The organism is Cryobacterium sp. TMT1-62 (assembly GCF_004403145.1).
GTDB lineage: Bacteria > Actinomycetota > Actinomycetes > Actinomycetales > Microbacteriaceae > Cryobacterium > Cryobacterium sandaracinum.
In genome coordinates this window covers 1-55,975 of record NZ_SOGZ01000002.1, presented here as the reverse complement: position 1 = coordinate 55,975, position 55,975 = coordinate 1, and the positions used below count along the sequence as shown (strand labels likewise).

Below are 55,975 nucleotides of genomic sequence, written 5' to 3'. Positions count from 1 at the left end.
CCGCTGGCGCAGGCTGGCCACTGCGCGGTCTTGGTCCGTGGGCACATCGAGTGTCGGCGCCTCAGGCGGTTTCGGACGTGCGGCCGTGTATCCGGTCTCCTCAATCACCGCGATGGCATCCTCAACCGTCGTGCCGTCAGGGATGAGGACACTGGCCTTCTCGGTGGCGTAGTTCACCGATGCCTCGACCCCGGGCATCCGGTTGAGTTTTTTTTCAATTCGCGCCGCGCAGGAGGCGCAGGTCATGCCGCCGACGAGAAGGTCGACCTGCTCTCCAATCATCGTGTCGCCGTGACCAGTTCATAGCCTGCCTCATCGATGGCGGCGGCCACAGCGGCGGGATCGAGGGGTCTGGAGCTGGAGACGGTGACCACGGAGACGCCGCCCGGAACAAGGTCAACGTCCACGGCTTCGGCTCCGGCGACCTGGCCCACTTCGGCCGTCACGCTCTTCACACAGTGAGAGCAGGTCATTCCCGATACCTGGAAAGTGGTGGTCATGCCGGTAGGTTCTGCGGTGCGCTCGGATTTGTGATCGTGCGACCCGCACGTGCACGAAGAGTCAGTAAGACCAAGGTCGTTCTTATTCGACGTCGACATAGTATTCGCGATTCCTTTCGTTCCCCGGCGATCGAAGCAACCGTCGGGACGTACTTCCAGGGGATACATCCACGGTATACCCCAGGGGGGTACCCGGTCAACATGAGATCGGTGCGCACAGTTGGTCAACCCGCCGCGTGTGAGGTATACCACCCGGGGGTATACTCGGAAAATTCAAAGTGCCACCACTCGCCGGCAGGCCACCAGGATCGCGCGGGGCAGACCAGATCGGATACACACACCAATGAGTGATTTCAGCGACAAGAGCGCGATGACAACCCACGCTGGCCCGCACGGCTACATATCAAGCAAAGACGCGTATGTGAAGCGCCTCCGACGAATCGAAGGACAGGCCAGGGGATTGCAGGGAATGGTTGCAGATGAGCTGTACTGCATCGACATTCTGACGCAGATATCAGCTATGACCAGCGCTCTGCAGTCCGTGGCCTTGGGCTTACTCGAGGACCACATGAGCCACTGTGTTGTTGCCGCTGTCGCTGCCGGCGGTGAAGAAGGCGACGCCAAGATCAAGGAAGCTTCAATCGCAATCGCACGATTGGTTCGCTCCTAACCTCCCCCATGCGCACTGCGCCGTCAGCGCCTGAAAGTGCCTGGTGCTTCATCGTCGAGGAGTCGCCAGAAACCACCGGAAGCTCCAACTTTGTTTCCGGGGACGGTTCGACGGTTTGCGTTGAGAAGCTGATTCCATTTGGTGTGGATCCGACCGGGATACGTGCCACAACGGTGAGCGACTTCAGATCGAGGACGGCGACCGTGTCTGCAGCCATGTTGGTGACGTACGCGTGTCGGCTGGAGGGGTCAATGACGACGCCGTGGCCGCCGTCGCCCGTCTTCACGCTCTTCACAACCTTGAATGTATCGACACTCAGGATCGAGACTGTTGTGCATGGTTCGTCGTCGGTGCCCTGGTTGGTAACAATAGGTACTTGTTGTCCGGGCTCACGAACGTCTGGATCGGTCCGGAGCCGACCGCGGTCTTTCCGATCAGCTTGCGGGTGGCCACGTCTACCTTGGCAACGGCATTTTCCCCACTGAGCGAGGCGTACACGAAGCGTTCGTCCGGCGAGAATGCCACTTGGGCGGGCGCCGCGCCGACCTCAATCTCTGCGACCTGTGAGTTAGTTGCGGTATCGACGACGCCCAGAATCGTTCCGCCGATGTTGGCGACGTAAATCCATTTTCCATCGGGGCTTGGCCGGAGCCCGTGTGGGCCTGTCCCGACGGGGATGGTGGCCACCGACTGCATCGTCGAGGCATTGACTGCCGTCACGGTGTCGTCAGCGTTATTGGTTGTGTAACTCGTCGTGAGATCCGGAGTGACGACAACGTGAGCAGGCATGGCGCCGGTGGCGACCATTCCCGTCACAGCCAACGTAGATGCGTCGAGCTTGATCGCCATAGACGTGGATCCACTGACGGCCCACGCGGACTCCCCATCGGCTGTCGCCTGCACATTGTGTGGGCTCTTAAGACCGGTCAGGGTGGTTGCGACCTTGTTCGAGGCCGCGTCGATCGCACTCAGGCTGGCGCCATCTTCGTTGGCGACCCAGACCGTTCCGGTCACGAGACCTCATGCATGGCTACCCGGGCCTCCGGGTCATCGGTTGTGGTCATCAGAATTGCCGTCGCGGCCGCCACGATGACCAGGGGGATCGCGCCTATGGCCACTGCACGTCTTCTGTTCATTGCATTCCCGTCACTCATGCCGTTGTCTCTTCGGACGGACCCTCAGCGAGACCATGATTTGTCGAATTGTATTATTTACGACAATACTGCTTTCTAAACAGGCCTGAGCAAAAACGCGCCTGCGCATCGGCTGCTGATGCGGTCGCGGCGACCGGCGGTCAGAGCACATGCTCTCCGATGCCGCTGGTCCCGCAGCCCATGGCACGGTTCAATGTGTTCGACGCGAGGTCTTCAGGTAGCTGCGGATCTCGTCAGGATCGCATCCTGTCCGGCGGAGGAAGCGAGCCTCGATCCTCGACATAGCGCAGCGTTTTCGCCGTCATCCCGGCCACATCATCCGTTCCTCCTATGCGCACCCTGTGCTCCTGCCATGACCGGACTCGTGGTCCGGCTTGACCTTCCAGCCGTGAGGAAGGTCGAGACTTGAGGTCCGTGCACACCGCACTGCGCGGCGGCAGCGCGATTGCCGATTGGAAGCACTTGGAGGATTCATGTGTAAAACAACGCCGACCGACTTTGACTTGGCGATCATCGGTTCCGGTGGTGCAGCATTCGCGGCCGCGATCCTGGCGACCAGGCTTGACAAGCAAGTGGTAATGGTCGAGCGTGCAACTATCGGAGGCACCCGCGTTAACACGTGATGTATGCCGTCTAAGGCCTTGTTGGCGGCCGCGGAAGCTCGCCATGTTGCCTTGGATGCGAGGCGATTCCCCGGCATCGCAGCCTCTGCGGAGCCGGTGGATATGAAGAAGCTAATCGAGGGCAAGCGCGCTCTGGTCAACACGATGCGGGCCAGCAATTAGGGGGACTTGATCGCCGAATACGATTGGGCCTTCCGTCACGGCGACGCAACGTTCACGGGAACTACGGAGGAGCCGCTACTGGAGATCACCTCGGCGACGGCAGCGTGGAAACCATGCGTTCGGACCAGTACCTCGTGGCCACCGGCTCCGCCCCGTGAGCACCACCCATTGCGGGGTTGTCCGAGGTGGGCTACCTGACCTCGGCGAACGCCATGGAGCTAGACGAAGTGCCCGAGTCATTGCTGGTCCGGGGGGCTACGTGGCTCTCGAACACGCGCAACTGTTCTCCCGGCTCGGCTGCGAAATGACCGTCCGGGTGCGCTCCCGGCTGGTGTCGCAGGAAGAATCCGAGGGCACCCGCGACGGGATCGCCGAGGTGACAAGCGCCACCGGCAAGGAGACAATCCGGACCAGCAAGCTCCTCGTGGCCACCGTACGTAGACCCGCCACCGCGGACCTGCACCTCGACAAGGTCGGCGTCACAGTCGGGACACGAGGGCAGATCGAAGTCTCAGGCATGTTGACTCACACGAAGCCGTAGTCCTTCACCTATTGGCCTTCTGAAGCCGTGTTGACGCCGATGTCCACGACCGTACCGCCGCGAGCCCGGCGAGTCCGGCGAGTCCGGCGAGTACGGCGATAGCGGCCAGGACGAGGGCAGTCGGGGCAAGTCCGAGCGTTGCCCCGAGGATCCCGGCCAGCGGGTTGGTGATGATGAAGCAGGCGTGGGAGAGCGAAAACTGGACGGCGAAGACCGCTCGCCGGTTGGTGTCGTCGGAGTAGCGGCGGAGGAGCCGGGCCGACGGCGTGAGGATCAGTGCGGTCGCGGCGCCGAGAACGAACCAGACCGTGAGCACGCCGGGCCAGGCCGGCGCGGAGTCCTGAGCCAGGACCAGCAGCGCGACGGCGACGAGCCCGCTCGGGAGGATGGCGCATCCGGTCAGCATCACGCGTCGATCCGGATAGCGATCCAGCACCCGCGGCAGGTTGAGGGCGACGAGCATGGAGCCGAGTCCGTAGCAGGCGAGGGTGATCGCGAAATCGACCTGGGTTCGTTCGAGGCTGTTGTGCACGAGGATGACGGTGTTGACGATCACCATCGCGGTAGACGCGGCGACGACGCTGTTCATCGCGAGCAGTGCACGGAGCGGCGGGGTGCGCCAGAACACGCGCACGCCTCGAGTGAGCCGGTCGACGAACGGTGCGGCTGCGGTGGATCTCATCGCCGGGAGGGTGGTGGAGAGCACGAGTGTGGCCGAGCCGACGAAGCCGAGCGCTGTTCCCACGAGCAGGAAATGGTAGCTGATCACGATCAGGAGCGCGGCCGCCAGGATGGGACTGAGCAGGGATTCCAGGTCGTAGGCCAGACGGGACAGCGACAACGCCCGCGTGTATTCGCTTTCCTTAGGAAGAACATCCGGGATCAGCGCCTGGAACGCGGGCGTGAAGGTCGCGGAAGCGGCCTGCAGCACAAAAATGAGAAGGTAGATCTGCCAGGCCTCGGTGACGAACGGGAGCGAGATCGCAACCCCGGCCCGGAGAACATCTGAGGACACCAGCAGCACCTTGCGGGGGACGTGGCTGGTGAGCGCGGACACGACCGGGGCGACGCCCACATAGGCGAGCATCTTGATCGTCAAGGCGCTGCCCAGGACGATGCCGGCATCCCCGCCGGCCAGATCGAAGGCGAGCAGCCCCAGTGCGACGGTGAGCAGGCCGGTGCCAATCAGCGCCACAACCTGGGCGCTGAACAGTTTTCGGTAGGCGGTGTTCCGCAACACGTCACGCATGCGCGTCCACCTCAAGGTCTGTGCTGGCGGTGTCGTGCGGGTTCCGGTGGTGGGCCGGAACGCCATCGAGGGCGTGTTCGGCCTGAAAGATGGCGTCGGGGACAAGCTGGCGGGCGTGCTCGTTTGCGAGGCGATAGAACACCCTGGTTCCTTCGCGCCGGGTAGTCACGATGCGGGCGAGGCGCAGCTTCGCCAAATGCTGCGATACGGCGGCCTGGGACTTGTTGACGATTTTCGCCAGTTGGTTCACCGAATGTGCGAGTCCCGCAACGCGAGTATGACCCGGATGCGCGTGGCGTCGGCGAGCATCGCGAAGACCTCCACGGCCAACTCGACTCACTCACTTTCTGGGCCGAGTGTGCAACCATCCTCATGCATTCATGCGCAGTGTGTTACACACGGGCGAGCACGTTGCGGTGGCTGATACGGCCAGGCTACGAGTGTCCACCTGTCGAGCCGGTCGATGAAGTTTCTGGCGTCTCCGCTGAATCGCTGGGCCGTGCCTGCGTGGAAGGTCCTGACATGCCCAGCGCCGAAGGGATGGTGTACACGGTCAGCGCTGCATTGACCAGACCGGTGATCGCGGTAATGGTCTACGGGACCAAAGGCGCGTTGATCGCCGCGTCGGTCGCGGCCCGCACGGCCACCCAGCCGATATGCGCGGACCTGAATCCTCGTGCCGTCCCGGCGGACGCGCGGGGGTTGTAGAGAAGCCGGATGCTGATCAACCCCAGGTCGGGGGCCACCCCGCGCGAGAGCGTGGCTTCGGCGTTCACGCTGCCGCTTCCAGTGCTGGGGCGGACTGCGCGGCTCCCAGCGCGGTTGTGCGGCTCAGCCGGCCCGCCCGGACGCCGTTGGCGATCACGACGATTTCGACCAGTTCGTGGATCAGGACCACGGCGGCCAGGCCGAGCGTGCCGAATAGTGCCAGGGGAATGAGCACGGCGATCAGCAGCAGGGACAGGCCCACGTTCTGGAGCATGATGCTCCAGGTTCTCCGCGCGTGGTCGAGCACCTGTGGTAGGTGGTTCAGATCTTCGCCCATCAGGGCGATGTCGGCTGTTTCGATGGCGACGTCGGAGCCCATGGCGCCCATGGCGATGCCGGTGTCGGCGGTTGCGAGGGCCGGCGCGTCGTTGACGCCGTCGCCGACCATGGCTGTGGGCTGGCGGGCTTTGAGGGTGCGGATGATTTCCGCTTTGTCCTCGGGGCGGAGGTCGGCGTGGACTTTGGTGATGCCCGCAGCCTTCCCCAAGGCGGTGGCGGTGACCAGGTTGTCGCCGGTGAGCATGACCGTGGTGTATCCGGATGCGCTCAGCCGGTCTATGACCTGCCGGGTTTCGGGACGCAGCTCGTCACGGACTGCGATGGCGCCGATGACCTGCCCATTGTCCTCGATGAGGACAGCGGTGGCGCCGGCCTGTTGCATCCGCTGGACGTCGGCGGCCAGGGGGCCGGCATCGATCCACCCCGGCCGGCCGAGACGTACACGTCGCCCGTCCACCCGGCCCTCCAGGCCGGCGCCGGGGACGGTATCCACGTCGGTGACAAACGCCCGGTCCGGAGCCGCGGCGAGAATGGCGTGGGCGAGGGGGTGTTCGCTGCGGGATTCCAGACCGGCCGCGAGGAAGAGGACATCGTCTTTGGAAGCGGATCCGGTGGTGGCGACATCGGTCACGGCGGGTTTGTTGCGGGTGAGGGTTCCGGTCTTGTCCAATGCGATGGTGCGGATCCGGCCGAGGGTTTCCAGGGCACCCCCGCCCTTGATGAGAACGCCCATGCGGCTGGCGGCGCCGACGGAGGCGACCACGGTGACCGGGACAGAGATGGCCAAGGCGCAGGGCGAGGCGGCGACCAGAACGACGAGCGCACGTTCGAACCACAGCAGTGGTTCGCCGACGATGAAGCCGAAGATGATGATCAGGACTGCAACGATCAGGATGCCCGGAACCAGCTTGCTGGCGATCGAGTCGGCCAGCCGCTGACCGGGCCCCTTGCGGGACTGCTCGGCCTCCACGATCTGAACGACCCTGGCCACCGAGTTGTTCTCAGCGGTGCTGGTGACCTCAACTTCGAGCGGGCCTGTGCCGTTGATGGACCCGGCATAGACCTCGGTTCCCGGTCCCGCCTCGACGGGGACGGACTCTCCGGTGAGCGCAGAGGTGTCCAAGGACGTGCGGCCGATGATGATCCTCCCGTCGGTGGCTAGACGTTCCCCGGGCCGGACGACCATGCGGTCGCCGGGGGCGAGTGCTGACAGGGCGACGGTGACCTCGGCGCCGTCGCGCAGGACGATCGCCTCAACCGGGACCAGGTCCAGCAGTGCGCGCAGACCGCGGCGGGTTTTCGCCAGGGAGTATTCCTCAAGCCCTTCCGAGATCGCGTAGAGGAATGCCAGCATCGCTGCTTCCTCGAACTGCCCGAGCGCGACCGCGCCGGCGGCGGCGATCGTCATCAGTGTACCGACCCCGATTTTGCCTTTGAGCAGTCGTCGGAGGGTGGACGGAACAAATGTCCAGGCGGCAATCAGAAGCGCCATGATTTCCAGCGGTAGCAGCAGCCCCTGGGGGCCGCCGGTCAGCGAGACGATCCACGCGGCAAGGAGAAGTGCACCGGAGGCTGCCGCCGCCCGGATCTCGCTCACCTGCCAGAAACTGGCGGTCTCCTCCTCTTCGGATGCCTTGGTCCCGTTTTTCTCGTCGCTGCAACCGCAGGTAGCACTCATGGTGTGCGCTTCTTTGTCAGGGGGACGCCGGTACTGCCGGTGCCGGAGATCGGGCACAGGCTGACCGCGTTGCCGGTTGCGGCGAGTAGAACCTCGGCCTGGGCGAGCATGTCAATCAGCTCCGGACGAGACAGCGAGTAGTACACGCTGCGGCCCTGCATACGGCCTTCCACCAGGCCGCACTCACGCAGGCACGCAACGTGCGCCGAAACCGTGGACTGGGCGAGGCCCAGCTCGTCGGTAAGGTCACTGACCCGTACCTCGCCGCCGGCCATTCGCTTCACAATGCTCAACCGGGCTGGGTCACTGAGGGAGTGGAACAGCGCCGCCGCAGGATTGCGTTGCTCGCACCCATCGGACAGAACCGAAGATTTGATCGTCATTAAACGATGATAGCGCTCAAGGTGGATCCTTCTTCGCTCACCGCCGGGAGTCGGACATCGCCCCATCCGACGCGAGGGTAAGGGCGTTGTGCGTATCCACGATGGCGGGACCCGTGCGGTGGATGGAGCGCCGGCGGATTGTGGACATCCGTTTTCTGGGCACCGCGATTGCCGTCGACTTCATCGTCGTTCCGGTGGTCGCGTTCGGCCCGTCACGATTCGTTGCCGGCGCCCGGGCACTGCTCCTCGGTGCCCCGCTCGTGCTGCTGACTCCGTGTGTCGACTATGTGATCGGGTTCACCGGTCTGGCCGGCGGGGCACGTGAACGACTCCTGGCGGCCACACCTCTGCTGATGCTTCTACAGATTGTTCTACTTCCCATCTACCTGCTGCTGTTCGCCGGCCCGAACACCGTCTCGATGATCGAGATCGAGCCGTTCCTCGAGGCGTTCCTCGTCCTGATCGTGATTTCCCTGCTGGCTGCGGTCACGGTTCAATGGGTTGGCCGTCGGCACCGGTTCGGCCGGGCAATCGAAGCTGAGCAGATCCCAGATCGCGGCGGTGGGCACGCGGATTGCCTCGCTTCTGCTGGTGGTGGTGCTGTACATCGCGTTCCCGGTCATCATGGTCGTCGTCGGGTTGTCAGCGAATCGACTCGCACGCCTGGACGTGCCGGCGACTCGTGCGCTCGTCTTCAGCGGGTCCGTCCGCAATTCCCTGGTGGTGCTCCCTCTGGCACTTGCGCTACCGGAGTCCTTGTCCGTGGCCGCACTGGCCGTGGTGACCCAGACCCTCGTGGAGCTGGTCGGCATGGTGATCCATGTGCGTCTCGTACCTCGGCTCACCGGCCAGCGTCGAGCCGCCGACAAAATCGCACATCGATGACGGATGTGGCGGCGCATCCAGTGCCGCCTTCGGTCTATGAGAGGCCTTTCACTCTGTGTACAACACGCGCGAGGATGTGACCAGAAACGCACCGAAGACCCCTTGGCGTGACCAGAGTTGGCCCGTATTCGTCCGTGCCAGCGCGTGCACTTGCCACATCAAAACCGCGGAAATCCGCGGCATTTTGCCCCTGGAGCGGGTGGGCCGCACGGCCGAGACTACTGTCAGTTTTTTGGGTTCGAGTCCAGGCACCTCAGCACTACCGTGAGTTTTTATGAAAACCTGAGATTTGCGTATTTCCAGTCACACTGTTCGCACCGGGGACACTCAATCGCTGTCGTCGGCATGGTGTCTGTGAACGACGTCAGGGCACTAGGGAAGACTCTTCCCATGACGAGTGGAGAGTGACATGGTAACTGCGCGCCGAGGAGTGCCGGAAGTTGATGCGATCGTGGTCGGCTCCGGGCCCAACGGCCTCGCCGCCGCGGTCACCCTCGCCCGGGCCGGATTCTCTGTGCGCGTCTACGAGAAGTCCGCCGGCGTCGGTGGCGGCGCCGCGACCGCAGAACTGACCTTGCCGGGCTTCCACCACGATGTCTGCTCCGCCGTGCACCCACTCGCGCTGGCTTCGGAGTTCTTTCAACGATTTGGGCTCGCGGATCGGATCGAACTGGCAATTCCCAAGGTTTCCTACGGCCACCCGCTGCCGGGCGGCACCGCCGGCCTCGCCTACCGCAGCTTGACGCGCACCGTCGCCGAACTGGGCAGGGACGGCGCGGCCTGGCAGCGGTTGTTTGCGCCCCTCGTGGCGCATGCCGAGCAGGTCGCTCAGTTCACCGGTGCGCAGCTCCTGCGACTGCCGAAGCATCCGGTCACCGCGCTACGCTTCGGCTTACGCTCCCTCGAACAGGGCAGCCCGCTCTGGGGCCTGCGCTTCTCGGGCGAAGCCGCGCCTGCCCTGCTCTCCGGCGTCAGCGCCCATACGATCAGGTCGATGCCGAGCATCGTCACAGCCGGTGCGGGCCTCACCCTCGCCACGTATGCGCACGCGGGCGGCTGGCCGATACCGGTCGGCGGCAGCGGCGCGATCGTGACCGCGCTGGTCGACGATCTGCTCGCTCATGGCGGTGAGATCGTCACGTCGACCGAGGTGCGGCGGCTGAGCGAACTGCCGCCGGCCCGCGTGGTGATGCTTGACCTGACGCCGCGTGCGCTCCTGCGACTCGCCGAGGGCGAGCTTCCCGGCGCCTACGCGCGACGGTTGCGCGCCTTCCGGTACGGAAACGGCGTCGCCAAGGTCGACTTCGCGCTTTCGGGTCCGGTGCCCTGGCAGGCTGCCGGGGTGCGGGCGGCTGGCACCGTGCACGTGGGCGGCACTCGGGCTCAGATCCGGCGAGCCGAGAACACCGTTGCGCGCGGCGGACACGCCGAGGAGCCGTATGTTCTCGTGTCCCAGCCCAGCGGCACCGACCCCAGTCGCGCGCCGGCCGGTCAGCACACTCTTTGGGCGTACACCCATGTTCCGCGCGGATCAACCATCGACCAGACCGAAGCGATCGTGCGCCAGATCGAGCGCTACGCCCCGGGTTTCCGTGACACGATCCTGGCCAGCGCCGGTCGCACCGCGACGGAGATGGAACAGCTCAATCCCAACTACGTCGGCGGTGACATCTCGGCCGGCGAGGTGAGTCTGACCCAACTCGTGCGCCGCCCGGTACTGTCCACTGACCCTTGGCGCACCCCCCTGAGCGGCGTGTACCTGTGCTCGTCGTCCACACCGCCGGGCCCCGGCGTGCACGGCCTGGCCGGCTGGTACGCGGCCCTGAGCGCTCTTCGACACGACCTCGGGGTGCGCACAGCCCCCGATCTTTCCCCGACTAACCAGAAATAGGTGACACAGTGGCCGTGACCTACCGCACCATGAGCTGTACGCCCGAGACCGTTTTCGCCGTCCTCGCTGACGTCTGGCTGTACCCGAGCTGGGTCGTCGCAGCCTCCCGCATGCGGGCTGTCGACGCGGCCTGGCCGACAGCCGGAAGCTCCATCCATCACTCGGTGGGCGTCTGGCCGGCTCTGATCGACGACTCCACCTCTGCTCTGGAGTGGGAATCACCTAGGCACGCGCTGTTCACGGCCCGTGGCTGGCCGATCGGGGAGTTCCACGTGGCCCTCGATGTGAAGGCACGAGGTGGCGGATGCGTCGTGCGCATCACCGAGGACGCCACCGCCGACCCCGGCCGGTTCGTGCCCTCCTTCCTGCGCGGCCCGGCCATCAGTACGCGAAACGTGGAGACTTTGCGCCGGCTCGCTTTCCGGGCCGAGGGCGGTGCCGAGAGGGGCCCGAGAGCGCTCACCGACGCGTGACCACCCCCGGTACCGCGGCCATGATTGAGATGACCCAGTCCCAGTCCCAGTCCCAGTCCCAGCACGCTGGAGCGGACAGGAACAGCCGGGTCACGGGTGCCTCGGCCAGCAGATTACCCAGTGAGGTGTCTGCGGCATGTCCCTCGGATGGGACGGGCCAACATATTATTGACGGCACTGCCGCGGCCGCGGTGAAGAGAGTCGAGCCGTTCCATGTGCACCTGGAAGGACCACAATGTCAAACGTCATCAATCATCTGCCGGCGCAGTCCCGTATGACCGCAGGGAACCCGAAAAAGTGACCATCCCGAATCGTTTAGACGCCGATGAGTTCGACCGGCCTCGACATAAGAAGTCCGACTCCGTGTCCGATCCCGCCGCGCAATCGGGGAAGTAGATCGTGTTCCTTCTCTTCGGCACGCGTGCGCATCGTGCCGTGATAAATGTTGTCTCGTTTGTGTGCGGATATTGTGGGACTCTGGCCCAGCAGCGGGTGGTGAAAAAGTCGACGAAGTTTACGCTGTTCTTAGTGCCATTGTTTCCCCTTGCCAGGTCGTACGCCAACGAGTGCACCAACTGCGGTGGCACCACACGACTCACCGCCACCCAGGTTCGGCACTCATTGGATTGGGCGACATCACGGGCCGCAGAAGGCTAGGAAAGTTCGAAACAGCGAATAGTTGTCTGCCCTGAGCCCGTGCCGCTGCGCACTGGCAGATCACACGGACGCGGTCATCGTCGACGGACAGGCCTGGTTCGGAGAGCAACGCCCGAAGTCCTTCGGGAAATGGTTCGATTGAGTCGACCGCATTGCAATGGTGGTCCGTCTATTCGCTGCTTTTGGTTCGTCGCGGATGGCACGTCGACTGTCAGGCCGATGGGGAGAAGGCGTCGAGGGAGTGACGTGCGATCGGGTTGCAGTCGAGGGCGTTGCTGAGATCTTCTGGTGCCGCAGGCGCGTCGACATCCCTCATCGTGTTCCACGCCCCGGTCGCAGTGGCGACGTCGACCAGCTGAAGGGTGTGGTGGTCGTCGATCTCTCGCCGTTGGCCATCGCTCCATCCGAACACGTCAAGGTGGTCGAAGACGACTTCGTCGTTGATGGATCGTCCGGGCGCGGCCTTGAGGAAGGTGACCAGCCAGACGGGGCCCTGCCGGGCGTAATATCCGGTCTTCGCGTCGGCCAGTCCGACTGAACACGAGCGCGACGGCGGTAGAGAGGCTGTTCATCATCCGCGGAGCGCCGAGTTCGGTCTCGAACCAATTCGACGGAGATTCTCGTGTGAAACTGCATTTCGGGCGGATTTTCGGCAAATTTTGGCAAAATCTCGGCTCCCCTGCTGTATCCGTCGAATTCGTTCAGGACGGAGTTGTCCATCCGTGAAACCGTTACCGCCGAAAGCGATTGGTGCGCACTCCCCTCACACCACCGCGAGCGCCCGTGAACATCCATAGGGACGATTTCTGTCATCCGACGACTCTCAGGATCAGTCCGGTCGGGCGTCTAGGATCGAAAGTCCACGACGTCCTGGAGGAATCTTATGAAGTGCCCAAATGACTCAACCACCCTCGTGATGAGCGAACGCAGTGGTGTGGAAATCGACTACTGCCCCGAATGCCGCGGCGTGTGGCTGGACCGCGGCGAACTCGACAAGATCCTCGACCGCGTGGAAAAGGAAGCCGCCCAGGCAGCGCCGGTCCCACCGGTCGCCGGGGCACCGGTTCAGCCGTATCCGGACACCCGCAACCGCGCGCAGTACGGCGAGCGCGACCGGAGTTATGACGACCGAGACCGTGGCTACGACAATCGTGACGGGTACCGTCCCAAGAAAAAGGAGAACTGGCTCGGCGAACTCTTCGGTTAGACGTTCGCGGGCTCACCCGCTCACGGCTCGGCGTCTCTATTTGTGAGCAACCTCCCAGCGGGATTCCGAGCCGACTGTCAGAGCCCCGGCGTAGCATCAGGATATGAATCGTTTCGGAACAGGTCGTTGATCATGTCACGCAATTCAACCAAGTGGCTTCCCGCCATCGTCGTTCCGGTTGTCATCGCCGCCGGTGTGATTGCGCTACCTCTGCAGGCCGGTGCAGCCGTCGATCTGCCCGACAAAACGCCCGAGCAAGTGCTACTCATGGTCAGTGACAGCACCATCAGTGCGTTCTCCGGCACCGTCGAGAAAACAGCCGAGCTGGGACTACCCGACATCGACCTGAGCGCCGGCATGTCCGAGTCCATGAGCGACTCGATGGCTGAATCCGCACCGGAAGGTAAGACCGAACCGGGGGCGGCGGCCACCGGAGCGCTCGCCTCCGTGATGGAACTCTTCAGCGGCTCGCACACGGCCCGCATTCATGTGGACGGCAGTGACTCCGACGGCCCCGCGAAAGCCCGCGTGCAGATCCAGGACCGCATGGCCGAACGCAACGTGGTGAGTAACGGCACGGATGTATGGACCTACGACTCCAAGACCAACACCGCCAGCCACCTGACCATCCCCGCCGACGCCCGGGCCATCGCCGAGGCGAAGTTCGCCGAAATAGTTGACTCTGCCCCGGCCGGCCTGTCGACGCCCTCGCAGGTTGCCGAGCGCTTTTTGAGCGAGATCGACCCGAGCACCACCGTCTCGGTCGGCACCGACGGCACCGTGGCCGGTCGCACGGCCTATGAGCTGGTGCTCACCCCCAAGACCACACGGACCCTGGTCGAATCGGTGTCGATCTCGGTCGACTCTGAGACAGGGGTGCCGCTGCAAGTCACCGTGCGCGCCGACGGCCAGGAAGACCCCGCTCTTCAGGTCGGCTTCACCGCCGTCGACTTCAGCACCCCGTCCGCCGATTTGTTCGACTTCAGCCCGCCAGCCGGCACCACCGTCGAAGAGGTCGCCCTTCCGGTCATGCCCGAGATGACCGAGATGCCCGCCGACCAGGCCAAGCCTGAGATTCCGGCTGAGAAGCTTCCCCTCGTGACGGGAAGCGGCTGGGACGCCATCGTCGAAGTGCCCGCGGCATCCGTTCCGTCCGAACTCAACGCCAACCCGCTCATGTCGGAACTGGCGACCGCGGTCGACGGTGGGCGACTATTCTCAACAGCCCTGGTCAACGTGTTTCTCGCCGATGACGGCCGTGTCTTCGCCGGATCCGTTCCGGTGGAGATGCTCCAGGCCGCCGCCGCCCAGTGATCACGACACAGTGACAGCCGCAACCCCGGCTCCCGATCTCGCGATCGAGAGCCGGGGTCTCACCAAGCGCTTCGGCGAGCAGATCGCCGTGAACGAGATCGACCTGGCCGTCCCGCGCGGAGCGGTCTTCGGATTCCTCGGGCCGAACGGCTCCGGTAAGACCACCAGCATCCGCATGCTGCTCGGCCTAACCCAGGCCAGCAGTGGGCAGATCAGCGTGCTGGGGCAGAGCATGCCCGACAGTCTGCACGCGGTGCTGCCGCGCGTGGGCGCCCTCGTGGAGGGGCCGGCGTTCTACCCATTCCTCTCCGGAGCCGCCAACCTGCGCCGGCTCGACACCGCCGACCGCAACGCGCCGTCTAGCACGCGAGGCGCCCGGGTCGAGCAGGCGCTGGCGCGCGTGGGCCTGACCCACGCCGCCGGCAAGAAGGTAGCTGCCTACTCGCTGGGCATGAAGCAGCGCCTCGGCATCGCCAACGCGCTTCTGCAGCCGCGCGAGCTGCTCGTGCTCGACGAACCCACGAACGGGCTCGACCCGCAGGGCACCCGCGAGGTGCGCAGCCTGGTGCGGTCGCTCGCGGCCGAGGGCACCACGGTCTTCGTCTCGAGCCACCTGCTCGCCGAGGTGGAGCAGATGTGCACTCACGCCGCGGTGATGAGCGGCGGCAACCTCGTGGCCCAGGGCACGCTGGCCGACCTGCGCCACGTGGGCCAGACGCGGGTCCGCGTGCGCACACCGGATGCCGCCGCGGCCGCAGCCGTGCTGACCGGCCTCGGTCTGGCACCCGTGCACAGCGACGTGCCCGAGCAGGACCCCTGGGTCGCGGCTCCGCTGCCCCGAGAAATGTCGGTCGACCTGACCGGGCAGCCGGAGTCCATCGTCACGGCTCTCGTCGCCGGTGGCGTGCGCGTGCGCGGTTTTCTGATCGAGGAATCCAGCCTGGAAGAACGTTTCGTGGCCCTGACCGGAGAAGGTTTCGATGTCCTCCAATAGCGTGGCGAGCTCGAAGGTGTCGGGCAACGGCGTTCCGAGCAGGCGCCGATCAGCCGGACCGGCCCTGCTCGGCTCCGAGCTAACGGTGCTGTTCCGCCGCCGCCGCACCTGGGCGATGCTGGTCGCCATCGCTCTCATCCCCATCCTGCTCGCCGTCGCCGTGCGGCTTTCGTCGGAGACCTTGGCACCGGGAGAGGGCCCGCCCTTCCTGGACCGGGTCACCCAGAACGGCCTGTTCGTGGCGTTCACCGCCATGATCGTGGCCATCCCGTTGTTCCTTCCGCTCACCATCGGCGTCGTCGCCGGCGACACCATCGCGGGGGAGGCCGGGCAGGGCACCCTGCGCTACCTGCTCGTGGCCCCGGCCGGGCGTTTGCGCCTGCTACTCGTCAAGTACGCCGGCGTCGCCGTGTTCTGCCTGGCCGCGACGTTGACCCTTGCGGTGGCCGGGACCCTGATCGGGGCCGCACTGTTCCCGGTCGGGCCGGTGACACTGCTCTCGGGCGATGTGATCAGCGTGCCGGAATCGCTGCTGCGCTCCGGGCTGATCTCGCTCTACGTGACAGTCTCACTGCTCGGCTTCGCGGCGATCGGGTTGTTCATCTCCACCCTCACCGATGTTCCCGTGGGGGCGATGGCCGCCACGGTCGTGGTATCGGTCGTCGTGCAGATCCTCGACGTGCTCCCGCAACTGTCGTGGCTGGATCCGTGGCTCTTCAGCCACTACTGGCTGGGCTTCGCCGACCTGTTGCGGCAGCCCATGGACCTGGGCTCGTTCGGCGACAACGTGCTCCTGCAACTGGGCTACATCGCCGTGTTCGGTACCCTGGCCTACGGCCGGTTCTCCACCAAAGACATCTTGTCCTAACCCTGTGTCCGGTTGGGATCACCACGCCCGAACAGCCGACGACGTTTGGCCCGCGGATGCTCGACACCTGTCGATCAGGTCTGGCCCGCGGCCGCGGGGTGCGGGCTGGGGTGCGCCTCGGCTGCCACCCGGGTTCGGGGGACGCCCGCCCGAGGACGTAGCGTTGCTACTTCAGAACCCGAGTCGGGCCGCTTCACAACCGTGAGGCCCCAACGGGTTGACACGGTCGTCCTCTGGGTGGCTGCGTCTGTGCCGTTTTGAGGAAGAAGCCCCATGCCTGAACGCACCACCGCGGTACCCGGAACCTCACCTACCGGGGCCGCAGCCCGAGACTCGCACGCGGATCCGAGCCTTGCTCGCTCGCTGAGTCGGCGGCACATCCAGATGCTCGCCATCGGCGGCACGATCGGAACCGGGCTATTCATGGGCGCCGGCAAGACCATCTCCCTCGCCGGGCCGGCCGTGATCTTCGTCTACATGATCATCGGCTTCATGCTTTTCTTCGTGATGCGGGCCATGGGCGAGATCCTGCTGTCCAACCTGAACTACAAGTCGTTCAGCGACTTTGCCGGTGACCTGCTCGGCCCGTGGGCGAGCTTCTTCACCGGCTGGTCATATTGGGCGTTCTGGGTGGTCACCGGCGTCGCCGACATCGTGGCCATCTCCGGCTACGTCGACGTGCTGGCACCGGGCACGCCGCTGTGGATCCCCGCGCTACTCACTCCGGTTGCGCTGATCCTGCTCAACCTGCCGAGCGTCAAGGCGTTCGGTGAAGCCGAGTTCTGGTTTGCGCTGATCAAGGTCGCCGCCATCGTGGCCCTGATCGGAACCGGCCTGGTAATGATCATTACGCACTTCACCTCCCCGTCGGGTGCCGTGGCCGGCTTCGAGAACATCTGGAACGACGGCGGGATGTTCCCGCACGGCGTCGCCGGCTTCGTGCTCGGCTTCCAGATCGCCATCTTCGCCTTCGCCGGAATCGAGCTTGTCGGCACCGCGGCCGCGGAGACGAGGGACCCGGAGAAGAACTTGCCCCGAGCCATCAACACCATTCCGCTGCGGCTGCTGCTCTTCTACGTGGGTGCCCTGGTGATCATCATGTCGGTCAACCCGTGGCGCACCATCGACCAAGGCAGCAGCCCTTTCATCGGCATGTTCGCCCTCGCCGGGCTGGGGGTCGCGGCCATCGTCGTCAACCTGGTCGTGCTCACCTCCGCCGCCTCGAGTGCCAACTCCGGCATCTACTCGACCTCCCGGATGGTCTACGGCCTCGCGCAGGACGGCAATGCCCCGAAGACCTTCGGCACGCTGAGCAGCCGCAAGGTGCCGAGGAACGCCCTGCTGTTCTCCTGCATATTCCTGCTGGCCGGGCTGGTGCTGCTGTACACGGGTGATTCCTTCATGGGCGCTTTCACGCTTGTCACCTCGGTGGCATCTGTGCTGACGATGTTCGTCTGGTCCATCATCATGGTCAGCTACCTCGCCTTCCTGCGCCGCCGTCCCCACCTGCACGCCGCCTCGAAATACAGGATGCCGGGCGCTCGGTTCATGCCCTGGGTCGTGCTGGCGTTCTTCGCCTTCATGCTCTGGGCCCTGGGCCAGGCTGACGACACGCGCCTCGCGCTGGTCGTGGCCCCGGTCTGGTTTCTGGCCCTCGGCGCCGCGTGGTACGTCAACCGCAAGGCGCCGCTGCAGCAGGCCCGGATCGTGGAGTGGAAGGCCGACGTTCAAGCAGAGAAGGCCACGCTCGTCCGGCGCTAGATCCGCGGCCGCCGCGACCAGCGGTCTGCCTTCATCGCGAGGTGCAGTTCCAGCCGCACCTGGCCGCCCAGCGGGTCAGCGCCGATCAGGGTGCGGATCTTCGCCAGCCGGTTGTAGATGCTGCTGCGGTGCAGGTGCAGGGCCGCCGCGACATCCTGAACCGACCCGTCGGTGTCGTAGAGCAGTTCCAGCATCGGAAGCAACTCGTGGTTGTCGTCGAAGTCCCGCAGCTCGGCGAAGTAGACCGATTCCACGGGGGAAAGGTTGCGGCTGCTGGCCGCGAGGAACTGGTAGACGCCGATCTGGCGGAAATCGGCGATGGTGCCCAACCGGGCGTCGACGGCGGCGGCCTGCACCGCTTTGCGGGACTGGATGTAGGCATCCGGGAACCGTCTGAGATCGGTGAACACCTCGCTGAAGCCCATCAGGTCGGGGCGTTCGGGGGTGCCGCCGCGCCGGGCGAGTTCGTACCGATAGCGGTGAAGCATCTCGGTGTGTGCCACCTTGCCCGCTGAATCGCGCAGCAGCACAACCGCGTGGGTCTCGGTGCCGGCGCTGAACCGGGCCGCGTCGATGCCGACCGTAGCGTGCAGCGCCGAGATCCGCTGGAGCAGAACGCCGGCGGCGAAATCGGGCGTGGCGTCGCCGCCGTCGGCCTGCTCGACGGGGCGGGGCATCAGGGTGGCGAGATGCCACGGGCCGGTCCCATGAATCTGCGGCCAGCCCGCGATCTCCTCGATGGCGGATGTCTCCGCCTGGCAGGCCGCGAGGAATAGGGCCTCACGTTTCCGGCGGTGCTCGGATTCGGCGGTGTTGCTGTCGAGCAAAGTCTCGGCCAGCCGGTCCAGCTGGCCGCGCACGGCGGGTAGCTCACGGAGGATCGCCTCCGGGGATTCGTCGTGCGACCCCTGCATCGCCCACAGGTAGCCGACCCGGAACCCCCGCACCATCAGCGGCACACAGACGCGGCCGAGCATGCCCAGCGCGGCGTTGGCGGGGACGGCGACGGGACGGACCGCTGTGCTGATTCCGTGCTGCAACTGCCAGGCGCTGACGTCGGCGGGCACCTTCTTGCTCAACAGGAAATTGACCCGCACGCTGTCGGCGAGCGGCTGGTCCCGGCTGTACGCCAGCAGGCCTCCGTCGAGATCCTCGAGCGAGAGGGCGCGGTCCAGGCCGGCCGCGAGGTGTTCGACCAGGTCTTCGATTTCCGCGGTTCTCATTGGCTCAATGTTAGGGGGCCGGAGCAGGCCGGAAACGGACATCAGGCGACGCTTGCCGGGTTGACGCGCGACAACTGTCGAGTGACAAAGCGGTTCCCCATCTCGGTGACCGGTGCGGTCCGGAGCGAAGCCGACCGGGATCACCAGGAAAACCCCTGAACGCGAGGCTTATTTATGCTGCGGTGGAGCCGTTGTCGGCATCGGTCTCCGCCGCTGGACCTCAGGCCCGACGGCGGCGTGCGGTTCGGGCCGAATTGGTGGATTTAGTCTTGACCCCGCTGCGGTTCACTGTCGAAAGTGGCGCCGCAGCCCCCTGTCACAAGTTCAATTGAGCAGTACTGAGCAACGGAGTCGGCCATGATCATCGGTGTACCCAAGGAAATCAAGAACAACGAATTCCGCATAGCCATCACAGCCTCGGGCGTGCACGAGTTCCTGGCCGCCGGTCACACCGTGTTGGTCGAAAAGGGTGCCGGCCTCGGATCGCACATCACCGACGACGAGTACCACGTGGCCGGCGCCGAGCTGGTCGACTCCGCCGACGAGATCTGGGCCCGCGCCGACATGGTGATGAAGGTTAAGGAACCGGTCGCTTCCGAGTACCACCGCTTCCGCGAGGGTCTGATCCTCTTCACCTACCTGCACCTGGCCGCCGAGCCCGACCTCACCCGCGCCCTCGCCGAAGCCGGCGTCACCGCCATCGCCTACGAGACGGTGCAGACCGCCAACCGCGCGCTGCCGCTGCTGGCCCCGATGAGCGAGGTGGCCGGCCGACTGGCCGTGCAGGTCGGCGCGCAGTCCCTGATGGCCCCGGCCGGCGGCAAGGGCGTGCTGCTCGGCGGCGTGCCCGGGGTGCGCCCCGCGAAGGTCGTCGTGCTGGGCGCCGGCGTCGCCGGCACCAACGCGGCCGCCATGGCAATGGGCCTCGGCGCCGACGTCACGATCCTCGACATCAACATCGACCGGCTGCGCCAGCTCGACGCGCAGTACCAGGGCCGGCTGAAAACCGTCGCGTCCAACTCCTACGAGATCGAGAATGCCGTGACGGATGCCGACCTGGTCATCGGCTCCGTGCTGATCCCGGGCGCCAAGGCCCCGAAGCTGGTCACCAACGCTCTCGTGGCGCGCATGAAGTCCGGCTCCGTGCTGGTCGACATTGCCGTGGACCAGGGCGGCTGCTTCGAGGACACCCACGCGACCACGCACGAAAACCCGACCTACCGCGTTCACAACTCGATCTTTTACTGCGTTGCCAACATGCCCGGCGCCGTGCCGAACACGTCGACTTACGCGCTGACCAACGTCACCCTGCGGTACGCCCTCTCACTGGCCAACCTTGGCGTGAAGGCGGCGCTCGAGCGCGATGACGCCTTGGCCCTCGGCCTGAACGTCGCCGCCGGAGCGGTCACGAACCGTTCCGTGTCCGAAGCCCACGGCCTGCCGCTGGCCGACTGGCGCGAGCTCGTCACCGCGTAGCGCCGCGAGCGTTCCTGGCCTGCCACCGGTCGAGCAACCGGTGGTCGGGCTCGTCGAGAGGCGGCGACCCGACGTCCGGAGGCTCCCGTTCGGCGCTCGAGCTCGTCGAGACCCGGTGCGCCACCCCGCGCTAACTTCGGAGATTTTCGCAAGACGCCGCTCAGCCGGGCGCGAAAACCGGGGTTTCCCGAAAATCTCCGAGATTACGTCACGATGGATGCCCGTTGCTGGCACTGCGACGCTGCGGCGCCCGTTAGCTTAGCGGGGCGCCGGAACAGCCGTCCCCGTCAGGCGCTGCACCAGGGCGAGGGAGTGGTGCAGTAACTCGCCGGGGCTGCCGGTGAAGCCGCCGGAGAACCACTTCTGCATCGAGTAGCGCATGACACTGCCCGCGAGGGCGACGACCATTCTGGCCTCGTCGGCCAGATCGGGGGTGCCCGTCTCGGTGCGCCCCTGGGCGTGGAAGCGGTCGAGGACCAGCTGCACCAGATGCGCCTCCAGCTCCGCGATGCGGGACGTCTCCCCGGTGAGGAGTTCCGGGGTGCGCTCGATCAGCATCCTGCGGCTACGGAGAAGTTCCGTGTCGGGGGAGTGGTCGGCCACGGCGGCAGCGATCATTTCGACGAGGTCGCCCAGCACGTCCCGGCCGGTGCCGTGCACGAACGCCTGGTGCTCGGCATCCGTCGGCTGAGGCGGCGCGCCGCCGAGGAACACGCCGTCCTTCGTGCCGAAGTAGTTGAAGAAGGTGCGCGGCGAGACCACGGCCGCCTCGCAGATCATGTCGACCGTCACCCGGTCGTAGCCGTGCTCGAGCGCCNTCGAGCGCCAGCGAGATGGCGGCCCGCTCCAGCGCCGACTGGGTGGCCGCGCGCTTGCGGGCGCGCAGCCCCAGGTCGGCGGCGGGGCCGGCCGGACCGGGGCCGTTCGGGCCCGCACCGCTCGGACCCGTGCTACTCATACCGCAGGGCGTCGATCGGGTTCTGCCGCGCCGCGGCCCGGGCGGGCAGGGTACCGGCCAGGAAGGCGATCAACATGACGACGCCGATGATGATGGCGATCGAACTCGGCGCGAACTGCACGACCTGAAGTCCGGGCAGGTTCTCGAACACGGTCGTAGCGAGGATGTTGCTGATCACCGAACCGACGCCCACCGCAACGAGCGCGCCCAGGGCGCTGCCCAGGAAGCCGATGAAGACGGCCTCGGTGCTGAACAGAGCGTAGACACGGCCGCCGTTCATGCCCATAGCCTTCATCAGCCCGATCTCCCGGGTGCGTTCCTGCACGCTCATCAGCAGCGTGTTGATGATGCCGAAGCCGGCGGCGATCAGCGCGATCACGGCGAAGGCGTTGAGCACGCCGATGATGACGTTGATCACGGTTTCGAACGAGCCGATCTGGTCCGCGACGGTCTGCGAGGCGTAGCCCTGGTCGGCGAGGTCGGCCTTGATCGCGACGATCTCCTCGTCGGAGGCGTCCAGGTCGAACCGGGCGGTCGCACTGGCGTAGCTCTGTGGTGCCCCGGCGGGGGTGCCGGCGAGTTCGACGTCGTGCAGCCGGTCCGTCAGCGGCTGGTTGAGGCCGGCCCCAGCGCCAAGGATGGTCTCGTTCTGCACGCCGACGATGGTGGCCGGAACCTGCTGCGGGGTGCCCGCGAAATCAGTGATGCCGATGGAGACGGTCTGGCCGATGGCCGACTCCGGGGTACTGAAGCCCAGCGCGTCGAGGTAGGTGGTCGGCAGCAGAAGCTGGTCGGTGGCGCTCTCGTTGTCCAGTTGAGCCCCGGCCGCCAGGTCGGCCGTGGTGAGAGTGGCGGGCGCGTTCACGGTCAGCTCGAACTTTCCGCTGCCGTCGTACTCGATGAAGTCGGGCGTCACCTGCACCGCCGGGTCGACGCCGAGGATGCCGCTGGTGGCCTTGATCGTGTCGAGATCGGCGTCGGTGAGCGCCTGGATGGTGCTACCGGGGCGCGAGCCGTTGCCCAGGCTGATCGTGGTGGCCTTCTCCGGGTCATACGCCGCCGGTCCGTCGCTCTCCGTCGCCGCGGCGTCGTCGGTCTTGGAGACCGTGAGCACATCCGCCGCACCGATCGCCGAGACCTGGCTGTTGATGTAGCTCGTCACCCCGGTGCCGATGCCGCTGGTGATGGTGAGCGTGAACGCGCCGATGAAGATGGCGATGACGGTCAGGCCGGTGCGGAGCTTGCTGCGAAAACTGTTCGCGATCGCGGATGTGATGATGTCGACGAATTTCATGCGCGCGCTCCCTCGGGCTTCGAGATGGCTTCAGGAGATCTGGTGACGTCCTCGATCCCGTCCCGGATGAAGATCTGGCGGTCGCAGCGGGCAGCGAGATCGATGTCGTGGGTGACGATGATGAGCGTGATGCCCTTGTCCTTATTGAGGGAGAAGAGGATGTCCTCGACGACGGCTCCGGTGGCCGTGTCGAGGTTGCCGGTCGGTTCGTCCGCGAAGATCACCTTCGGGTTGTTGACCAGGGCCCGGGCGATGACCGCGCGCTGCTTCTGCCCGCCGGAGAGGTTCATGGCCTTGTTCTTCGCCTTGTCGGCCAGCTCCAACTGCTCCAAGGCCTTCATTCCGCGCGCCCTGCGCGCCTTCGGGCTGACCCCGGCTATCTTCAGGGGGAGCACGACATTCTCGAGCACACTCGCATTGGCGGTGAGGAAGAACTGCTGGAAGACGAACCCGAAGTCCTGGTTACGAAGCCGGTTCACCTCCTTGCCCTTGAGCTTCTTCGCATCCGTTCCCTCGACCAGCAGCGCGCCGCTGTCCGGGTCGTCTAGCAGCGCCAACAGGTGCATGAGCGTGGACTTGCCGGACCCGCTCTTGCCGACGATGGCGACGGATTCACCGGCGCGGATGTCGACGGAGACTCCCTTGAGCGCGTCGAAACGGTTCGCCCCGCTCCCATAGGACTTGCCGATGTTCTGGGCCGAGAGAACGGGAACAGTCATAGGGGCAGCATCCTTCGGGGGAGAAGTCATCGGGTCGCACGTGTGCAGAGCCATCAAAATTACAGTAGCTGCACCGATGCCGCGTCAGCTGGGTGCGCCCTGTGCAGGGGCGGTGCATTCCCTTCTTTGGTTTTGGGCCGGACAAAGCGGGGCCCGGATCAGTGGATCCAGGCCCCGATGCCTATCGGTTCTCGGTCAGCGCCCCATTCTCAGGCGGCGGATCAGCCAGACGGTTGCCCCTGCCAGGACCAATCCGATCAGGACCATGATCCCGGGAGCCGAGCGATGGAAGCTCAGCGTCTCGGCGCCATCGGCCAGCTTGCCTGAACCGGCGGCCACCTTGGCATAGCCGGCGCTCAGCTCGGCGGTGCCGGCGGCGAGCGTGTTCGCACCGTCAAGGAGCGTCCCGGATCCGTCCGACACCTTCTCGGTGCCCTCGGCCAGGGCAGTGGACCCGGTTTCGAGCGCAGTGGTGCCGGCGACCAGCGTGGACGCCCCCGCCGCGAGGGTCTGCGTGCCGTCGGTCAATGACCCGGCGCCGACCGAGATGCGGGTTGCGCCGTCGGCGAGACTCACAGCGCCAGTTGCCAGGGTCGTCGCTCCCGTGAACAACGACGAGGCGCCGGCGGCTACTCGGCTGGTGCCGCCTTGGAGGGAGCTTGCACCGGTGGAAACCACGCTGGTGCCGGCCGCAACCCGTTCGGAACCGGCGGTGAGGGCCTGCGTACCGACCTGGAGTTCCGAGGCCCCCGTCGCGACGGCACCTGTCCCCGCGGCCACCGCGGCAGCTCCGCCGGACACCTGGGCCGCGCCGGCGGCGAGGGTTGTGAGCCCGTCGCGCAGTTCTGCGGATCTCGTCTGGAGCACCGCAGTGCCCTCGCTCAGGGGCGTCAAGCCGTCGCGGAGGACGGCCGAACCGTCCCGAAGGGCAACAGCCCCGGACTCAACCCCCGTGGTGCCCGTGTGCAGGCTGGAGGCGGCGGAGCTCAGCCCCTGGAGAGTGGCCAGAAGGGCGTCCGGGGTGATCGTGTCCGCCTCGACCTGGTCGGCCAGGGTGGCGAGTGCGGCATCCAGCCCCGTGGCTCCCGCAGCGACGCTGCGGGCTCCGTCGCTGAGCTCGGTCGCCCCCAGCGCGAGGGCCTCGGCGCCGCGCCGGGCCTGGTTCGTGCCCTGGGCGGCGGATGCCGTTCCAACGGCGAGCAGGACCGAGCCGTCGCGAGCCGTCCTGGCGCCGAGGGCAGCCTGGCCGGCGCCGGTGGCCACGGTTGCCGCACCCGCGGCAACCTGCGTTGCGCCGGCGGAGACTTTTATGGCGCCGGTCCCTGTTGTGGCGACGCCGGCGGCGAGAGTCGCCGCACCGGTCGCAGCAGCTCCGGCACCGGCGGCGAGAGCGCTCGCTCCGCTGGCGGCGGTGGCGGCGCCAACGGACAGCGTCTCCGCGCCCCGTGCGGCCGATTCGGCGCCGAGCACCAGCCTGGTGCTGCCGCTGACGCTCGTGAGTGCTCCGTCGAGGAGGGTGCCGGCGCCGGCCGAAGTGTTCGCCGCACCTGTCGCCAGGCTGATGGCGCCCGTGTTGGCCCGGGTCGCCCCGGCCTGGAGGTCGGTCGCACCGGCGGCCGCGGCGGCCGCGCCCTCCGACAGCGTCTCGGCGCCCACGGCGAGTTGTGCCGCGCCGCCGGTGACTTTCAGGGAGCCGGTTTCCACCGTGACGGCTCCGGTGGAGAGTTCTCCGGCGCCGCTGGCCAGCCGCCCGGTGGTCAGGAAGAAGAACGTCAGCAGCATGACCAGCATGAGGCTGAGCCCGGCCACAATGGAGCGAATGCCAATGGTGCCTGGGCGGGATAGTGCACGGTCAGATCTCGTCATTGAGGCTCCTTGAAAGACGTGAGCAGGCATGCGGGCATGCCGGAACTCGCGTGGTGTGGTGTGCGGTGCGCGGTCAGACTCCGACGTCACGGCCGGTGGTTCACGGCCGTGCGGCACGGTGGCGCGCCGAAGTGACACGACCGTAGCAGTGGGGAGAAGCCACGAACCGAAGCCCGGAAAAGTTCGGGGCCAGGGCTAACGCATTCCGCGCTGACTATATATCGTTTGTGGGATTCCTACAGGGCTACCCCCCGAGAGGAGCGTCAAACATCACAGGTCAAGGGACTCGTTCGGCTCGAGCGGGAAGAAGTCGCCGCCGTTCTGCTCGGTGGCCCACTGAATCCGGGCGTTGGACAGTTCCTTGCCGCCCCGGGAGAGTCCCATTTCGTGGGTGGGGAAGGTGCGGCGCGGCTCGAGGGCCAGCACGTAGTCCATCACCTCGCTGATCTTGAGCCAGGGCGCGCCGGCCGGAACGGCGAGGGTCTGCACTGTCACGCCTTCCGGAATCGCAAACGAGTCACCGCCGTAGTAGAGCTCCTCGTCGACGAGCACGCCGAGGTTGTCGATCACCGGGATCGTTTTGTGGATGATGGCGTGCGTGCCGCCGAAGAAGCGCAGCCGAAACGGCCCGGCCTCCACGGTGTCGCCCGCGCTGACGACGGTCACGGGATAGCCGGCGGCGGCGGCCGCGACCCCGGCCGGGGCAAAGATCGCCACGTCGGGGTTCAGGGCGATGATGCGGTCCAGCTGTTCCGGGGTCCAGTGGTCGGGGTGCTCGTGGGTGAGCACGACGGCGACGGCCCGGGCGGTGTCGGTGAGCGGGCTCGTGAACGAGCCGGGATCGATGAATAACTTCTGGCCGGCCTTGTCAAGAATCAAAGCCGCGTGCTCGAGTTTCGTCAGTTTCATGGATTGAGCTAATACCCAATCCCAGAGCGCTGCAAGCTGAGACCATACTGGAGCGGTGCCTCCATGTCTTCACCTCGTCGTCGCCATCAACGCCGCCGCCGCTTTCGGTCGCCGCAGGGACGTCGGCCCTCGGGTTGCCCAGGCCCTGGTCGTGGCCGGCCACCAGGTGACCAGTCTGAGCGCCCCCAGCTTCGACGCGCTTCGCCGCGACGTCCAGGGCGCACTGGTGTCGCGGGTCGACGCGCTCGTGGTCGTCGGCGGCGACGGGATGGTCAGCCTTGGCACCAACCTCCTGGCCGGTACGAGTCGATTCCTGGCCATTGTGCCGTGCGGCACGGGCAACGACCTCGCGCGCGGGCTGGGGATCCCGGTCGACGACACGGATGCCGCCATCCGTCACCTGCTCGATGCCCTCATCCGCCCGCCGCGGGCCATAGACGCCGCCCGGGTGCGGTGCGGCGACACGACGATCTGGTTCGCGGGCGTGCTTTCGGCCGGGTTCGACGCCGTGGTCAACGAACGGGCCAACCGGATGCGCCGGCCCCGCGGGAAGAGCCGCTACACCCTGGCCATCCTGCTGGTGCTGACGACGTTTCGGCCCATCTCCTACCGGCTGACCGTCGACGGCCGGCCACGCCGGATGCGGGCCATGCTGATCTCCGTAGCCAACAACGTGTCGATCGGCGGCGGCATGCGCGTCGTTCCGGGTGCGGTGATCGACGACGGCCTGCTGGACCTCTTCATCGTGGCCCCGCTGTCGCGGGCGGGTTTCCTCCGCGTCTTCCCGAAGGTATTCTCGGGCACGCATACAACCCTGCCGCAGGTGGAAATCACCCGGTGTTGCAGCATCCGGATCGACGCCGACCGGGTCGCCGCCTACGCCGACGGGGAGAGGGTCGGGGCAATGCCGGTGCAGGTCGACGTGGTACCCAAAGCCCTGCTCGTGCACGCCTGAGCCGCTCAGTTTGGTTTTAGCTATCGGCGTGTGGCATATTGAATGAGTTGCAAAACGGCCCCATCGTTTAGCGGCCTAGGACATCGCCCTCTCACGGCGGTAACGCGGGTTCGAATCCCGCTGGGGTCACACCAGCCCGGTTTCCTTCTTTTCGAGGGGCACCGGGTGTCTTATTTAAGCGAGACCCCGGTAGACTCCACGGAGTGAAGGGGACTGTCCCCGTGCCCGTTCGGGCACCTCGCCGTGAACGTCAACACGGGCCGCGTCGCAGGGGCCCGACACGGCGGTATCGATCCATCGATACGGGAGAGACTCTCAGGTTTCCTGCTGCCTCCAGCATCCCCTTCAGTGAAAGGCTCTACACGCATGGAAATTGCTCTCCCGCTCTGGTTTGAGATTGGGTCGCTCGTCGTCCTGACGCTCATCCTGGTTGCCGACCTCCTCATCGTCTTCAAGCGGCCGCACGTGCCCTCGATGCGCGAGGCCAGCCTGTGGGTTGCCTTCTACGTGGGACTGGCCCTGATCTTCGCCCTGCTGATGTTGGTCCTGGGCGACGCCGAGCACGCGGGGCAGTTCCTCGCCGGCTGGCTCACGGAGTACAGCCTCAGCATCGACAACCTGTTCGTTTTCGTCATCATCATGGCGAGGTTCTCGGTGCCCCGGAAGTACCAGCAGGAGGTGCTGATCGTGGGCATCATCATCGCGCTGGTGCTGCGCGGCATCTTCATCCTGCTCGGAGCCCAGCTGATCGAGAACTTCAGCTGGATCTTCTACATTTTCGGCGCGTTCCTTCTCTACACGGCCGTGCACCAGGCGGTCGCAAAAGAGCCCGACGTGGACGAGGCCGACAACGGGCTGATCCGTTACCTGCGCCGACACATGAACATCTCGTCGACCTTCGACGGTTCGAAGTTGCGCACCCTGGTCGACGGCAAGAAGGTCTTCACCCCCATGCTGATCGTGCTCCTCGCGATCGGCACCACCGACCTGGTCTTCGCCCTCGACTCCATCCCGGCGATCTTCGGCATCACGCAGAGCCCCTTCATCGTGTTCACCGCGAACGTGTTCGCCCTGATGGGGCTGCGTCAGCTGTACTTCCTGCTGGGCGGGCTGCTCGAACGCCTCGAATACCTCAATTACGGGATCGCATTCATCCTGTTCTTCATCGGCGTCAAGCTTGTCTTCCATGCCCTGCACAACAATGAGGTCTTCTTCATCAACGGCGGCGAGGGCGTGGGCTGGGCTCCGGAGATCGACACCTGGACTTCTCTCGGGGTGATCGTGGTTTCCATGGCCGTGGCCACCATCGCCAGCCTGATTAAGGCTCGGCGGGATGCTCGCCGGCGCGGTCACACCCTCGCCGAGGAAATCCCCCACTTCGTCGAGGAGTGACATTCGCCGACGTGCCTCGCACGCACTCGAACACAGGAGCTGACGTGGCCTCGCAGAGTGAGAGCGAACTGGTGCTCCCCGCAACCCGTGCGCGGTTCGTGTTCAGTGCCCGGAGCGACGTCGGCCGCGAGCGCAAGGTCAACGAGGACAGCTTCCTGGCCCAGGCCCCGGTCTTCCTGGTCGCCGACGGCATGGGTGGTCATGCCCAGGGCGACGTGGCCAGCCAGACAGTCGTGCGGGTCTTCGAGGAACACATCGCCTGCGACGCACCTTCGACCCCGGAACGCGTGCTCGACGCCATCCACTCGTCGAACGATGCGGTGCGCGACCTCAGCGCCGTCGACGACTACGGCACCGCGGTGTCCGGTACGACGCTGTCGGGCATCGCGTTCGTCGACGCCGGCGACGACGTCGGCTTCCACTGGATGGCCTTCAACGTCGGCGACTCGCGGGTCTACACCTGGGACGGGCACACGTTGGCGCAGCTGAGCGTCGACCATTCCGCTGTGCAGGAGATGGTCGACGCGGGTCTCATTTCCAGTGACGAGGCGGAGCAGCATCCGGAACGCAACGTGATCACCCGCGCGATCGGCGCCGACGAGTCCGTGGACGCCGACGTGTGGCTGCTACCGGCGTCCGGGCGGCACGCGTTCCTGATCTGCTCCGACGGACTGACCAAGGAACTCGGCGCGGCCGAGATCGCGAAGATCCTGGCATCCTATGACGGTGATAGCTTGCCCAGCCGGTCCCGCGCAGACGTGCTTGTCGACGCGGCTCTGGCCCGCGGCGGACACGACAACGTGACGGTCGTCTATGTGGAGTCGGAACTGGGCAACCCTGAGCAGGACGACACCGCCGACACGGGCGAAGCAGCGCGTCACAGATAGAGTGACGTCGTGGACACAGCGGAAAGCACCCTCGAATGAGGGGCGTCAGGCAAAGCTCGCACACGCACAGTGTTAGCCTGTCAGGGTGCTGCTGCGTCGACCCTCTCTTCCCTGCCGCGACGAGTCCCAGTTCTGAGGCCTCTCTCGTCGTGGAGTTTCTGGTTGGCTGCATACCCATCGTTGAGGAAGACGCACACACATGACTGACGCACCACTGCTGGAAGAACGTCCGCGTACTCTGGCCGAAAAGGTTTGGGACAAACACCTCGTCGCCAAGGGCGAAGACGGCACGCCCGACCTGATCTACATCGACCTGCACCTCGTGCACGAGGTCACCAGCCCGCAGGCTTTCGACGGATTGCGCTTGGCCGGACGCCCTCTGCGCCGCCCCGATCTCACCATCGCCACGGAAGACCACAACACGCCGACCCTGGCGATCGACCGGCCCATCGCCGACCTCACCAGCCGCACCCAGATCGAGACGTTGCGGCGCAACTGCGAGGAATTCGGCATTCGCCTGCACTCGCTCGGCGACATCGAGCAGGGCATCGTGCACGTCGTCGGACCGCAGCTGGGACTGACCCAGCCGGGCATCACCGTCGTCTGCGGCGACTCGCATACCTCCACCCACGGCGCCTTCGGGGCCATGGCGCTCGGCATCGGCACAAGCGAGGTAGAGCACGTGATGGCCACCCAGACTCTGCCTCTGACACCCTTCAAGACCATGGCGATCACCGTCGACGGCACTCTCCGCCCCGGCGTGACGGCCAAGGACATCATCCTCGCCGTGATCGCGAAGATCGGCACCGGCGGTGGCCAGGGCTACGTGCTCGAATACCGCGGCAGCGCCATCCGCGCCCTCTCCATGGAGGGTCGCATGACCATCTGCAACATGTCGATCGAGGCCGGCGCCCGCGCGGGCATGGTGGCCCCGGATGCGATCACCTACGACTACCTTCAGGGTCGCGCACACGCCCCGGAAGGCCAGGATTGGCTCGACGCGGTCGGCTACTGGGACACCCTCGCCACCGACGACGGCGCTGTGTTCGACGCCGAGGTGCTGCTCGACGCCGACACTCTCGAACCCTTCGTGACCTGGGGCACCAACCCCGGACAGGGCGTGTCCCTGAGCGATACCGTGCCGGACCCGTCCGGAATCATCGACGCCAACGAGCGCTCGGCCGCCGAACGCGCCCTCGAGTACATGGACCTGGCGGCTGGCACCCCGATGAAGGAGATCCGGGTAGACACCGTCTTCCTCGGCTCCTGCACCAACAGCCGGGTCGAGGACCTGCGCGCCGCCGCCAACATCATCCAGGGCCATAGTTTGGCCCCCGGCGTGCGGATGCTGGTGGTGCCCGGTTCTGCGCGGGTGCGCATCGAGGCCGAGGCGGAGGGCCTCGATAAGATCTTCATCGACTTCGGCGCCGAATGGCGCTTCGCCGGCTGTTCGATGTGCCTCGGCATGAACCCCGACCAGCTCGCTCCCGGCGAGCGGTGCGCTTCCACGAGCAACCGCAATTTCGAGGGCCGTCAGGGCAAGGGCGGGCGCACGCACCTCGTCTCCCCGCTGGTCGCGGCGGCGACCGCCATCCGCGGTACGCTTTCGAGCCCGTGGGACCTGGTCCAGGATGGAGACGAGTAAGTAATGGAAAAGTTCACAACCGTCACGGGCATCGCGCTTCCACTGCGCCGCTCCAACGTCGACACCGACCAGATCATCCCCGCCGTCTACCTCAAGCGCGTCACCAAGACCGGCTTCGAAGACGCCCTCTTCGCCCGCTGGCGCGCCGACCCCGACTTCGTACTCAACAATCCGGCCTACGAGGGTGCCCGCGTGCTCGTGGCCGGCGCCGACTTCGGCACCGGCTCTTCGCGGGAGCACGCCGTCTGGGCGCTACGCGACTACGGCTTCGACGTGGTCCTCAGCCCCCGCTTCGGCGACATCTTCCGCGGCAACTCCGGCAAGCAGGGTCTGCTCGCCGGCCAGATCTCCGAGGCCGACGCCCAGCGCCTGTGGGACATCATCGAGGCCTGTCCCGGAGTCGAACTGACGGTCGACCTCGTGTCGAGGACCGCCCGCGTGGGCGGCCTCACCGTTCCGTTCGAGATAGATGACTATACCCGGTGGCGCCTCCTCGAGGGCCTCGACGACATCGGACTCACCCTGCGCGATGAAGCGCGGATCGCAGAATTCGAATCCCACCGGGAGCCATGGCGGCCCCGCACTCTCCCCGCAAGGCAGGTACGTTTGTGAGCACCATCAGCGAAAACACCCAGGACCGTGAAGACGACCAGAACCGGTCGGACGCGCAGAACCGCGAGAACGCCCAGAACTGGGGCGCGGCCGTCGGGCTGCAGGGCGACCGGATCACCATCCGCGGTGGCATCCCCCTGGTCGGCCGGATCGAACTGAAAGGCGCGAAGAACCTGGTCACCAAGGCCATGGTCGCGGCCCTTCTCGGTGAGAGTCCCAGCACGCTCAAAAACGTGCCGAACATCAGCGACGTGCGCATCGTGCGCCAGCTGCTCGAAGTGCACGGCGTCAAGGTCACCGACGGCGCTGAGCCCGGCGAACTGCTGCTCGACCCGGTCGACGTCGAGAGCGCGCATTTCGCGGCGATCGACGCGTACGCCGGTTCCTCGCGCATCCCGATCCTGTTCTGCGGCCCTCTGCTGCACCGCCTCGGGGAGGCGTTTATCCCCGATCTGGGCGGCTGCCGCATCGGCGACCGCCCGATCGACTACCACCTGGACGTGCTGCGCAAGTTCGGCGCCGTCGTCGAGAAGCAGCCCAACGGCATCCGGATGTCCGCGCCCAACGGGCTCAAGGGCACCAAGGTATCCCTGCCCTACCCGAGCGTCGGCGCGACCGAGCAGGTACTCCTGACCGCCGTGCGCGCGGAGGGCATCACCGAGCTCAAGGGCGCGGCGATCGAGCCCGAGATCATGGATCTCATCAACATCCTGCAGAAGATGGGCGCCATCATCACGGTCGACACCGACCGGGTGATCCGGATCGAGGGCGTCGAGCGCCTCGAGGGCTACAACCACCGCGCCCTGTTCGACCGGAACGAGGCGGCCAGCTGGGCGGCAGCGGCCCTGGCCACCGACGGCGACATCTTCGTCGGCGGCGCACGCCAGCCCGAGATGTTGACGTTCCTGAACGTGTTCCGCAAGGTCGGCGGGGCGTTTGACATCGAAGACGACGGCATCCGTTTTTACCACCCGGGCGGCGACCTCAAGCCCGTCATCATCGAGACGGATGTGCACCCCGGCTTCATGACGGATTGGCAGCAGCCGCTCGTGATCGCCTTGACCCACGCGCACGGCGTCTCGATCGTGCACGAGACCGTCTACGAGCAGCGCTTCGGCTTCGTGGACGCTCTCGTCGAGATGGGCGCCACCATTCAAATCCACCGGGAATGCCTCGGCGGGCACCCCTGCCGGTTCGGCCAGCGCAACTTCAACCATTCGGCCGTGATCACCGGGCCGACGAAACTGACCGGCGCCGACATCGAGGTTCCCGATTTGCGCGGCGGCTTCAGCCACCTGATCGCGGCGCTGACCGCGAAGGGAACCTCCACCGTCAGCAACGTCGGAATCATCAGCCGCGGCTACGAGAACTTCATCACCAAGCTTCAACTGTTGGGGGCTGACTTCGATCTCGAAGGATAATGGGGCTGTGCCAGCATCCGATCCAGCGTCCGTGTCCGATCCAACGCCCCAGACCCACATCTCCCGTGACGTCGTGAACCCCGGGCGGGAGCGTTCGGAGACCCGGCGGCCATCCGTGTTCTGGGTGCTGGCGATGATGATCCTTCCGGTGATCAATCTCGCCGTGCGGTATAAGGTCACCGACGCCGCGAAGTTCCCCCGTTCGGGGGCGTTCGTGATGGCGCCCAACCACTTCAGCGAGATCGACCCGCTTCTGATGGGGGTAATGAGCTGGAATATGGGGCGCGCGCCCCGGTTCATGGCGAAGGCATCCGTCTTCAAAATCCCGGTGATCGGGTGGCTGCTGCACAAGTCGGGACAGATCCCGGTGCAGCGCGGCGGCAGCGTGCGCGGCAGCGAGCCCGTGAAGGCGGCCGAGCGACTGGTCGAACGTGGCCAGATGGTCGTCGTCTACCCGGAGGGGTCGCTGACCCGGGACCCCGCGCTGTGGCCGATGCGTGGCAAGACCGGCGCTGTGCGGATCGCTCTCGAGCAGGGTATCCCGATCGTGCCGGTGGCCCACTGGGGAGCGCAGGCGATCATGCCGCGCTACTCGAAGCGGCTGAACCTATTCCCGCGCAAGACCGTGCTGGTCAAGATCGGTGACCCGCTCGACCTGGCGCAGTTCCGGGGCCGCAACCTCGACCCGGCGACGCTCAACGAGGCCACCACGCTCGTCATGGCCGCCATCACCCAGTTGCTCGAAGATCTTCGGGGTGAGACGGCGCCGTCCAAGCGCTGGAACCCGACCGAGCACGATCAGAAAGAGACCGGCCGTTTTGAAGCCTAAGGTTCAGCCAGGCAAACGGGTGGCCGTTCTCGGTGCCGGCAGCTGGGGCACCACGTTCGCCAAGATCCTGGCCGACGGCGGGGCCGACGTCGTGCTGTGGGCCCGCCGTCCCGAGCTCGCCCGCGAGATCACCGAGGCCCGGCGCAACAGCGACTACCTGCCCGGCATCAACCTGCCGGAGGGCCTGCGGGCCACCGCGAGGCTCGACCTGGCCCTCGCCGGCGCCGAGCAGGTGTTCGTATCGGTGCCGAGCCAGTCGCTGCGCGAGAACCTGATCCTGGCTGAGCCGTTCCTGGCTCCCGGCGCCATCGTGGTGTCGTTGATGAAGGGCGTCGAGCGCGGGTCCGGCCTGCGCATGAGTCAGATCATCGCCGAGATCCTGCCGATCAACCCCGACCTGATCGCGGCGATCTCCGGACCCAACCTGGCCCTGGAAATCGCCAAGGAACAGCCGACGGCGGCCGTGGTCTCCTCGAACAGCCTCGAGACCGCGCAGGCCGTTGCCATGCTGGCCCGCAACCGCTACTTCCGCTCCTACGTCAACACGGATGTCATCGGCACCGAATTCGGCGGCGTGCTGAAGAACCTCATCGCCGTGGCCATCGGCATCGTCGACGGCGTCGGCTACGGGGAGAACACGAAGGCGTCGATCATCACCCGCGGTCTCGTTGAGATGACCGATTTCGCGGTGGCCTACGGCGCGCATCCGGAAACGCTGGCTGGCCTGGCCGGCCTGGGCGACCTGATCGCGACCTGCCAGTCGCCGCTGTCGCGCAACAACACCGCCGGCCGGCTCCTCGGCCAGGGCTACGGCATCAACGACGTCGTCAAGCAGATGCAGCAGACCACCGAGGGTCTTGCGTCCGTCGGCCCCATTCTCGATCTCGCCCGCGCCAAGGGGGTGGACATGCCCATCGTTGAGCAGGTCCGCCAGGTGCTGGCCGGTACTCTGAAACCGCGGGATCTCGCCCCGCACCTGACCACGGACTCAGCGGAGCCGCAGGGCGAAAGGACGATTGATGACGAACAAGCTCACGGTGGCGCTGCTCTTTGGGGGTCGGTCAAGCGAACATTCGATCAGTTGCGCCACAGCGGGCGGCGTCCTGGCGGCGATTGACCGCGATCGCTACCACGTCATTCCGGTCGGCATCACCCGTGACGGAGCCTTCGTGCTCGAAGCGGATGACCCGGCCCGGTTCACATTGGACGCGGACGAACTGCCGGAGGTCTTCGACAACGGCACCCGCATCCGTTGGCCGGAGAGCAGCCTTAGCCGCCAGCTGACCGTCAGTGACGGCGCCGGCTATCGTTCGCTCGGTAACGTCGACCTGGTCTTCCCGATCCTGCACGGCCCGTTCGGCGAGGACGGCACCGTGCAGGGGCTACTCGAACTCGTCGGGCTGCCCTACGTGGGCTCAGGCGTGCTCGCGTCGGCGCTCGGAATGGACAAGCACTTCACCAAGACCGTCTTCCAGCAGGCTGCCCTCCCGGTCGCCCCGTGGCGTACCATCACCGCCGGCGATTGGGCCGAGGCTCCCGGGATGGCGTTCGCGGCGGCCGAGGAGCTCGGGCTGCCCGTGTTCGTGAAGCCGGCTCGGGCGGGGTCGAGCGTAGGCGTGAGTCGGGTGTCGACCCTGGACCAGCTCGCCGAGGCGATGCGGGTTGCTCTGCTCGAGGACAGCAAGGTTCTGATCGAGGCCGGGCTGCGCGGACGCGAACTCGAGATCGCGGTGCTGCAGGGGCGTCCTGGGGAGCCGACGCGGGCATCCGTCGCCGGCGAGGTGCGGGTCACCGGGCGGGACTTCTACGACTTTGCCGCCAAGTACCTCGGTGCGTCCGGCATCGACCTGGTCTGCCCGGCCGACCTCACCTCCGAGGAACTCGCCCAGATGCAGGCCCTGGCCATCCGCGCGTTCGACGCGATCGACGGCGCCGGCCTGGCGCGGGTGGACTTCTTCCTCACCGATGACGGCTGGGTGATCAACGAGATCAACACCATGCCCGGGTTCACCCCCATCTCGATGTTCCCGAGCTGCTGGCTGGCCAGTGGCTTCACCTACCCGCAGTTGATTGATGAGCTGATCGAGGTGGCGATCGCCCACCGCGCCGCGCCGGCCGCGCTGCACCTGGCGGTCTAGCCGCCCAGCCGCGCGCCCGGCGCGGCGATCAGGCCTTCTGCACCGTGATGGTCCAGTGGGCGTCCCCGACGCGATCGAAGTGGGTGACCGGGTAGCCGCTCTCCGCCGCCCAGCGTGGCAGGGCGTCCGTCGCTTGCGTGCAGTCGAAGTTGATGGTGAGCTCGTCGCCGAGGTCGAGCTTTTCGATTGCGGCTCCGGCCTCCACGAGCGGGAACGGGCAGACCTGACCGTCGGTCTCAAGTACGTACTGTGCCATGTCGGGCTTCTTTCTCCTGGTTGGCTGCGGGGTTGCTACTGGTTGGCCGGAACGCGAGCGGGGGAGACCCCTACCCGCGCGGACCCGGTGATGAAGAGGCGCGTCGCGGCGCCGGTGCCGATGATCATGAACACCAGCGCCACCCAGCCCTGGAGGCCGAAGGTGGCGGTGTCGACCATGCCGTTGCCGATGGTGCAGCCGCCGGCCAGGCTGGCTCCGACGCCCATCAGCACCCCGCCGAGGATGCTGCGGATGGTGGTGGTGACATCGGGCAGCCGCACCCGGAACTCGCCGCTGCCCTTGGCTGCGATGAACGAGCCGAGCAGGATGCCGATCACCAGGTACACTCCCCAGTCGATCAACTGGGGATCGCCGCGCACGAGGTAGTTGACGATGTTCGAGGACGGCCCGGTGATACCGAGCCCGGACTCGCGCCCGGTTGCCCAGCTGAGCGGCCAGGCGAGGATGGCGAGCGGCGCGATGATCAGGGCGGTGGTGAACGCGCCCCATTTCTTCTCGAACAGGAGATGCCGGATGCCGCTCGTGCGGGCCGGGAGCGACGCGACCGGCAGGGACGACCGCAGCCGCAGGTGGTGCCGGGCGAGCAGGCCGACGCCGGTGACGAGCACCGCGACCAGCACCCACGGTGAGATGCCGAGGACGCCGTGGATGGTGGAAGCCTCCACGGTGATACCGCGCAGCGCCGCGACCGGAGCGGACAGCGCGCCCGTCTTCGAGATGGCGGAGAAGAGGGCGTAGAAGATCAGGGCGAACCAGCTGCCCACCAGACCCTCGCCGGCGCGGTAGTAGGTGCCCGTGGCGCATCCGCCGGCCAGCACGATGGCGAACCCGAAGATGAACGCACCGATGATCGTGGCCAGCCAGGCGAAGGGCTGGGGGTCGAGGGTGATCACACCGGCAGCGTCGAGGGCGAAGACTCCCACACTCTGCACCGCGATGACGATCAGAAAGGCCGTCAGCCAGCGGGTGCTGCCCGTGAGCCACAGGTCCCGGAAAGCGCCGGTGACGCAGAACCTGCCCCGCTGCATGGTGAAGCCCAGGGCGACGCCCAGGCCGAGTCCGGTGAGAAGCATGTCGTGTCCCCGTCCATCAGAGGCCGCACGCCGTGTGACGGCGACTCCCCAGCGACGTTACGGGCCGGCCGGCGGCGCTGCTCCCAGACGTCGCGGCATAACGAAATGAGACGTAACACTTGACAACTCCGTACCCGCACTCGTCCGTGCGGCCGCAACCCCCGAAAGCTGTCGACTCGGGGCAGCAGGACGGCGGGGTGGCAGGGTGGCGGGCTATGGAGCGGGCGCCACCGTCTCGCCGTCGGTCGGCAGCAGCAGGTCCGCGGCGCCGAGGCACTGGCCCGTCGCGGGGATGTTACCCACGGCCTGCGCCAGGTCTACGAGCACCGTGGACCCGCTGACCTTGTCCGAGTCGATGACCAGTTCGGTGGCCGGGTCGCGGCCGTAGGTGGTGTAGCGGTAGAGCGGGGCATCCGAGTCGTCTTCGATCCAGTCGATGCCGTTGACCGTGAGGCAGGGGAGCGTCGTCGGTGGGGGCACGGCAACGCCGCAGTGCAACAGGACCGCGCTCGGGGTGCCCCACGCGCCCGTGGCCTGGGCGTTCGTCTCACGTTCCGGAAGCGAGGCCACCGAGGTCGGAAGGCGAACGATGAGGTCGGCGCAGGTGGGATTGACGGCATCCGCGGCCGGTTCCAGCGGCACGACCGCCGTGCAGCCGGTGAGGAGCACGGTACCGGCGACGAGCGTGAGCGCGAGGCCGGTGTGGAGGAAACGGATGCGGGGAGTCATTGCATTCAGGCTACCGTTTGAAGCATGACGAATTCTGCGGGCGCGATGATCCCCATGAGTGCGACGCTGGCCGACCTGAGCGAAGGGGAGGTTCTCGCCCGGATCTTCCCGCGACTGCCGGGCTCCGCGGCCCAGCTCCTCGGCCCCGGCGACGACGCCGCCGTGATGCGGGCCCCGGACGGGCGCTACGTCGTCACCACGGACATGATGATCCAGGGTCCGGATTTCCGGCTCGCCTGGTCGTCCCCGCACGACCTCGGCTGGAAGGCCGCCGCGACGAACCTGTCCGACGTCGCCGCCATGGGGGCCCGTCCCACCGCACTGGTGGTGGCGATCGCCGCCCCGCCGTCGACGCCGATCTCGGTGATCGAGGGCATCGCCGACGGGGTGCGCGACTGCTGCGAGGCGCTGGCCCCCGGCTGCGGCGTCGTCGGCGGCGACCTGTCCGCGTCCGACGCCCTCACTCTCGCTGTGACAGCCTTCGGCGACCTCGAGGGACGCGAGCCCGTGCTGCGCTCCGGGGCGCGGCCAGGCGACGTCGTGGTCCTGGCCGGGCGCCTCGGTGAGGCCGCCCGAGGCCTGGACCTGCTCTTCCGTCTCGCCGTGGACGAAAACGGTGTTCCGGATGCTGCGCTGGCGGACGCACTGCGGGCGCAGCATCCTGAGGCGGTCGCCGCGCAGCTCGCACCGGTGCCGCCCATCGACCGAGGTCCGGCCGCCGCCGGCGCCGGCGCGACCGCGATGCTGGACGTGTCCGACGGACTCGCCATCGACGCCGGGCGCCTCGCCCGGGCCAGCGGCGTGGGCATCGACTTCGCCCGGTCGGCCCTCGGCGAGAATGTCGAGCGTTCCCTCGGCGGCGGCGAGGACCACGGCCTGCTGGCCACTTTCCCGCCGGGCGCCGTGCTGCCGGCCGGCTTCCGCGCCGTCGGCGTGGTGACGGATGCCGCAGGCTCGGTCCTGGTGGATGGCCGCCCCCACGACCAGGCCGGTTGGGACCCCTACCGCGGCTGGGACGGCGCCGTCGCCTGAGAGCGCCTCAGGCCGCCGGCAGCACGGGGGAGGCGTACCAGACGGTCGTGTCGCCGTAGTCCTTGCGCCGGTCGGATGCGAGGCCCGCTCCCCAGACCGGTTCGGGGGAGCGCGAACTGCGCTCCACGATGACGAGTGCGCCCGGGTCGAGCAGCGGCGCCAGGGCGGCAAGGTTGTGGCCGAGCTCGGTCTCGGCCAGGTCGTAGGGCGGGTCGATGAAGACCAGGTCGAACCCCTCGCCGGTGGCCGCGAGGAACGACTGCACGGCCTGGCTGCTCACCTTGATCTTCGGGGCGCCCCGCCCCGGTGCCGCCCGCAGCACGGCCTCGGTGTTCTTGCGGCACATCTGCGCGGCCCCGAAGTTGTTCTCGACCAGGGTCACGATGCGCGCTCCCCGGCTGGCCGCCTCCAGGCCGAGCCCGCCCGACCCGGCGTACAGATCGAGAACCCGAGCGCCACGGATGATGTCGCGCGCGTCGAGGGCGGAGAAGATCGCCTCCCGAACACGGTCGCTGGTGGGGCGGGTGCCGGTCTTGGGCACCGCCAGGGGCAGGGAACCGGCAAACCCGGCGACGATTCGCGTCATAACCAGTCGAGTTTATCGCCCGTCGGCGGCCGCGGTCGCGGTGCACTCGCGCCGACGCGGTGCCGCATGTCGCACGTGCCGCCTACGATCGAGACATGACCGATTCGGAGGCTGGGGAGACTCTCGCCCCGGTGACCCTCGACAGCAAGCTGGCCACCGTGGTCGGTGGCAAAACGGCCGTCGCCCTGGGCAAGGCCTTCGGCTCGCACACCGTGGGCGATCTGCTCAGCCACTACCCGCGCCGCTACGCCCGCCGCGGCGAGCTCTCGTCGATCAGCCTGCTGCCGCTCGACGAGAACGTGACCATTGTGGCGGAGATCCGCTCGGTCGAGGAACGCCCGATGAAAGCCCGCAAGGGGTCGATCGTCGAGGTGAAGATCTCCGACGGCCGCGGCATCCTCAGTCTCACCTGGTTCAACCAGTCCTGGCGGGCCAGGCAGCTCCAACCCGGCATGCGCGGAATGTTCGCGGGCAAGGTCACCGACTACCGGGGCCACCTGCAGCTCACGCATCCGACCTACAAGCTCTTCGGCCCCGGCGCCGACGACGAACCCGAGATGCCCACGGATGCCGCGGCCGCCAAACTCTGGATCGAGCAGCCCGTCGCGATCTACCCGGCCACCAACACCGTGGCCAGCTGGCAGGTCGCGCAGTCCATCGCGATCCTGCTGGACAGCGTGGGCCCGGTGCCCGACCCGATCCCGCCGGGGCTGCGCGCCGAGCGCGGGCTGCTGCCGCAGGGCCGGGCCTTCGAGCTGATCCACCGCCCGGAAACCGATGCGGACTGGCGCCGCGCGAGGGACACCCTGCGGTTCACCGAGGCCTTCGTGCTGCAGAGCGCCCTGGTGCAGCAGCGGCTCACCGCCCGGCAGCAGCACTCCACCCCGCGCGTGGCGTCGTCCGGCGGCCTGCTCGAGCGCTTCGACGCCGGCCTGCCCTTCAGCCTCACCGCGGACCAGCAGGGCGTGGCCACGGAGATCTCCGCCGACCTTATCGAGACCCACCCGATGAACCGGCTGCTGCAGGGTGAGGTCGGATCCGGCAAGACCGTCGTGGCCCTGCGGGCCATGCTCACCGTCGCCGACACGGGCGGCCAATCGGCTTTCCTCGCTCCCACCGAGGTTCTGGCGGCCCAACACCTGCGCACGATCGTGCGGTCGCTCGGTCCCGAGCTGGCGGGCACGCTGATGCCCACCCTGCTCACCGGGCAGCTGCCGGTGGCAGAGCGCCGCAAGGCGCTGCTCCGAGTGGTGTCCGGACAGGCCAAGATCGTGATCGGCACGCATGCGCTGCTCGGCGACAAGGTCACGTTCTTCGACCTCGGACTGGTCGTCGTCGACGAGCAGCACCGGTTCGGCGTGGACCAGCGCGAGGCGCTGCGGCTGAAGGGGGCCGTGCCGCCGCACGTGCTGGTGCTCACCGCCACCCCGATCCCGCGCACCGTGGCCATGACCGTGTTCGGCGACCTCGACGTGAGCACGATCGCGGAGCTGCCGGAGGGGCGGCAGGGCATCGAGACGTTCGTCGTGCCTGTGTTCGAGAAGCCCGGCTGGGTCACCCGGGTGTGGACCCGGCTGGCGGAGGAGCTCGCCCAGGGCCGCCAGGGTTTCGTGGTGTGCCCGGCCATCGCCCCGAAACAGCTCGAGGAAGGCGCGGAGGTCGATCCCGAGGCTGCAGCGCCGGCATCCGTCGAAATGGTGCTCGCCGAACTGCGTCGTATCCCGGCCCTGGCCTCTGCCCGCATCGAACCGCTGCACGGGCGCATGACCAGCGAAGAGAAAGACGTGGCCATGCGCGCGTTCGCGGCCGGTGAGATCGACGTGCTCGTGGCGACGACCGTCATCGAGGTCGGCGTCGACGTGCCCAACGCCTCCGCCATGGTGGTGCTGGACGCCGACCGGTTCGGCGTCTCGCAACTGCACCAGCTGCGCGGCCGGGTGGGCCGCGGCGGCGTGCCGGGGCTCTGTCTCCTGGTCACGAGCGCGGAGGCCGAAACCATCGCGCGCGAGCGGGTCGAGGCTGTCGCTGCCACCCTCGACGGGTTCGAGTTGGCCCAGGTCGACCTGGAGCTGCGCCGGGAGGGCGATGTGCTCGGCAGCAACCAATCCGGGGGCCGCTCTTCGCTGCGCCTGCTGAGGGTGGCGACCGACGGCGACCTGATCGGGGAGGCCAGAGGCCATGCGCAGCGCCTGAGCGAGCACGACCCGCACCTCGAATCGGTCCCGGCGTTGCGGGAGGCGGTGCGGCGGCGCCTCGACGACGCGGAGCGGGCCTCGCTCACCAAGTCCTGACAGCAGGATCGGAGCGCGCTCAGGCACCGTTCACGCACTGGGGCTAGGGTGATCGCTATGCGCAGGATCGCCGTCGTCCCCGGTTCATTCGACCCCGTCACGCGGGGTCATCTCGACGTGATTGAACGGGCGTCCGGTCTCTTCGACGAACTGCACGTGCTCGTCGTGCACAACCCCGGCAAGACGGCTCTGCTGCCGATCAGCCAGCGGGTTTCCCTGCTGCAGCGGTCCATCCTGGACGCCGGGCTGCCGGGCAACATCGTGGTGGCCTCCTGGGGCATGGGGCTGCTCGTCGAATACTGCACGGAGGTCGGCGCAAGCGTGCTGATCAAGGGCATCCGCTCACAGGTGGACGTGGCCTACGAGACCCCGATGGCGATCGTGAACCGCAACCTCGCCGCCGTGGAAACGATCTTCCTGCTGCCGGACCCGGCCAACGCCCACGTGTCCAGTTCCCTGGTGCGCCAGGTCGCCGCGCTCGGCGGCGATATCACCCCGTATGTGCCGCCGGCCGTGGCGGCGTTCCTGCAGAAGACACGCGTGTGAATACGTCGCCCCTGCGCTCGGTTTCCGTTCCGGCGCTCGCCGGGAACGTGGGCGGCCCTGTCGCCGACACGGACGACGAGACCCTGATGGACCTTCCGGCCGTCGAGGCTGCGGCGCGTGCGATCATCCGCAATGTGGAAACCGTCATCGACGGCAAGCACACGGCCGTCACGACGGCTCTCACGGTGCTGCTGGCCCAGGGGCACCTTCTGATCGAGGACGTTCCCGGCGTCGGCAAGACCATGCTGGCCAAGGCGCTGGCCAAGTCCGTGCACTGCACGGTCAGCCGCGTCCAGTTCACCCCCGACCTGCTGCCCTCCGACGTGACGGGCGTGTCGGTGTTCAACCAGGTGGACCGCCGATTCGAGTTCAAGCCTGGCGCCATCTTCGCGAACATCGTGATCGGGGACGAGATCAACCGGGCGAGCCCGAAGACCCAGTCCGCGCTGCTGGAATGCATGGAGGAACGCCAGGTCACCGTCGACGGCTCCACCTATCTGCTGCCGCTGCCCTTCACGGTCGTGGCCACCCAGAACCCGATCGAGATGGAGGGCACCTATGCGCTTCCCGAAGCCCAGCGGGACCGGTTCATGGCACGCATCTCGATGGGGTACCCCGACACCGAGTCCGAGCTGATGATGCTGGATGCCCGAGACACGTCGAGCCCGCTGGCCGGCATCGAGGCGGTCGTCTCCGGCGCCCAGCTGCGCGGAATGATGACGGCCGTACAGCGGGTGTTCGCCTCTCCCGCGGTGAAGGAGTACACGGTCAGCCTGGTGCGGGCCACCCGCGACGACCGCGACCTGCGCCTGGGCGCCAGCCCCCGTGCCACACTGCAGCTGATCCGGGCGGCCAAGGCCCAGGCGGCGCTGCACGGCCGGGACTATGTGCTGCCCGACGACATCGACTCTCTCGCCGTCGCCGTGCTCGGGCACCGCCTCGTGGCGAGCAGCCGGGTGCTCGGCCACCATCAGGACAGCGGCCCGGTGGTCGACGACATCGTTCGCCGGATCGTGGCGGCCACCCCCGTTCCCGTCGGTGCCACCGGGCATCCCTGACGCCATGCCGGCGAAGCAGCGGCGCGTCCGGTTTCCCCGGGTCACCCTTCGAGGCGGGATGTTCCTCGCCGCGGGAGCCGGCCTTCTGCTGCTCGCCCTGCTGACGAACCAGCGCGACCTTCTGTTCATCGCCGGTGTGCTCCTGGCCATCCCCGTCGCCGCCCTCGGGTACGTCTCGATCCATCCGGTGCGCCTGCGCGTCACCCGGATGCTGCGCCCACCGGTCGTGCCGGCCGGCGGCGAGGTCGTCGTGGGGCTCGGGGTGCGGAACCTTTCCCCCCGGCCCCTGGCGGGCCTGCATCTGCGGGACACCGTGCGGGGGCGGGACGCCGGCGACGCCGGACTGACCGTGCCGGCCGGAACGCCGCTGCCGGCCCTCGACCGCTACGAGGGCGGCCCGGACACCGGTGCAGACAGCGTGAGGTTCGAGTACCGGTTCAGCTTGCCCCGGCGGGGTCTCTACGCAACGGGCCCGGTGCTGATCGGGCGTTCGGATCCGTTCGGCCTTGCCTCGGGCGAGTGGGCCGTGGGGGAGCCGCACGACCTGGCGGTGACGCCCCGGGTGACCGCCCTGGCCGGCCGGGGCCTCACCGGCACCCTGAACGACGGCGACGTTCCGGAGCGGCTCCGGCACCTGAACCACAACGCAGACCCCTTGATCGCGCGCGAGTACCGGCCGGGCGACCCGCTGCGCCGCGTGAACTGGCCGGCCACGGCCCGCCTGGGCGCGATCATGGTGCGGCAGGAGGAAGAGCAGAGCAACCCCGGAGCCCGACTCGTGCTTGACACCGCGCTGCGCGGACGCCGCGGCCGCCCGACCGTCGTCGGTGCCGACACTGGTGCCGGTGCCGACAGCGGCACCGATCTCGGCGGGCCGCGCCTCGAGCAGGCGTTCGAGGTGGCCGTCGAGCTCGCGGCATCCGTGGGGGTGCACCTGCTGGCGGCCGGCTACCGGCTCGACCTCGTCGCGCTGGGACCGAGCCTGTCCACACCGAGCCTGTCCAGTCCCAGCTCGGGCTCGTCCGGCAGACTGGCGAGCCCGGGTCAGGCGAACGCCACCCCCGGGCGACCCGGCGGCCGCGGCGGCCTGCGCGGCGACCCTCCCACCGTCTTCCTGCCGCCGGGCGGAGTCGCGCTGCTGCTCGAAGGGCTGGCCGGGGTCAAGCCGGCGGACCCGCCCGACCCGGCGGAGACCGGCGAGGACGAAGCAGAACAGACGTACACGTTCGGCGGCCCCGCAGTGAAGCCCGGACCCCCGGCATCCGTCGAACCAGGTACGCCCGAGTCCGGGACCGCCGCGAAACTCAGCACGCTCGTGGTGCCCGGCGGGCTGCTGCCGACCTTCGCGGTGCTCGTCGCCGTCGACGACCGGGATCTGGCCGAGCTCGCCGACCTCGTGTCCCAGAGCCGCCCCGCGGTGGCCTTCGTGCTGCCCACGGTGCGAACGGATGCCGTGCGCCGGCTGCGCGAGGCCGGCTGGCGCTGCATCCCCGTGCACCAGACCCCGGACATCCCCCGTGCCTGGGAGGACTTTATCGGCGCGAGAAGGCCCCTGAATGACGCCGTCTGACCGGGTCGCTCCCGACCAGGCCGCTCCCGACCAGGGCACTCGCACCGCCTGGCGCGACCCCTCCGCCCGCGCGGCCCGACTCAAGCGGGCGGAGTGGCCCCTCGCGTTCGCACTCCTCTTGCTGTTGGTCGTGGCCGACGCCGGCCTCGGGCCGCTGCTCGAGGGCACGGGCTGGTGGTGGCTGATGACGTTCACGGCCGCCGGCGTCCTGCTCGGTTCCGCCGGGTTCCGCCGCGCCGGCCTGCCCGTCTTCCTCGGGTCGCTCGCTGGATTAGGGGTTCTTGTGGCGGTCCTGACGCTGCTCTTTGGCGCCGGAAGCGGCTGGCTCTGGCTGATCCCGACCGGGGAGACGATCGACCGGTTCCGCGATCTGGCGCTCTCCGGGGTGGTCTCCATCGAGCAGCAATCGACGCCGGCCGAGGCGACCGCCGGCATCCTGTTCCTGCTCAGCGCCGGCGCCGGCGTGATCGCGATCCTGATCGACACGCTCGCGGTCATCCTGCGCGTGCCCGCGCTCGCCGGACTGCCCGTGCTGGTGCCGCTGCTCGTGCCGGGGCTTGCCCTCGGCCACGAGGCCAACCTGGAGGCCCTCGTGCTCACGGCCGCCGCCTACCTCCTGCTCCTCCATGTCGAGATCCGGATGCGCCGAGCCGGCAGCCTGCCCGGCCCGCCGGTCGTAGCGGGGCCCGGCACGGTCGCGCCCGGGCGGCGCCACGTGCCCGGCTCCTCTAAGGGAGCGGTCGTCGTGGGCAGCGTCGCGATAGTGGCGGCAATCGTGGTCAGCGTCGCCACGCCCGTCTTGCCTGGGGGCAGCCTCACGCGCGCGCGCCCGGGCAGCAGCCTGCTGTTCGCCAACGGTGTCAGCCCCATGATCAACCTCGGTCAGGACCTGCGCCGGCCGGACGCCGAACCGGTGCTGCACTTCCGCACCACGGCGACTCGGCCGCCCTACCTTCGGCTGCTGACACTCGATGAATTCTCGGGCCGCAACTGGACCGCCGGGGAGGCGCCCAGGAGCCGCGCGAACGCCGTCGACGACATCGACCTGCCGCCAGGGTTCTCACCCGATATCAAGACGAGCGAGACGATCACGACCATCGGCATCGACAACCTGGCCGCCCGGTGGCTGCCTACCCCTGCGCCGCCCCGCTCGGTGACCGGCCTGCTCGGCGCCTGGTACTGGAACGAGGCGACCGGGTCCATCACGAGCCCCGGCGACACGACCCGCGGCCAGGAGTACACCGTCACCGCGCTCACGTTGGAGCCGACGGCGGAGCAGTTGCGGGAAGCCGAGGGTGCGTATCCGGCGGAGATCCGGCGCAGCCTGAGGCTGCCAGCCGAGACTCCGGCCCTGATCGGCGACACCGCGCGTGAGGTCACCGCCGGCACCACGAGCGCGTACGAGGCCGCGCGGGCCCTGCAGGACTACCTGCGCGGCAGCGACTTCGCTTACGACACCGAGGCTCCCGTCGAGGCCGGCTATGACGGTGGCGGCATTGACGTCGTCAGCACCTTCCTCGAGGTGAAGACCGGGTACTGCGTGCACTTCTCCTCGGCGATGGCGGCTATGGCCCGCTCGATCGGCATCCCGTCCCGGATCGCGATCGGCTACCAGCCCGGGTCGCTGTCCGCGTCGGGTTCCGTCGCCGGGGTCGGCCGGTACAGCGTCGACACCCACGACCTTCACGCGTGGACGGAGATCTACTTCGAGGGCGTCGGCTGGGTGCCCTTCGAGCCCACGCCCGGCCGCGGCGCCGTGCCTGCGTACACGCAGGACAATGCCGTCACCGTGCCGCTGACTGATTCCGGTCAGGCCGGCCCGTCGGACGCGCCGCGCCCCGAGGACCTCGGCGGCCAGAACGCCGCTGATGCCCAGGCCGACGCTTCTTCGCCCGCGCACTCGCGCGGCGGCATCATCCGTCTCGGCCTGCTCGTCCTCGGGACGTTCGCGCTGCTCCTTCTGCCGGCCCTCATCCGGGTGACCCGGCGGATGCTGCGGCGCCGGGGCCTCCTGTCGGGGCAGAGCGGGGCCGTGGAGGCGTGGCGTGAGGTCAGCGACACGGCGGTGGACCATGGCGTCTTCGTGCGGGAGACCGAGACGCCGCGCGAGCTCGCCGCGCGGCTCCGGGTTCTCATCGGCTCGGTAGGCGGTACCGAGAGCGTTACGGAGGGCGCCGGTCCGGGCGGGGGAGCCGCGGCCGAGGCCCTCGACCGGCTCCTCGTGGGAGCGGAGCGCAGCCACTACGGGCGACCGGGTGACGACGCGCAGTCCGCGCGGGCGGCGGAACGCGTGGCCGACCTCGACGTGGTGCTCCGGGGCATCCATTCGGTGTCGGGCCGGCGCCTGCGGGTGCGGGCGACGCTGCTGCCGGCATCGCTCTGGCGCCCCGGCGAGCGACGAATCGGACGCCCAGCCGTGAACGCGTAGAATCTTCCCTCGTGAGTAGATTCAAGAAGACCCCGTACAAGGTCGATGTGCGCGACCTGATCAACCGCCCGGGCACCATGCACGAACGACACCTCGAAATCGTCGTGCCGGGAGACCTCGGCGAGAGCCTGGTCGCCGTGAAGGCCGGCTCTACCGTGATCGCGAACCTGCGCCTCGAAACCCTGCACGAGGGCATCCTCGTGTCGGCCCAGGTGTCCGGAATCGCCGCCGGAGAGTGCGGCAGATGCCTCATCGACGTCGAATTGCCGGTCCAAGTCGAGTTTCACGAGCTTTTCGCGTACTCTCTAGACGAAGCTTATGAAAGTGAAGTTCAAGATGACCACGTGGATCTTGAACCTCTGATCAGGGATGCGGTGGTGTTGTCACTGCCGTTCCAGCCGGTTTGCCGGCCGGATTGCCCAGGTCTCGACCCCGAGACCGGCGAACGGCTTGCCGAGGCCCCTGAGTTCCTACCCGAAGAAAAGCGCGATCCCCGGTGGGCCGCGCTCATGGAATTCCAAGCTTCCGAAAGCAGCGGCACGGATGAAGACATCCAGGCTGAAACGGATAGAGAAGAGAAGTAGTCATGGCAGTCCCGAAGCGCAAGCAATCACGCTCCAACACCCGTTCACGTCGTTCCTGCTGGAAGGCCGAAGCGCCCACCCTGGTCAAGACCATGGAAAACGGCAAAGTTGTCTACAGCCTGCCGCACCGCGCCAAGGTCGTCACCGACGCAGCCGGCACGGCGCTGTTCATGGAATACAAGGGCCGCAAGGTCGCCGACGTTTAGTCTCGTCGTGCTCGAACGCCTGATGCCGCGCCGACGGATGCCGGGAGTCCCGATTCAGGGTCCCGTTCCGTTGAGACGCGGCATCAGTGTTTTCGGTCGGCATCTGCCCGGCGCGCACTCGCTGAGCCGGCACTCGTGAGCGTCGATCCCGAGGTTTCGTCCTTGCTGGCGACTCTCGGCGTGCAGATCGACCCGGCCTTGCTTGAGCTCTCTCTCACCCACCGCTCGTACGCGTACGAGCACGGCGGCATACCCAATAATGAGCGCCTCGAATTTCTCGGCGACTCGATTCTGGGGCAGGCCGTGACGGTCATGCTCTATCGGGAGTACACGCAGCTCGACGAGGGTGACCTTGCCAAGCGCCGGGCCAGCCTGGTGTCGAGCGTTGCCCTGGCGGGCATCGCGCGCGGCATCGGCTTGGGTGCGTACGTGCGCCTCGGCCGCGGCGAGATCCTCACCAATGGGCGTGACAAGTCGTCGATCCTTGCCGACACCGTCGAGGCGCTCATCGGAGCGGTCTACCTCGACTCCGGCGGAGAGACGGCGACGGCGCTCGTGCTGCGCCTGATCGAGCCGCTCCTCCGTGACCCAGGGCACTTCGGAGTATCCATGGACCCCAAGACGAGCCTGCAGGAAGCCGCGGCTCGCCTGGGCACCGGGGTTCCCGTGTATTCCATCGCGGAAAGCGGACCCGATCACTCCAAGATCTTCATCGCCACCGTCACCGTGGGTGACGTCAGTGCGGTCGGCGAGGGCACGAGCAAGAAGCACGCCGAGATGGCCGCCGCACTCGACGCCTGGACGCGCCTCAGCGCTCCCTGAGCTGCTGTCAGGCCGTGACGCTGAAAGGCTCGCATGCCCGAACTTCCTGAAGTGGAGGTCGTTCGCGCCGGCCTGGCGCCGGCCGTAACCGGCGCCGTGATCGTCGGCGTCGAGGTCTTCGAGCCACGATCCCTGCGTCGCCATGACTCCGCGAGCGGGCATTTTGCCGACCTGTTGCAGAGCCGGGGCGTACTCGCCACCGTCCGCCGGGGTAAGTTCCTCTGGCTGCCGCTGGATTCCGGGCGCGCCCTGGTCGTGCACCTCGGAATGAGTGGTCAGGTGCTGCTGCGCAGCCCCGGATCGGACACGGACCGGCACCTGCGCATCCGTTTGCAGATCGAGCACCCGGAACACGGCGAGCTGTGGGTCAACTTCGTCGACCAGCGCATCTTCGGCAGTATGGCCGTGGACTCGATGCAGCCCACCCGCGACGGGCTGACGGCCGGGTACTCCGGGCTCGCAGGCGGCGCGACCGGGGCGGACGGACTAGCCGGTTCGGGCCTGGGCTGGTCGGGGCTGATCCCGTCGCAGGTGGCGCACATCGCGCGCGACCCGCTGGATCCGGGCTTCTCGGCGCCGCTCTTCCTGGCTGCCCTGGCCCGCAAGAAGACCGGGATCAAGCGCGCCCTGCTCGACCAGACCCTGATCAGCGGCATCGGGAACATCTACGCCGACGAGGCCCTTTTTGAGGCCCGGGTGCACTACGAGCAGCCGGCAGACTCCCTGTCGCCCGCGAAGGGGCGGGCGCTGCTCGGCGCGGTCCGCAGCATCCTGAACCGGGCCTTGGCCGAGGGCGGCACCAGTTTCGATGCGCAATACGTGAACGTGAATGGTCAGTCCGGATATTTTTCGCACCGCCTCAACACGTACGGCCGGCAGGGTCTACCGTGCCCCCGCTGCGGCACACTGCTCGTGCGGCAGCAGTTCATGAACCGCAGTTCACACCTCTGCCCGCGATGCCAACGGCTGCGCTGAGGCTCGCTGCCCGCGAGAAGCCTGACTGTTGAACAAAAATACGAAACTCTTTTGAATATCAAGTGAATAACTCTCAACTTTAATCACCATCTTTGCTAACCGCGGACCATGACAACCGCCGCAGATGACCTCAGAGCGGCAACGGATGCCGTCGCCCGCCTGGACTCCTCCTGCGCCGACTAGGAGCACCTCGCCGACGCCGAGGTGCTGGCCGGTCAGAAGCAGATCGCGGCCGCCCGCCGCCTCCTCGACACGCGATCCGCGTGGATGGCGGCGACCATCGCCCGGCGGTCCCGGCCCGAACTCGGCCATTCAGGTCTGGCCCCGCAGCAGGGATTCCTCTCGCCCGAGGCGCTGATCCAAAAGGTGACGGGCTCGACCAAGACCGACGCGTTCAAACTGGTCTCGGTCGGCACGATGATGGCCGGTGCCGAGGCGGCGCAGGCGCGCGTCGAGGCGGCCGTGGAGTCGCCGGACGCTGATGCCGCCGAGGTCGCGGAGTTCGTTGCGAAGTTGCCCTGGCAAGCGCCGATCGCCCGCGCGGTCCCCAGTAACGCTCTCTCCGTCGACGCGGCCGAGTCGATCCGTTTTGGTCTCGGCCAGATCGACGCGACGGTCACCGCCGACAAGCTCATCGAAGCCCTGACCCCTGCTTCTCGTCGAGGCGTCGACGCTGAACACTGACCAGGTCTTCAGGCTGGCGCGGCGCATGCGCGACCGCCTCGACGAGGCCGGCATTGCCGCCTGGGAGAAGCAGGCCCACGACGACCGGTTCCTGAAGGTCTACCGGCTCGGCAACGGCAAGGTGCGTCTGAATGGCCTCTTCGCGACCGAAGACGGCGAGTTCGTGCTCTCCGTCTTCGACTCGATCACCAGCCCTCGCCGCGGCGGGGTGCGCTTCGTCGACAAGGCGAAAGCCGCGTGGGCCACACGCATGCAGGACGACCCCCGCACCACGGACCAGATCGCCGCCGATGCCCTCGTGCAGCTGCTGACGATCGCCGGCGAGGCCGATCAGGGCCGGGTGTTCGGCGGTCGCCGCCCATCGGTGCGGGTCATCGTGACCGAAAAGGCCGTCAAACCGCGCCAGCCGGGAGCCCTGAAGTCCGAGGAAGCGGGCGAAGCTGCCGCTCACGGGCAGATCGAAGGCAACCCCGAGCCGATCTCGCAGGAAACGATCGACCGGCTCCACTGCGACACCGGAACCCGAAGCTTCCAGTTCGACGACACCGGGCAGATCATCGACGTCGGCCGTGACGAACGACTCTTCACCGAGGCACAGCGCGCCGCCATGGGAGTGCACGGCGGCGGGTGCCGGTGGGTGGATTGCGACAGATCACCCGCCTGGACTGAAGCACACCACATCACTGAGTGGTTGAAAGACAACGGCTACACGGACCTCGCCGACGGGGTATTGCTCTGCCACCCGCACCACCTGTTGCTGCATAACCGGCACTGGACGATCATTCGCACCGGAATCGACTACTGGCTCCGGCCATCGGTCGAAGTCGACCCGGACCAAACCCTGATCGCGCTGCCGAGCAAGCGAGCGTCCCACTGAGCCGGGGCGGACTGCGCTGGCCGCCTCTGCTACGTGTGCCGGCTTTGCCCTTTTTGCTGGCTTTGCGGTCTTTTGTTCTTTGGCTTTGGCTTTGGGCTTTTGGTTGTCGGGTCTCGGGATCTGGGTCTTTGGCTCTGGGACTCAGGGTTCGGAAATTCAGGGCTCGGCAGGCTCGAGGGCCGGAGAGCCGGGTTAGAGGGCGTCGCGGCGCCAGGCTCCCTCGTAACCAAGCGGCACGAAGCCGATGGCCTCGTTGACCGTGAGCATGTGCCGGCTCTCCTCAGCGTTATAGGTCATCACCGACGGATGCCCGGGGCGCTCCGCCGCGAGCAGCTCGAGGTTCGCCGTCTTCAGCAGCATCCCCAACCGGCGGCCGCGGTGCTCGCGCAGCACCAGAGTGTCCTCCTGGCTGACCGCGCGGCGGGACTCCGCCGGCACCTCCAGCTCGGTGAATCCCACGAGGTGGCCGCTCGGGCCATGCAGCACCGCCGAGGTCAACGCCGTGCGCCTGCCGGCGGCAGCCTTCTGCTCCTCCTGCATGACGCGCTCGGGCGTCTAGAGCTGCTCCGGTTCGGCAAGGCCGGCGCTCGGGGCATCCGTGCTCATGCGCGTGTAGAGCACCGCCAGATCGGGCAACCATTCCGGCGGGGTGCGATCGCCTCGAGCCGGGCAGTGAGGGCTGAGCCGATGCCTCGCCGTCGGTACTCGGGAAGCACTTCCACGGCCAACCACGCGTGCTCGGCGGAACCCTCCGGAAGGGTCTCGTAGTGACCGCGCCCGACAAGGCGTCCCTTGGACCGGGCCACGAGGAGGCGCTTGGGCTCCCACGCCTGCTTGAGCCAGTCCGGCAGGAGCTCTTCGGCGGTCAGCTCCAGGTCGGTGGTGCCATACGCCTCCGCCTCGACCGTGTTGCGCACCCCGTTTGCCGCCTCGAAATCGCCCCAGCCGGGAGCCTGCGGCGCGGGGGGGATGGCGAGTTCGTCGATCTCGAAGGTGAAGGTCCCCATGATCGGCCAGCGTAGCGCCGCCCCTGCCACGCGGGTTCGGCCCCAGCTCCGAACCAATTCGACGGAGATTTTGCTCAAACCCGGCCCGAGACATCCGTTTCCGCTCCAAATCGGCAAAATCTCCGTTGAATTCGTCAGGGACCGCGCCTACCGCCAGGGACCGCGCCTACCGGGCGGTGGCGGCTGTGTCCGGTACCGTTACTGGGGGCGGCGCGCCGGGCAGCCGCGACCCGAGTCAGCGACGAAAGGGGGCGAAACCATGTATCTGAAAAGCCTCACGCTCAAAGGCTTCAAATCCTTCGCCCACCCCACCACGTTCGCCTTCGAACCCGGCGTCACCTGCGTGGTCGGGCCCAACGGCTCGGGCAAGTCCAACGTCGTCGACGCACTCGCCTGGGTGATGGGCGAGCAGGGCGCGAAGACCCTTCGCGGCGGCAAGATGGAAGACGTCATTTTCGCCGGCACGTCCACCAAGGGCCCGCTCGGCCGGGCGGCCGTGACGCTGACCATCGACAACACGGATGGCGCGCTACCGATCGACTACACCGAGGTCACCATCTCCCGGACCCTCTTTCGCAACGGCGCGAGTGAGTATGCGATCAACGGGCGCACCTGCCGCCTGCTCGACGTGCAGGAGTTGCTCAGCGACTCCGGCCTCGGCCGGGAGATGCACGTGATCGTGGGGCAGGGGCAGCTCGACGCCGTGCTGCGCGCCAGCCCCGAGGAGCGCCGCGGGTTCATCGAGGAGGCCGCCGGCATTCTCAAGCACCGTCGGCGCAAGGAGAAGACCCTCCGCAAGCTCGACGGCATGCAGGCCAACCTCACCCGGCTCAGCGACCTTGCCGGGGAGATCCGTCGGCAGCTCAAACCGCTCGGGCGCCAGGCCGACATCGCCCGCGAGGCGCAGATCATCGCCGCCGTCGCCCGCGACGCCCGGGCCCGGCTCCTCGCCGACGACGTGGTCACGCTGCGTATCGCGCTCGACGCGCACGGCCGCACCGAGAGCGAGCGGCACGCCGAACGACTCGTGCTGACCGAACAGCTCGAGACCCGGCAGCGGCGCCTGCGCCGACTCGAGCAAGAGCAGATCGGCGACGCCGTCGACCGGGCCCGGCGCACGAACTTCGGCCTGGAATCCGTGCAGGAGCGCCTGCGCGGCCTCTACACCCTCGCCAACCAGCGGCTGGGCCTGCTCGGCTCGCAGGCCGAGTCCGTGGACGCCGGCCCCAGCGTGACCACGGCGATGCTGACGGATGCCGCCGCCGAGATCGACGCGCTGCGTAGCCGCATCGACGTGGCCGACTCCACCTGGGCTGCCGCCCGCGCGGCCACCGAGGAGGCCCGGGGCCGGCTCGACGCGCTCGACGAACAGATCGCCGCCCAGGCCGTGCTGGTCTCCCGGCACGACCTCCACCTCTCCCAGCTGACCGGGCAGGCCGAGACCGCCGCGGGCCGCCTGGCCTCCGTGCGCGGCGAAGTGCTGCGGCAGCAGAACGCCTTCAATGCCGCCCGTGGCCGGGTCGACACGGCTGAGGCACACCTCGCCGGACTCGCCGCGGACGCCGCGGCGCTCGACGCGGCCGCCGTCGACGCCGGCGAGATCCACCCGGCCGAGGCTGCCGCCGCGGCCCGGTCTGCCGTCGCCCAGGCGGAGGTCGAGGTCGAACGCCTGCGCGACGAACTGCACCTCGGCGAACGCGAACGGGACGCCCTCGCCGCCCGCGCGGGGGCACTGTCCCTCGCCCTGGACCATAAGGACGGCTCGGCGGCCCTGCTCGCTGCGGCCCCGGCGGGCATCCGTGGTCTGGTGGCCGAGCATGTGCGCGTGCGGCCCGGCTACGAGGCCGCCATCGCCGCCGCCCTCGGCTCCCTCGCCGACGCCGTGCTCGCCGACACCTGGAGCGCGGCCGTCGACGCCATCGTGCGCGCCCGTGCCGACGATCTCGGCCGGGTCGAACTTATCGTGGCCGGCACGATCGACAAAGACGCCAGGGCCGACGCCCCGCCCGCAGACGCGACCGGCGATGCGACGGCCGGCACGATCGACGCCGACGCGCCCGGTGACGGCACGGCGGATACCGGCATGTCAGGTATTGGCACGTCGGGTACCGGCACGACGGATGTCCTCGCACCCGACACCCGGCCAGACCTCACCGTGCAGCCCGGGCTGCTCTGGGCCGAATCGGTGATCGACGCGCCACCCGGGGTGCTCGGCCTGCTCCGGCGTACGGCGATCGCCGATGACCTCGACGCCGCCCGAGCCGCCGTAGACCGATTCGGACCCCGATCCGAGGAAGTGGAGACCGTTGGCGTGGAGACCGTTGGCGTGGAGACCGTTGGCGTGGCGACCGTTGGCGTGGCGACCGCCGGGCGCGCAGCCCTCCCGATCACCGTCATCACCCGGGCCGGAGACGTATTCAGCGACACCGTGCTGTGCGGTGGTTCCGGGGCCCGGCGCAGCCGCCTCGAGCTCATCGCCGACCGCGATGCGGCCGCCGACTCGCTCGCTGCGGTGCGCACCCGGCTCGAGCAGGTCGTCGCCGACCTCGCCGAGGTCCGCGTCGTGCTGTCCGCCCGCAAGACCCAGGCCCAGGCGGCCACCGCCCGGGTGCGGGCGTTCGAGTCCCGCACGACCGTGCAGGCCGAGAAGACCAACCGGGCCACCGTGCAGCTCGAGGCGGCCACCGCCGAACTGAGTCGGCTCTCCGCCGCCCTCCTGCTGCAGGCCGAGGCCGTCGCCGCCCTCGAGGCCGCGAGCGAGATGGCCCGCACCGCGCGCGACGAACAGCGCGCCCGGCCGCGCCCGGTGCCGGATACCGGACCTCGCGACGCGCTCGTCGCCGCCCTCG

The 55,975-nt window shown here is 67.6% G+C and carries 56 protein-coding genes, 1 tRNA gene and 3 pseudogenes (1 of these 60 cut by a window edge); 36 read left to right on the top strand and 24 right to left on the bottom strand.

Annotated elements, in window-relative coordinates; translation table 11 throughout:
- Together E3T34_RS00325 and E3T34_RS00320 are read right to left on the bottom strand one after the other, a co-directional pair.
- A protein-coding gene (locus tag E3T34_RS00325) for a cation-translocating P-type ATPase (RefSeq protein ID WP_134341786.1) crosses the window boundary here: on the bottom strand, positions 1-282 show its beginning. 2,010 nt of this gene lie to the left of the window's left edge; only the first 282 of its 2,292 coding nucleotides appear in the window; it begins with the start codon at positions 280-282; its stop codon lies beyond the left edge, outside the window.
- On the bottom strand, positions 279-500 hold the full coding sequence (locus E3T34_RS00320) for a heavy-metal-associated domain-containing protein (protein WP_134341785.1): 222 nt from the start codon (positions 498-500) through the stop codon (positions 279-281). Before E3T34_RS00320 ends, E3T34_RS00325 begins: the two co-directional genes overlap by 4 nt.
- 343 nt (positions 501-843) lie before the next feature.
- Here E3T34_RS00320 and E3T34_RS00315 point away from each other — a divergent pair, with 343 nt between their 5' ends.
- Positions 844-1,170 carry a metal-sensitive transcriptional regulator gene (locus tag E3T34_RS00315; RefSeq protein WP_166785345.1) on the top strand — a complete coding sequence of 109 codons (327 nt, stop codon included), beginning with the start codon at positions 844-846 and terminating at the stop codon, positions 1,168-1,170.
- Here the strand turns inward: E3T34_RS00315 and E3T34_RS16235 are convergent.
- The 3 genes from E3T34_RS16235 to E3T34_RS16625 are packed head-to-tail and all read right to left on the bottom strand — an operon-like array spanning position 1,127 to position 2,306.
- Positions 1,127-1,465: a YncE family protein gene (locus E3T34_RS16235; RefSeq protein ID WP_241977291.1), complete on the bottom strand. Its 339-nt coding sequence runs from the start codon at positions 1,463-1,465 to the stop codon at positions 1,127-1,129. The two genes, E3T34_RS00315 and E3T34_RS16235, sit on opposite strands and share 44 nt — an antisense overlap.
- A gap of 20 nt (positions 1,466-1,485) precedes the next feature.
- Entirely contained in the window at positions 1,486-2,184 is a 699-nt protein-coding gene (locus E3T34_RS00310) for a beta-propeller fold lactonase family protein (protein WP_241977290.1), read from the bottom strand.
- Positions 2,181-2,306, bottom strand: a complete 126-nt coding sequence (locus E3T34_RS16625) for a hypothetical protein (RefSeq protein WP_255570893.1) — start codon at positions 2,304-2,306, stop codon at positions 2,181-2,183. The genes E3T34_RS00310 and E3T34_RS16625 overlap by 4 nt, the downstream gene beginning before the upstream one ends.
- A 491-nt stretch (positions 2,307-2,797) precedes the next feature.
- On the opposite strand from E3T34_RS16625, the pseudogene E3T34_RS16230 reads away from it, so the two are divergent.
- Positions 2,798-3,647 (top strand): annotated as a pseudogene (locus tag E3T34_RS16230) (FAD-dependent oxidoreductase); the annotation flags it as partial.
- A gap of 7 nt (positions 3,648-3,654) precedes the next feature.
- Here the strand turns inward: E3T34_RS16230 and E3T34_RS00300 are convergent.
- The 5 genes and pseudogenes from E3T34_RS00300 to E3T34_RS00280 form a co-directional block, all read right to left on the bottom strand.
- Positions 3,655-4,899, bottom strand: a complete 1,245-nt coding sequence (locus tag E3T34_RS00300; RefSeq protein WP_134341783.1) for an MFS transporter — start codon at positions 4,897-4,899, stop codon at positions 3,655-3,657.
- Positions 4,892-5,178 (bottom strand): annotated as a pseudogene (locus E3T34_RS00295) (winged helix-turn-helix domain-containing protein). Before E3T34_RS00295 ends, E3T34_RS00300 begins: the two are co-directional and overlap by 8 nt.
- A gap of 314 nt (positions 5,179-5,492) precedes the next feature.
- Positions 5,493-5,675, bottom strand: coding sequence for a hypothetical protein (locus E3T34_RS00290; RefSeq protein ID WP_134341782.1), 183 nt, complete (start codon positions 5,673-5,675; stop codon positions 5,493-5,495).
- Complete coding sequence (locus E3T34_RS00285; RefSeq protein ID WP_134341781.1) at positions 5,672-7,624, bottom strand: cation-translocating P-type ATPase; 1,953 nt, start codon at positions 7,622-7,624, stop codon at positions 5,672-5,674. The genes E3T34_RS00290 and E3T34_RS00285 overlap by 4 nt, the downstream gene beginning before the upstream one ends.
- Positions 7,621-8,007 carry a helix-turn-helix transcriptional regulator gene (locus E3T34_RS00280; RefSeq protein ID WP_134341780.1) on the bottom strand — a complete coding sequence of 129 codons (387 nt, stop codon included), beginning with the start codon at positions 8,005-8,007 and terminating at the stop codon, positions 7,621-7,623. Before E3T34_RS00280 ends, E3T34_RS00285 begins: the two co-directional genes overlap by 4 nt.
- A gap of 101 nt (positions 8,008-8,108) precedes the next feature.
- Here E3T34_RS00280 and E3T34_RS16225 point away from each other — a divergent pair.
- Positions 8,109-8,456: pseudogene (locus E3T34_RS16225) on the top strand (arsenic resistance protein); the annotation flags it as partial.
- Here the strand turns inward: E3T34_RS16225 and E3T34_RS16220 are convergent.
- Entirely contained in the window at positions 8,379-8,576 is a 198-nt protein-coding gene (locus E3T34_RS16220; RefSeq protein WP_241977297.1) for a hypothetical protein, read from the bottom strand. The pseudogene E3T34_RS16225 and the gene E3T34_RS16220 overlap by 78 nt on opposite strands.
- Between E3T34_RS16220 and E3T34_RS16215 the strand changes: the two genes are divergently transcribed.
- The 4 genes from E3T34_RS16215 to E3T34_RS16210 all read left to right on the top strand — a co-directional run bounded on the left by E3T34_RS16215 (position 8,569) and on the right by E3T34_RS16210 (position 11,913).
- Positions 8,569-8,892, top strand: coding sequence for a hypothetical protein (locus tag E3T34_RS16215; RefSeq protein ID WP_241977296.1), 324 nt, complete (start codon positions 8,569-8,571; stop codon positions 8,890-8,892). The two genes, E3T34_RS16220 and E3T34_RS16215, sit on opposite strands and share 8 nt — an antisense overlap.
- A 409-nt stretch (positions 8,893-9,301) precedes the next feature.
- A complete protein-coding gene (locus E3T34_RS00270; protein WP_134341779.1) occupies positions 9,302-10,783 on the top strand; it encodes an NAD(P)/FAD-dependent oxidoreductase in 1,482 nt (493 codons plus the stop codon).
- 8 nt (positions 10,784-10,791) lie between these two features.
- The gene (locus tag E3T34_RS00265; RefSeq protein WP_174843111.1) at positions 10,792-11,256 is read left to right on the top strand and encodes an SRPBCC family protein; all 465 of its coding nucleotides are present in this window, start codon (positions 10,792-10,794) and stop codon (positions 11,254-11,256) included.
- 399 nt (positions 11,257-11,655) lie between these two features.
- Positions 11,656-11,913, top strand: coding sequence for a zinc-ribbon domain-containing protein (locus E3T34_RS16210; protein ID WP_134341778.1), 258 nt, complete (start codon positions 11,656-11,658; stop codon positions 11,911-11,913).
- 211 nt (positions 11,914-12,124) lie between these two features.
- Here E3T34_RS16210 and E3T34_RS00255 read toward each other — a convergent pair whose 3' ends face one another.
- Positions 12,125-12,325 carry a hypothetical protein gene (locus E3T34_RS00255; RefSeq protein WP_134341777.1) on the bottom strand — a complete coding sequence of 67 codons (201 nt, stop codon included), beginning with the start codon at positions 12,323-12,325 and terminating at the stop codon, positions 12,125-12,127.
- Between the two features lie 471 nt (positions 12,326-12,796).
- Between E3T34_RS00255 and E3T34_RS00250 the strand changes: the two genes are divergently transcribed.
- From E3T34_RS00250 to E3T34_RS00230, 5 genes are all read left to right on the top strand, one after another.
- A complete protein-coding gene (locus E3T34_RS00250) occupies positions 12,797-13,120 on the top strand; it encodes a zf-TFIIB domain-containing protein (protein ID WP_104102983.1) in 324 nt (107 codons plus the stop codon).
- A 132-nt stretch (positions 13,121-13,252) separates the two neighbouring features.
- A complete protein-coding gene (locus tag E3T34_RS00245) occupies positions 13,253-14,434 on the top strand; it encodes a DUF2092 domain-containing protein (RefSeq protein ID WP_134341776.1) in 1,182 nt (393 codons plus the stop codon).
- Positions 14,435-14,444: 10 nt separating this feature from the next.
- On the top strand, positions 14,445-15,428 hold the full coding sequence (locus tag E3T34_RS00240) for an ABC transporter ATP-binding protein (RefSeq protein WP_233191527.1): 984 nt from the start codon (positions 14,445-14,447) through the stop codon (positions 15,426-15,428).
- Positions 15,415-16,296 carry an ABC transporter permease gene (locus E3T34_RS00235; RefSeq protein WP_104102992.1) on the top strand — a complete coding sequence of 294 codons (882 nt, stop codon included), beginning with the start codon at positions 15,415-15,417 and terminating at the stop codon, positions 16,294-16,296. The genes E3T34_RS00240 and E3T34_RS00235 overlap by 14 nt, the downstream gene beginning before the upstream one ends.
- Before the next feature lie 273 nt (positions 16,297-16,569).
- Entirely contained in the window at positions 16,570-18,057 is a 1,488-nt protein-coding gene (locus E3T34_RS00230; RefSeq protein ID WP_104102995.1) for an amino acid permease, read from the top strand.
- On the opposite strand, the gene E3T34_RS00225 is transcribed toward E3T34_RS00230, so the two are convergent.
- Positions 18,054-19,280, bottom strand: a complete 1,227-nt coding sequence (locus E3T34_RS00225; protein WP_134341775.1) for a CdaR family transcriptional regulator — start codon at positions 19,278-19,280, stop codon at positions 18,054-18,056. The two genes, E3T34_RS00230 and E3T34_RS00225, sit on opposite strands and share 4 nt — an antisense overlap.
- A gap of 357 nt (positions 19,281-19,637) precedes the next feature.
- Here E3T34_RS00225 and ald point away from each other — a divergent pair, with 357 nt between their 5' ends.
- A complete protein-coding gene (gene ald / locus E3T34_RS00220; RefSeq protein ID WP_134341774.1) occupies positions 19,638-20,756 on the top strand; it encodes an alanine dehydrogenase in 1,119 nt (372 codons plus the stop codon).
- A gap of 258 nt (positions 20,757-21,014) precedes the next feature.
- Here the strand turns inward: ald and E3T34_RS00215 are convergent, their stop codons facing one another.
- From E3T34_RS00215 to E3T34_RS00195, 5 genes are all read right to left on the bottom strand, one after another.
- Positions 21,015-21,692 (bottom strand): TetR/AcrR family transcriptional regulator, encoded by a 678-nt coding sequence (locus E3T34_RS00215; protein WP_370326999.1) that lies wholly within the window; start codon positions 21,690-21,692, stop codon positions 21,015-21,017.
- Positions 21,693-21,706: 14 nt separating this feature from the next.
- A complete protein-coding gene (locus E3T34_RS00210) occupies positions 21,707-23,008 on the bottom strand; it encodes an ABC transporter permease (protein WP_104103007.1) in 1,302 nt (433 codons plus the stop codon).
- Positions 23,005-23,727, bottom strand: coding sequence for an ABC transporter ATP-binding protein (locus E3T34_RS00205; protein WP_104103010.1), 723 nt, complete (start codon positions 23,725-23,727; stop codon positions 23,005-23,007). Before E3T34_RS00205 ends, E3T34_RS00210 begins: the two co-directional genes overlap by 4 nt.
- A gap of 195 nt (positions 23,728-23,922) precedes the next feature.
- On the bottom strand, positions 23,923-25,593 hold the full coding sequence (locus tag E3T34_RS00200; protein WP_134341772.1) for a hypothetical protein: 1,671 nt from the start codon (positions 25,591-25,593) through the stop codon (positions 23,923-23,925).
- 270 nt (positions 25,594-25,863) lie between these two features.
- Positions 25,864-26,502 carry an MBL fold metallo-hydrolase gene (locus E3T34_RS00195; RefSeq protein WP_134341771.1) on the bottom strand — a complete coding sequence of 213 codons (639 nt, stop codon included), beginning with the start codon at positions 26,500-26,502 and terminating at the stop codon, positions 25,864-25,866.
- 55 nt (positions 26,503-26,557) lie between these two features.
- On the opposite strand from E3T34_RS00195, the gene E3T34_RS00190 reads away from it, so the two are divergent.
- From E3T34_RS00190 to E3T34_RS00145, 10 genes are all read left to right on the top strand, one after another.
- Positions 26,558-27,457, top strand: coding sequence for a diacylglycerol kinase family protein (locus E3T34_RS00190; protein ID WP_134341770.1), 900 nt, complete (start codon positions 26,558-26,560; stop codon positions 27,455-27,457).
- A gap of 56 nt (positions 27,458-27,513) precedes the next feature.
- Positions 27,514-27,586 (top strand) — tRNA-Glu (locus E3T34_RS00185).
- A 237-nt stretch (positions 27,587-27,823) separates the two neighbouring features.
- The gene (locus tag E3T34_RS00180) at positions 27,824-28,849 is read left to right on the top strand and encodes a TerC family protein (RefSeq protein WP_134341769.1); all 1,026 of its coding nucleotides are present in this window, start codon (positions 27,824-27,826) and stop codon (positions 28,847-28,849) included.
- A 44-nt stretch (positions 28,850-28,893) separates the two neighbouring features.
- Complete coding sequence (locus E3T34_RS00175; protein WP_233194172.1) at positions 28,894-29,736, top strand: PP2C family serine/threonine-protein phosphatase; 843 nt, start codon at positions 28,894-28,896, stop codon at positions 29,734-29,736.
- 199 nt (positions 29,737-29,935) lie between these two features.
- Entirely contained in the window at positions 29,936-31,381 is a 1,446-nt protein-coding gene (leuC, locus tag E3T34_RS00170; protein ID WP_104103021.1) for a 3-isopropylmalate dehydratase large subunit, read from the top strand.
- 3 nt (positions 31,382-31,384) lie between these two features.
- Entirely contained in the window at positions 31,385-31,993 is a 609-nt protein-coding gene (gene leuD / locus E3T34_RS00165) for a 3-isopropylmalate dehydratase small subunit (protein ID WP_104103024.1), read from the top strand.
- A 98-nt stretch (positions 31,994-32,091) separates the two neighbouring features.
- A complete protein-coding gene (murA, locus tag E3T34_RS00160; RefSeq protein ID WP_233191550.1) occupies positions 32,092-33,414 on the top strand; it encodes a UDP-N-acetylglucosamine 1-carboxyvinyltransferase in 1,323 nt (440 codons plus the stop codon).
- Between the two features lie 133 nt (positions 33,415-33,547).
- On the top strand, positions 33,548-34,243 hold the full coding sequence (locus E3T34_RS00155; RefSeq protein WP_241973097.1) for a 1-acyl-sn-glycerol-3-phosphate acyltransferase: 696 nt from the start codon (positions 33,548-33,550) through the stop codon (positions 34,241-34,243).
- 19 nt (positions 34,244-34,262) lie between these two features.
- Positions 34,263-35,360, top strand: a complete 1,098-nt coding sequence (locus E3T34_RS00150) for an NAD(P)H-dependent glycerol-3-phosphate dehydrogenase (RefSeq protein ID WP_104103030.1) — start codon at positions 34,263-34,265, stop codon at positions 35,358-35,360.
- Positions 35,263-36,381: a D-alanine--D-alanine ligase family protein gene (locus E3T34_RS00145; protein WP_134341768.1), complete on the top strand. Its 1,119-nt coding sequence runs from the start codon at positions 35,263-35,265 to the stop codon at positions 36,379-36,381. The genes E3T34_RS00150 and E3T34_RS00145 overlap by 98 nt, the downstream gene beginning before the upstream one ends.
- A gap of 28 nt (positions 36,382-36,409) precedes the next feature.
- On the opposite strand, the gene E3T34_RS00140 is transcribed toward E3T34_RS00145, so the two are convergent.
- From E3T34_RS00140 to E3T34_RS00130, 3 genes are all read right to left on the bottom strand, one after another.
- Positions 36,410-36,637 (bottom strand): sulfurtransferase TusA family protein, encoded by a 228-nt coding sequence (locus E3T34_RS00140; RefSeq protein WP_104171673.1) that lies wholly within the window; start codon positions 36,635-36,637, stop codon positions 36,410-36,412.
- 35 nt (positions 36,638-36,672) lie between these two features.
- Positions 36,673-37,731: a YeeE/YedE family protein gene (locus tag E3T34_RS00135; protein ID WP_104103039.1), complete on the bottom strand. Its 1,059-nt coding sequence runs from the start codon at positions 37,729-37,731 to the stop codon at positions 36,673-36,675.
- A 213-nt stretch (positions 37,732-37,944) separates the two neighbouring features.
- On the bottom strand, positions 37,945-38,460 hold the full coding sequence (locus E3T34_RS00130; RefSeq protein WP_104171675.1) for a DUF3515 family protein: 516 nt from the start codon (positions 38,458-38,460) through the stop codon (positions 37,945-37,947).
- A gap of 24 nt (positions 38,461-38,484) precedes the next feature.
- Here E3T34_RS00130 and thiL point away from each other — a divergent pair, with 24 nt between their 5' ends.
- Positions 38,485-39,492, top strand: coding sequence for a thiamine-phosphate kinase (gene thiL, locus E3T34_RS00125; protein ID WP_233191531.1), 1,008 nt, complete (start codon positions 38,485-38,487; stop codon positions 39,490-39,492).
- A gap of 7 nt (positions 39,493-39,499) precedes the next feature.
- On the opposite strand, the gene rsmD is transcribed toward thiL, so the two are convergent.
- Positions 39,500-40,078, bottom strand: coding sequence for a 16S rRNA (guanine(966)-N(2))-methyltransferase RsmD (gene rsmD / locus E3T34_RS00120; RefSeq protein ID WP_134341767.1), 579 nt, complete (start codon positions 40,076-40,078; stop codon positions 39,500-39,502).
- 95 nt (positions 40,079-40,173) lie between these two features.
- Here rsmD and E3T34_RS00115 point away from each other — a divergent pair, with 95 nt between their 5' ends.
- The 11 genes from E3T34_RS00115 (at position 40,174) to E3T34_RS00065 (ending at position 52,119) form a co-directional block, all read left to right on the top strand.
- A complete protein-coding gene (locus tag E3T34_RS00115) occupies positions 40,174-42,369 on the top strand; it encodes an ATP-dependent DNA helicase RecG (protein ID WP_134341766.1) in 2,196 nt (731 codons plus the stop codon).
- A gap of 57 nt (positions 42,370-42,426) precedes the next feature.
- A complete protein-coding gene (gene coaD, locus E3T34_RS00110) occupies positions 42,427-42,915 on the top strand; it encodes a pantetheine-phosphate adenylyltransferase (RefSeq protein WP_104103054.1) in 489 nt (162 codons plus the stop codon).
- 86 nt (positions 42,916-43,001) lie between these two features.
- Entirely contained in the window at positions 43,002-43,973 is a 972-nt protein-coding gene (locus E3T34_RS00105) for a MoxR family ATPase (RefSeq protein WP_104103531.1), read from the top strand.
- Between the two features lie 4 nt (positions 43,974-43,977).
- Positions 43,978-45,543: a DUF58 domain-containing protein gene (locus E3T34_RS00100; protein WP_134341765.1), complete on the top strand. Its 1,566-nt coding sequence runs from the start codon at positions 43,978-43,980 to the stop codon at positions 45,541-45,543.
- Positions 45,530-47,971 carry a DUF3488 and transglutaminase-like domain-containing protein gene (locus E3T34_RS00095; protein ID WP_134341764.1) on the top strand — a complete coding sequence of 814 codons (2,442 nt, stop codon included), beginning with the start codon at positions 45,530-45,532 and terminating at the stop codon, positions 47,969-47,971. Before E3T34_RS00100 ends, E3T34_RS00095 begins: the two co-directional genes overlap by 14 nt.
- An 11-nt stretch (positions 47,972-47,982) precedes the next feature.
- The gene (locus E3T34_RS00090; RefSeq protein WP_104171681.1) at positions 47,983-48,555 is read left to right on the top strand and encodes a DUF177 domain-containing protein; all 573 of its coding nucleotides are present in this window, start codon (positions 47,983-47,985) and stop codon (positions 48,553-48,555) included.
- Between the two features lie 2 nt (positions 48,556-48,557).
- Positions 48,558-48,761 carry a 50S ribosomal protein L32 gene (rpmF, locus tag E3T34_RS00085; protein ID WP_066596228.1) on the top strand — a complete coding sequence of 68 codons (204 nt, stop codon included), beginning with the start codon at positions 48,558-48,560 and terminating at the stop codon, positions 48,759-48,761.
- Positions 48,762-48,896: 135 nt separating this feature from the next.
- Complete coding sequence (rnc, locus tag E3T34_RS00080) at positions 48,897-49,583, top strand: ribonuclease III (RefSeq protein ID WP_134341763.1); 687 nt, start codon at positions 48,897-48,899, stop codon at positions 49,581-49,583.
- A 33-nt stretch (positions 49,584-49,616) separates the two neighbouring features.
- Entirely contained in the window at positions 49,617-50,558 is a 942-nt protein-coding gene (locus tag E3T34_RS00075; protein WP_134341762.1) for an Fpg/Nei family DNA glycosylase, read from the top strand.
- Between the two features lie 267 nt (positions 50,559-50,825).
- Positions 50,826-51,242 (top strand): hypothetical protein, encoded by a 417-nt coding sequence (locus E3T34_RS00070; RefSeq protein ID WP_134341761.1) that lies wholly within the window; start codon positions 50,826-50,828, stop codon positions 51,240-51,242.
- Between the two features lie 25 nt (positions 51,243-51,267).
- Positions 51,268-52,119 (top strand): DUF222 domain-containing protein, encoded by an 852-nt coding sequence (locus E3T34_RS00065; protein WP_241977289.1) that lies wholly within the window; start codon positions 51,268-51,270, stop codon positions 52,117-52,119.
- A 192-nt stretch (positions 52,120-52,311) separates the two neighbouring features.
- On the opposite strand, the gene E3T34_RS00060 is transcribed toward E3T34_RS00065, so the two are convergent.
- Together E3T34_RS00060 and E3T34_RS00055 are read right to left on the bottom strand one after the other, a co-directional pair.
- On the bottom strand, positions 52,312-52,659 hold the full coding sequence (locus tag E3T34_RS00060; protein WP_134341759.1) for a hypothetical protein: 348 nt from the start codon (positions 52,657-52,659) through the stop codon (positions 52,312-52,314).
- A gap of 62 nt (positions 52,660-52,721) precedes the next feature.
- On the bottom strand, positions 52,722-53,126 hold the full coding sequence (locus E3T34_RS00055) for a GNAT family N-acetyltransferase (RefSeq protein ID WP_134341758.1): 405 nt from the start codon (positions 53,124-53,126) through the stop codon (positions 52,722-52,724).
- 259 nt (positions 53,127-53,385) lie between these two features.
- Between E3T34_RS00055 and E3T34_RS00050 the strand changes: the two genes are divergently transcribed.
- Positions 53,386-55,975: AAA family ATPase (locus tag E3T34_RS00050; protein ID WP_134341757.1), on the top strand; the 2,590-nt coding region annotated here is incomplete at its 3' end.

Coding starts and splice junctions, on each gene's coding strand:
- E3T34_RS00075 (WP_134341762.1), top strand. CDS start 49,617: ATGCCCGAACTTCCTGAAGTGGAGGTCGTTCGCGCCGGCCTGGCGCCG.
- E3T34_RS00145 (WP_134341768.1), top strand. CDS start 35,263: ATGACGAACAAGCTCACGGTGGCGCTGCTCTTTGGGGGTCGGTCAAGC.
- thiL (WP_233191531.1), top strand. CDS start 38,485: ATGACGAATTCTGCGGGCGCGATGATCCCCATGAGTGCGACGCTGGCC.
- E3T34_RS00200 (WP_134341772.1), bottom strand. CDS start 25,593: ATGACGAGATCTGACCGTGCACTATCCCGCCCAGGCACCATTGGCATT.
- E3T34_RS00285 (WP_134341781.1), bottom strand. CDS start 7,624: ATGAGTGCTACCTGCGGTTGCAGCGACGAGAAAAACGGGACCAAGGCA.
- E3T34_RS00230 (WP_104102995.1), top strand. CDS start 16,570: ATGCCTGAACGCACCACCGCGGTACCCGGAACCTCACCTACCGGGGCC.
- E3T34_RS00270 (WP_134341779.1), top strand. CDS start 9,302: ATGGTAACTGCGCGCCGAGGAGTGCCGGAAGTTGATGCGATCGTGGTC.
- rsmD (WP_134341767.1), bottom strand. CDS start 40,078: ATGACGCGAATCGTCGCCGGGTTTGCCGGTTCCCTGCCCCTGGCGGTG.
- E3T34_RS00055 (WP_134341758.1), bottom strand. CDS start 53,126: ATGGGGACCTTCACCTTCGAGATCGACGAACTCGCCATCCCCCCCGCG.
- rpmF (WP_066596228.1), top strand. CDS start 48,558: ATGGCAGTCCCGAAGCGCAAGCAATCACGCTCCAACACCCGTTCACGT.
- E3T34_RS00115 (WP_134341766.1), top strand. CDS start 40,174: ATGACCGATTCGGAGGCTGGGGAGACTCTCGCCCCGGTGACCCTCGAC.
- E3T34_RS00210 (WP_104103007.1), bottom strand. CDS start 23,008: ATGAAATTCGTCGACATCATCACATCCGCGATCGCGAACAGTTTTCGC.
- leuD (WP_104103024.1), top strand. CDS start 31,385: ATGGAAAAGTTCACAACCGTCACGGGCATCGCGCTTCCACTGCGCCGC.
- E3T34_RS00135 (WP_104103039.1), bottom strand. CDS start 37,731: ATGCTTCTCACCGGACTCGGCCTGGGCGTCGCCCTGGGCTTCACCATG.
- E3T34_RS00140 (WP_104171673.1), bottom strand. CDS start 36,637: ATGGCACAGTACGTACTTGAGACCGACGGTCAGGTCTGCCCGTTCCCG.
- E3T34_RS00180 (WP_134341769.1), top strand. CDS start 27,824: ATGGAAATTGCTCTCCCGCTCTGGTTTGAGATTGGGTCGCTCGTCGTC.
- E3T34_RS00225 (WP_134341775.1), bottom strand. CDS start 19,280: ATGAGAACCGCGGAAATCGAAGACCTGGTCGAACACCTCGCGGCCGGC.
- E3T34_RS00315 (WP_166785345.1), top strand. CDS start 844: ATGAGTGATTTCAGCGACAAGAGCGCGATGACAACCCACGCTGGCCCG.
- E3T34_RS00320 (WP_134341785.1), bottom strand. CDS start 500: ATGACCACCACTTTCCAGGTATCGGGAATGACCTGCTCTCACTGTGTG.
- E3T34_RS00130 (WP_104171675.1), bottom strand. CDS start 38,460: ATGACTCCCCGCATCCGTTTCCTCCACACCGGCCTCGCGCTCACGCTC.
- E3T34_RS00235 (WP_104102992.1), top strand. CDS start 15,415: ATGTCCTCCAATAGCGTGGCGAGCTCGAAGGTGTCGGGCAACGGCGTT.
- E3T34_RS00095 (WP_134341764.1), top strand. CDS start 45,530: ATGACGCCGTCTGACCGGGTCGCTCCCGACCAGGCCGCTCCCGACCAG.
- E3T34_RS00070 (WP_134341761.1), top strand. CDS start 50,826: ATGGCGGCGACCATCGCCCGGCGGTCCCGGCCCGAACTCGGCCATTCA.
- E3T34_RS00280 (WP_134341780.1), bottom strand. CDS start 8,007: ATGACGATCAAATCTTCGGTTCTGTCCGATGGGTGCGAGCAACGCAAT.
- E3T34_RS00245 (WP_134341776.1), top strand. CDS start 13,253: ATGTCACGCAATTCAACCAAGTGGCTTCCCGCCATCGTCGTTCCGGTT.
- coaD (WP_104103054.1), top strand. CDS start 42,427: ATGCGCAGGATCGCCGTCGTCCCCGGTTCATTCGACCCCGTCACGCGG.
- E3T34_RS00100 (WP_134341765.1), top strand. CDS start 43,978: ATGCCGGCGAAGCAGCGGCGCGTCCGGTTTCCCCGGGTCACCCTTCGA.
- E3T34_RS16625 (WP_255570893.1), bottom strand. CDS start 2,306: ATGAACAGAAGACGTGCAGTGGCCATAGGCGCGATCCCCCTGGTCATC.
- E3T34_RS00060 (WP_134341759.1), bottom strand. CDS start 52,659: ATGCAGGAGGAGCAGAAGGCTGCCGCCGGCAGGCGCACGGCGTTGACC.
- E3T34_RS00105 (WP_104103531.1), top strand. CDS start 43,002: ATGGACCTTCCGGCCGTCGAGGCTGCGGCGCGTGCGATCATCCGCAAT.
- E3T34_RS00205 (WP_104103010.1), bottom strand. CDS start 23,727: ATGACTGTTCCCGTTCTCTCGGCCCAGAACATCGGCAAGTCCTATGGG.
- ald (WP_134341774.1), top strand. CDS start 19,638: ATGATCATCGGTGTACCCAAGGAAATCAAGAACAACGAATTCCGCATA.
- E3T34_RS00155 (WP_241973097.1), top strand. CDS start 33,548: ATGATGATCCTTCCGGTGATCAATCTCGCCGTGCGGTATAAGGTCACC.
- E3T34_RS00250 (WP_104102983.1), top strand. CDS start 12,797: ATGAAGTGCCCAAATGACTCAACCACCCTCGTGATGAGCGAACGCAGT.
- leuC (WP_104103021.1), top strand. CDS start 29,936: ATGACTGACGCACCACTGCTGGAAGAACGTCCGCGTACTCTGGCCGAA.
- E3T34_RS00195 (WP_134341771.1), bottom strand. CDS start 26,502: ATGAAACTGACGAAACTCGAGCACGCGGCTTTGATTCTTGACAAGGCC.
- E3T34_RS00065 (WP_241977289.1), top strand. CDS start 51,268: ATGCGCGACCGCCTCGACGAGGCCGGCATTGCCGCCTGGGAGAAGCAG.
- E3T34_RS00300 (WP_134341783.1), bottom strand. CDS start 4,899: ATGCGTGACGTGTTGCGGAACACCGCCTACCGAAAACTGTTCAGCGCC.